Annotated in this window: 33 protein-coding genes; 31 read left to right on the forward strand and 2 right to left on the reverse strand. The window is 31.9% G+C overall.

What is annotated here, in order from left to right; all coding sequences use genetic code 11:
* Positions 1-454: 454 nt before the first annotated feature.
* The 9 genes from I6U48_RS22395 to I6U48_RS22435 all read left to right on the forward strand — a co-directional run bounded on the left by I6U48_RS22395 (position 455) and on the right by I6U48_RS22435 (position 14,292).
* A complete protein-coding gene (locus tag I6U48_RS22395) occupies positions 455-1,660 on the forward strand; it encodes a response regulator transcription factor (RefSeq protein ID WP_218322708.1) in 1,206 nt (401 codons plus the stop codon).
* A complete protein-coding gene (locus I6U48_RS22400; RefSeq protein ID WP_218322709.1) occupies positions 1,657-3,516 on the forward strand; it encodes a substrate-binding domain-containing protein in 1,860 nt (619 codons plus the stop codon). The genes I6U48_RS22395 and I6U48_RS22400 overlap by 4 nt, the downstream gene beginning before the upstream one ends.
* A 156-nt stretch (positions 3,517-3,672) precedes the next feature.
* On the forward strand, positions 3,673-4,677 hold the full coding sequence (locus I6U48_RS22405) for an ABC transporter substrate-binding protein (RefSeq protein ID WP_218322710.1): 1,005 nt from the start codon (positions 3,673-3,675) through the stop codon (positions 4,675-4,677).
* 121 nt (positions 4,678-4,798) lie between these two features.
* The gene (locus I6U48_RS22410; protein ID WP_218322711.1) at positions 4,799-6,328 is read left to right on the forward strand and encodes a sugar ABC transporter ATP-binding protein; all 1,530 of its coding nucleotides are present in this window, start codon (positions 4,799-4,801) and stop codon (positions 6,326-6,328) included.
* Positions 6,321-7,364 (forward strand): ABC transporter permease, encoded by a 1,044-nt coding sequence (locus I6U48_RS22415; protein ID WP_218322712.1) that lies wholly within the window; start codon positions 6,321-6,323, stop codon positions 7,362-7,364. Before I6U48_RS22410 ends, I6U48_RS22415 begins: the two co-directional genes overlap by 8 nt.
* Positions 7,361-8,368 carry a galactofuranose ABC transporter, permease protein YjfF gene (gene yjfF / locus I6U48_RS22420; protein WP_218322713.1) on the forward strand — a complete coding sequence of 336 codons (1,008 nt, stop codon included), beginning with the start codon at positions 7,361-7,363 and terminating at the stop codon, positions 8,366-8,368. The genes I6U48_RS22415 and yjfF overlap by 4 nt, the downstream gene beginning before the upstream one ends.
* A gap of 210 nt (positions 8,369-8,578) precedes the next feature.
* On the forward strand, positions 8,579-10,351 hold the full coding sequence (locus I6U48_RS22425; protein ID WP_312891117.1) for a sensor histidine kinase: 1,773 nt from the start codon (positions 8,579-8,581) through the stop codon (positions 10,349-10,351).
* 434 nt (positions 10,352-10,785) lie between these two features.
* Complete coding sequence (gene ilvD, locus I6U48_RS22430) at positions 10,786-12,444, forward strand: dihydroxy-acid dehydratase (protein WP_218322714.1); 1,659 nt, start codon at positions 10,786-10,788, stop codon at positions 12,442-12,444.
* A 147-nt stretch (positions 12,445-12,591) separates the two neighbouring features.
* Positions 12,592-14,292 carry a PocR ligand-binding domain-containing protein gene (locus I6U48_RS22435; RefSeq protein ID WP_246615502.1) on the forward strand — a complete coding sequence of 567 codons (1,701 nt, stop codon included), beginning with the start codon at positions 12,592-12,594 and terminating at the stop codon, positions 14,290-14,292.
* A gap of 109 nt (positions 14,293-14,401) precedes the next feature.
* Here I6U48_RS22435 and I6U48_RS22445 read toward each other — a convergent pair whose 3' ends face one another.
* A complete protein-coding gene (locus I6U48_RS22445) occupies positions 14,402-14,959 on the reverse strand; it encodes a serine/threonine protein kinase (protein ID WP_218322715.1) in 558 nt (185 codons plus the stop codon).
* A gap of 115 nt (positions 14,960-15,074) precedes the next feature.
* The gene (locus I6U48_RS22450; protein ID WP_218322716.1) at positions 15,075-16,688 is read right to left on the reverse strand and encodes a PAS domain-containing sensor histidine kinase; all 1,614 of its coding nucleotides are present in this window, start codon (positions 16,686-16,688) and stop codon (positions 15,075-15,077) included.
* A 387-nt stretch (positions 16,689-17,075) separates the two neighbouring features.
* Between I6U48_RS22450 and I6U48_RS22455 the strand changes: the two genes are divergently transcribed.
* The 22 genes from I6U48_RS22455 to I6U48_RS22560 all read left to right on the forward strand — a co-directional run bounded on the left by I6U48_RS22455 (position 17,076) and on the right by I6U48_RS22560 (position 45,468).
* Entirely contained in the window at positions 17,076-18,869 is a 1,794-nt protein-coding gene (locus I6U48_RS22455) for an ATP-dependent metallopeptidase FtsH/Yme1/Tma family protein (RefSeq protein ID WP_246615503.1), read from the forward strand.
* A gap of 448 nt (positions 18,870-19,317) precedes the next feature.
* On the forward strand, positions 19,318-21,204 hold the full coding sequence (gene cooS / locus I6U48_RS22460; protein WP_218322717.1) for an anaerobic carbon-monoxide dehydrogenase catalytic subunit: 1,887 nt from the start codon (positions 19,318-19,320) through the stop codon (positions 21,202-21,204).
* Between the two features lie 21 nt (positions 21,205-21,225).
* The gene (locus I6U48_RS22465; RefSeq protein ID WP_218322718.1) at positions 21,226-21,675 is read left to right on the forward strand and encodes a 4Fe-4S dicluster domain-containing protein; all 450 of its coding nucleotides are present in this window, start codon (positions 21,226-21,228) and stop codon (positions 21,673-21,675) included.
* On the forward strand, positions 21,675-22,904 hold the full coding sequence (locus tag I6U48_RS22470; RefSeq protein ID WP_218322719.1) for an NAD(P)/FAD-dependent oxidoreductase: 1,230 nt from the start codon (positions 21,675-21,677) through the stop codon (positions 22,902-22,904). Before I6U48_RS22465 ends, I6U48_RS22470 begins: the two co-directional genes overlap by 1 nt.
* A 210-nt stretch (positions 22,905-23,114) precedes the next feature.
* Complete coding sequence (locus tag I6U48_RS22475) at positions 23,115-23,543, forward strand: CBS domain-containing protein (RefSeq protein WP_218322720.1); 429 nt, start codon at positions 23,115-23,117, stop codon at positions 23,541-23,543.
* Between the two features lie 333 nt (positions 23,544-23,876).
* On the forward strand, positions 23,877-26,981 hold the full coding sequence (locus I6U48_RS22480) for an efflux RND transporter permease subunit (RefSeq protein WP_218322721.1): 3,105 nt from the start codon (positions 23,877-23,879) through the stop codon (positions 26,979-26,981).
* Between the two features lies 1 nt (position 26,982).
* Complete coding sequence (locus I6U48_RS22485; RefSeq protein ID WP_218322722.1) at positions 26,983-28,209, forward strand: efflux RND transporter periplasmic adaptor subunit; 1,227 nt, start codon at positions 26,983-26,985, stop codon at positions 28,207-28,209.
* 318 nt (positions 28,210-28,527) lie between these two features.
* The gene (locus tag I6U48_RS22490) at positions 28,528-29,307 is read left to right on the forward strand and encodes a short-chain-enoyl-CoA hydratase (protein WP_218322723.1); all 780 of its coding nucleotides are present in this window, start codon (positions 28,528-28,530) and stop codon (positions 29,305-29,307) included.
* A gap of 145 nt (positions 29,308-29,452) precedes the next feature.
* Positions 29,453-30,298, forward strand: coding sequence for a 3-hydroxybutyryl-CoA dehydrogenase (locus tag I6U48_RS22495; protein ID WP_218322724.1), 846 nt, complete (start codon positions 29,453-29,455; stop codon positions 30,296-30,298).
* 39 nt (positions 30,299-30,337) lie between these two features.
* Positions 30,338-31,516 (forward strand): acetyl-CoA C-acetyltransferase, encoded by a 1,179-nt coding sequence (locus I6U48_RS22500; protein ID WP_218322725.1) that lies wholly within the window; start codon positions 30,338-30,340, stop codon positions 31,514-31,516.
* Between the two features lie 173 nt (positions 31,517-31,689).
* Positions 31,690-32,118 (forward strand): MaoC family dehydratase, encoded by a 429-nt coding sequence (locus I6U48_RS22505; protein WP_218322726.1) that lies wholly within the window; start codon positions 31,690-31,692, stop codon positions 32,116-32,118.
* 146 nt (positions 32,119-32,264) lie between these two features.
* On the forward strand, positions 32,265-33,404 hold the full coding sequence (locus I6U48_RS22510) for an acyl-CoA dehydrogenase (protein ID WP_218322727.1): 1,140 nt from the start codon (positions 32,265-32,267) through the stop codon (positions 33,402-33,404).
* A gap of 23 nt (positions 33,405-33,427) precedes the next feature.
* A complete protein-coding gene (locus tag I6U48_RS22515) occupies positions 33,428-34,207 on the forward strand; it encodes an electron transfer flavoprotein subunit beta/FixA family protein (RefSeq protein ID WP_218322728.1) in 780 nt (259 codons plus the stop codon).
* A 142-nt stretch (positions 34,208-34,349) separates the two neighbouring features.
* The gene (locus I6U48_RS22520) at positions 34,350-35,351 is read left to right on the forward strand and encodes an electron transfer flavoprotein subunit alpha/FixB family protein (RefSeq protein ID WP_218322729.1); all 1,002 of its coding nucleotides are present in this window, start codon (positions 34,350-34,352) and stop codon (positions 35,349-35,351) included.
* A gap of 113 nt (positions 35,352-35,464) precedes the next feature.
* Positions 35,465-36,853: a sigma-54 interaction domain-containing protein gene (locus tag I6U48_RS22525; RefSeq protein ID WP_218322730.1), complete on the forward strand. Its 1,389-nt coding sequence runs from the start codon at positions 35,465-35,467 to the stop codon at positions 36,851-36,853.
* Positions 36,854-37,078: 225 nt separating this feature from the next.
* The gene (locus I6U48_RS22530) at positions 37,079-37,828 is read left to right on the forward strand and encodes a CoA transferase subunit A (RefSeq protein ID WP_218322731.1); all 750 of its coding nucleotides are present in this window, start codon (positions 37,079-37,081) and stop codon (positions 37,826-37,828) included.
* A 16-nt stretch (positions 37,829-37,844) separates the two neighbouring features.
* Complete coding sequence (locus I6U48_RS22535; RefSeq protein WP_218322732.1) at positions 37,845-38,507, forward strand: 3-oxoacid CoA-transferase subunit B; 663 nt, start codon at positions 37,845-37,847, stop codon at positions 38,505-38,507.
* An 18-nt stretch (positions 38,508-38,525) separates the two neighbouring features.
* Entirely contained in the window at positions 38,526-39,665 is a 1,140-nt protein-coding gene (locus tag I6U48_RS22540) for an acyl-CoA dehydrogenase family protein (RefSeq protein ID WP_218322733.1), read from the forward strand.
* A gap of 203 nt (positions 39,666-39,868) precedes the next feature.
* Positions 39,869-41,575 carry a sigma 54-interacting transcriptional regulator gene (locus I6U48_RS22545; protein WP_218322734.1) on the forward strand — a complete coding sequence of 569 codons (1,707 nt, stop codon included), beginning with the start codon at positions 39,869-39,871 and terminating at the stop codon, positions 41,573-41,575.
* 367 nt (positions 41,576-41,942) lie between these two features.
* Positions 41,943-43,496, forward strand: coding sequence for an acyl CoA:acetate/3-ketoacid CoA transferase (locus I6U48_RS22550; protein WP_218322735.1), 1,554 nt, complete (start codon positions 41,943-41,945; stop codon positions 43,494-43,496).
* Between the two features lie 185 nt (positions 43,497-43,681).
* Complete coding sequence (locus I6U48_RS22555; RefSeq protein ID WP_218322736.1) at positions 43,682-45,076, forward strand: GntP family permease; 1,395 nt, start codon at positions 43,682-43,684, stop codon at positions 45,074-45,076.
* 119 nt (positions 45,077-45,195) lie between these two features.
* The gene (locus I6U48_RS22560) at positions 45,196-45,468 is read left to right on the forward strand and encodes a hypothetical protein (protein ID WP_218322737.1); all 273 of its coding nucleotides are present in this window, start codon (positions 45,196-45,198) and stop codon (positions 45,466-45,468) included.
* Positions 45,469-45,703: the final 235 nt, after the last annotated feature.

Consider the following 45,703-nt stretch of genomic DNA (forward strand, 5'->3'; position numbering starts at 1 on the left):
AAGACCAGAAAATTAACTTATACGCAGGGATATGTTTCCAAAGCTGAAAGCACATATAAAAACTTTTTAGTCAACCTTAGCTCAGTATTTTAGAAAATCTTAGAGTCTTTGATATGTTTGAGGTACGAGTTTATCAAAGATTCTTAGATTTTCAAAATACTGAGCTTTAGATTGACAAAAAGTTTTTATCGTGCTGAAGCTTGGAAACATATGACGGAATGTAAGTTAATTTTCGGCCGTGCAACCCTATATTACATATATTATACATTGGTCAAAGTATAATATATGTAATATAGGGTTGCAATCTGAAATAAGAAGTAATTATTCATCAATAATAACTTTGTTAATGGAATTCTAAATTAAAATAGTGTATTATTTTAAATAGAAATTATGTATGGTATAATTTAACTTAATTACTATATATCGATAGGCCTTAAAGGGGGATTAAAGGTGGATGTTTAAGTTACTTATTGCAGATGATGAGGCAAGGATTAGAAAAGGTTTGAAAAATTCACTTAATTGGAGTGATATGAATATAGAAATTGTAGGAGAGGCAGAAGATGGAGAAATAGCGCTTAAAATTATAGAGGATAAAAAGCCAGATATAATTTTAATCGATATTTGTATGCCTTTTTTAAATGGGCTAGATCTTATAGAAAAGATAAAATCCAGTGTAAGTAACTCAATTATCATAATAATCAGTGGTTATGATGAGTTTAGTTATGCACAAAGAGCACTAAAGCTTAGAGTTTTTGATTATATTTTGAAACCTGTAGATAGCAAAATGCTAGAGGGAGTAATTTTGAGAGCCACAAAAGAATTAAATAAATTTCAAGAAAAGAGAAATTATTTAGAGTGGACAAATAAGCATTTGGAGGAAAATTCTAGTGCACTTAAACAATCATTCTTAAACAATTGGTTAAGCGGCAAATTGACACATGAACAATTAATTGATGAATTAGATTTTTTTAACATTAATATTGGAAAAGATGTTGGATTAATAGTAATTAAGGTAGTTGAGCGGTTAGCACTAGGTGTAGCTATTAAGAGTTGGGACAAAAAAATGCTTAATTTTGCTATTATAAATATAGCTTGCGAAGTATTAAATAAACCAGAGCCTATACTTACTTTTACTGATGATGATGGGAATATTGTAGTTATTATGAACATAGATCAAAATAAAAGCTGGCACAATGTAGGAGCTTTAATAGAAGAAAAGATATATGATTACTTACATTATACTGCAATAGTGGATCAAAAAAAAGTATCTAATATCTTAACTGTAAGAGATTGTTATATATCATTAATTAATGATATAAATAAGAAAACACAATATAAACCAGTAGTTCTTTTAGTGATGAAATATATATGTAAAAATTACTGTGTAAACGATTTGAATTTGGAAAAAGTGTCCAAAGAATTTAATGTAAGTTCGTCTTATCTGAGCAAGCTTCTCAAGCAACAAATAGGAATGTCATTTATTGATTATGTTACTAGTGTAAGAATTAATAAAGCAATGTGTATTATGGAAGATCCTACAGTAAAAATTTATGAGGTAGCAGAATTAGTTGGATATAGTAATCAACATTATTTTTGTAAAGCTTTTAAAAAAATAATGGGTTTTCCTCCAACGGAATTTAGAGGAGGTATATCTAATTGATTATAAACATTAAACAAAAGAAAATTATTTTTGCAACACTATTCATCATTTTAATATTAACTATTGTCATTATAAAATTTAATGCAAAAAATAAGTCAGAAGAAGTTCAATATGTCATTGGGATGTCTCAGGCAAATTTAACAGAACCCTGGAGAATTTCTATGAATGAAGAGATTATAAAGGAAGCACAAAAATACAAAAATGTAAAAATAGTTTACAGAGATGCTGGTGGAGATACTGAAAAACAAAAGAGAGATATTGATGAATTGGTACAAAGTGGTGTAGACTTATTAATTGTATCTATGAATGATTCTAAAGAACTAACACCAGTGGTAAGTAAGGCGTATAAATCAATACCTGTAATTGTACTTGATAGAGCAGTAGAAGGGTATGACTATACTTTATATATTGGTCCAGACAATGAATCAATAGGTAGACAAGCGGGAAATCTAGTAATAGATTTTGCTAAAAACAATAATGTTAAAGTTATAGAAATTCAAGGACTCCTGGATTCGAATCCGGTTGTAGAAAGAAGTAAAGGGTTTAGAGCAGCTATCAAGAACTACAACAATATTGAAGTATCCAGAACAATTATAGGTGAATGGCAAAGGGATGAATCGGAGGACAAGGTTAAAGAAATTCTCAAAGAAGATAATAATATAGATATTATTTTTGCTCATAATGATTATATGGCTTTTGGAGCATATAAAGCTGTACATGAATTAGGAATAAAAAATATAAAAATAATTGGAGTGGATGGACTTGAAGGAGAAAACGGTGGTTTAAGTTTGGTTTCACAAGGAGTTCTCGAAGGTACATTCACTTGCCCAACAGGAGGAAAAGAAGCGGTTGATTATGCTTTAGATATTTTAAATAAAAAAGAAGATATACCAAAAAAAATAATTCTTAGAAGTGATAAAATTACTAAGTCAAATGTAGATACATATTTACAAAATAAACAGACCAAACCAGCAAGTCATAAAAAGATTATGTTAGGATATGCTCAACTAAAATCCGAAAGTAAGTGGAGAGATGCAAGTGCAAAGTCTATTAAAACAGCAGCAAAAAAGGCTGGAATGGATTTAGTATTTTTGGAATCTGGCACCACACAGGAAGATCAAAAAAATTTAATAAGAGAGTTAATAAAAAAAAGAGTGGATATTATATCTTTTTCTCCTCAGGTTGAATCTGGGTGGGATGATGTTTTAAAAGAAGCTAAGAATGCAGGGATACCTGTAATTATAAATGATAGAACAGTAGATTCAGATGATTCTCTATGGGTGTGTAGTATTGGCTCTGATTTCTATGAGGAAGGAAGGAGAGCAGGTAGATTGCTGGCGGATTGTTTTAAAGATAATAAACAGGCCAATATATTAGAAATCAAAGGAACTACAGGAGCAACTCCGACTATTGATAGAGAAGAAGGATTTAAAGAGATAATCAAAAATTATAAAAATTATAAAATAGTACAATCTTGTACAGCGGATTTTGATTATAAAGCTGGAAAAGAGGCAATGAAAAAAGTTTTAGATGATAATAAGAATAAAATAAATGTAGTGTTTGCACAAAATGATGACATGGCTATCGGTGCAGTAGATGCTATAAAGGAGAAAGGATTAGTTCCAGGAAAAGACATAGTAGTTTTAGGGATAGATGCTACTAAAGAAGCATTGTTTTCTGTTAAAAGAGGAGATATCTATGGGACGGTTGAATGTAATCCGCTTATTGGACCGCAATTAGTCAAAACGGCGGAACAGGTAATTAATGGCTTTGAGGTACCGCTAAGAATTATAAATTCAGAAAATATATTTACTGAAGAATTTCCATATAAAGAGATTATCGGTAGAAAATATTAATATTAAGGAGGTCGTCGCACTTAAGTGCAACAGCCTCTTTAATTTTTTAATCGAAAAGTATACAAAAGTACTGATTAATGCAAATACAGTTTTAAAAAGTCAATGTATAATTATAATTGTAAACGTTACAAGATGTTATTAAGGGGGAATTAAAAAATGAAACTTAAAAAATTAGCGGCTTTAGCAGCTGCAGCGGTTTTATCCGTTAGTATGTTTGCTGGATGTGGTGGAGGTCAAAGTACTTCTACATCAGGTTCACAATCTTCAAGTACATCAGGAAAGAAAAAAGTAATAGGTTTTGCTCAGGTTGGAGCTGAAAGTGGTTGGAGAACTGCAGAAACTGCTTCAATAAAAGAAATTCCTAAATTAGATCCAAATTTTGAATTGAAATTTTCTGATGGTCAACAAAAGCAAGAAAATCAGATAAAGGCTATAAGATCCTTTATAGCACAAAAAGTGGATATTATCGCATTAGACCCAGTTGTAGAAAATGGTTGGGATACAGTATTAAAAGAAGCTAAAGACAATAAAATACCAGTTATTATAGTAGATAGAAACGTAAAAGTAGCAGATGAGTCTCTTATTACAGCATTCTTAGGCTCGGATATGGAAGAAGAAGGAAAAAGAGCTGCTAAAATTATAATAGATAAATTTGGCAAGGATGCAAAACTTAACATAGCAGAACTTCAAGGTACTGTTGGATCAACAGCAATGGTAGGACGTAAAAAAGGATTTGATGAAACTATAAAAGATTGTCCAAACTATAAAATTATAAAATCACAAACTGGTGACTTTACACGTGCAAAAGGTAAAGAGGTTATGGAAGCCTTCTTGAAATCAGATGGAGACAAAATAAATGTTTTATGGTCACATAACGATGACATGGCTGTTGGTGCTATACAGGCTATAGAGGAATATGGTAAAAAACCAGGAAAAGATATATTCATAGTTTCAGTTGATGGTATCAAAGATATGTTCCAATTAATGGCTGATGGAAAATCTAATGGTATAGTTGAATGTAACCCACTTTTAGGACCACAATTACTAGACATTTCAAAACAAGTGTTATCAGGAAATCTTAAAGACAAAAACGTAAAATCTAAAGAAGGCGTATTCACTCAAGATCAAGCTAAAGCAGAATTACCAAATAGAAAATACTAAAATTGCAGGTTTATAGTATAAGAGCGGGATTGTTTCCAGCTCTTATACTATAAATATTTATATTTGATTTGATGAATAGTTACTTAGTACTGTCATTTTATGTGACAAGGAGGGAAAATTAATGTCTGATAGTAATGTAGTTTTAAAGATGCAAGGCATTTGTAAGTCGTTCCCTGGAGTTAAAGCCCTTTCAAATGTTGATTTTGAACTTAGGAAAGGTGAAATACACACTCTTATGGGACAAAATGGAGCAGGAAAATCAACTCTAATAAAAGTTCTTACAGGAGTATATGAAATAGATGAAGGTACTATAGTTTTAAATGAAAGAGAAGTTAGAATTACTTCTACTCGTGACGCTCAAGAGAATGGAATAAGTACTGTTTATCAAGAAGTAAATTTGTGTCCCAATCTAACTGTAGCCGAAAATATTTATATAGGTCGTGAACCAATGAAAAATGGAGGCATTGATTGGAACACAATGAACAAAAATGCTGAAAGGCTTTTGGAAGAAAGACTTAATCTAAAAATAGATGTTAAAAGGGTATTATCTGGTTACTCTGTTGCTATACAACAGATGGTTGCAATAGCAAGAGCTGTTGATATATCAAAGGGAATATTAATACTTGATGAACCTACATCTAGTTTAGATAATAATGAAGTCAAACAATTGTTTAAGGTTATGAGAAAATTAAAATCAGAAGGAATGTCAATGGTATTTGTAACCCATTTTATGGATCAAGTATATGAAATATCTGATAGAATAACTGTACTTAGAAATGGAGGTTATATCGGAACCTATGATGCAGATAAGTTGCCGGAGATGGAACTTATTTCTAAAATGATAGGAAAAAATTATGAAGAGCTGAAAAAATCTAGTGATGTAGCTCGTGAATACAATATAAAAGATAAGAGTGAAGTTTTATTAGAAGCTAAAAAGTTTGGAAGAAAAGGTACTATAGAATCCATTGATATGGATATTCGAAAAGGAGAAGTTCTAGGACTAGCAGGATTACTCGGATCAGGTAGAAGCGAATCCGCAAGATTACTATTCGGTATAGATAAGTCGGATCATGGAATGCTCAATATTAACGGAAAAGAATATTCGTATATTTATCCTCAAAAAGCTATACAAGAAGGCTTAGCTTTTTGTCCAGAAGATAGAAAAATTGAAGGTATAGTTGGACAATTAACAATAAGAGAGAATATAGTGTTATCTCTTCAATCAAATAAGGGTATATTCAAGTATATCCCAATGAAGAAACAGCAGGAGATAGCAAATAAATATATAGAATTATTAAATATTAAAACCCCTGGTACAGAACAGAGAATTGATAATTTAAGTGGTGGAAATCAACAAAAAGCTATACTTGCAAGATGGTTAGCGACAGATCCACAGTTATTAATTCTTGATGAACCTACAAGAGGTATTGACGTAGGAGCCAAGGATGAAATAAAGAAATTAATTATAAAATTGGCTAAGGAAGGTATGACAATTATATTTATATCTTCTGAACTTCAGGAGATGGTTAGTTGTTGTGACAGAGTACTTGTGCTCCGGGATAGAAAGATTATAGGAGAATTAGTAGGAGAAGATATACAGGAAGCTAGTATATTACAGATAATTGCGGAAGGAGGAGCAGTCAATGAGTAATATCAAATCAGATAGCATTTTTCAAAAGTTTTATAGAATGCAGATATTTTGGCCTTTGATATCTTTAATTGTGTTACTTTTGGTAAATTTCTTTGTAAGGCCAGGATTTATGAGCATAACTATTAAAGATGGACATTTATTTGGAAATTTAATAGATATACTTAATCGTGCAGCTCCACTTATATTAATTTCCTTAGGTATGACGATAGTAATTGCTACTCAAGGTATTGATATTTCAGTTGGTTCCATAATTGCTATAAGTGCAGCTGTTTCAGCAACAGTTATAGTAGATGGAGGTTCAGTTCCGGTAGCTGTTTTAGCAGGAGTAGTAGTAGGAGCTGTTTGTGGTATATGGAATGGCTTCCTAGTTTCATACATTGGAGTACAACCTATGGTTGGTACCTTGATACTATATATTGTAGGGAGAGGTATTGCGCAGCTAATTACAGGAGGCCAAATACTAACTTTTACAAATGAAAACTTTATTTTTATAGGTACAGGATACTGGTTTTTGCCGGTTGCTATATATATAGCTGCTATAATTACTTTTGCTATATACTGGTTGATTAGAAAGACAGCTTTGGGTTTGTTTGTTGAATCTATAGGAGTTAACAGCACTTCAAGTAGGTATTCAGGTATAAATGCTAAGAAAGTCATTTTTTCACTTTATGTTATTTGTGGTATTCTTGCAGGTATTGCAGGTATAATAATATGTTCTAACATAAAAAGTGCAGATGCTAATAATGCTGGCTTATGGCTGGAACTAGATGCAATTTTAGCTACAGTTATTGGTGGAACTTCTATGGCAGGTGGTAGATTTTACTTAGGTGGAACTGTAGTAGGAGCATTATTTATACAAACTTTAACTACAACTATATATAGTATGGGAGTGCCTCCAGAAATTACTCTTGTTGTTAAAGCTATAGTAGTTATTGTTGTATGTATTATACAATCTGATGAATTTAGAAAAATGTTAAAAGGGAAAAAATCTGTTAGCACTAAAAAATATAAGGAAAAAGAGGTGGCTGGAGTATGAGTGAAGCAGCAATCCATAAGAAGAAAGGATTTAAATTGAACTCAGCTTATATTTCAATTTATGCTACAATTGCATTATTTGTATTATTATTCTTAATTGGGTCCATCATGTATAATGGTTTCTTCTCGGGACAAGTTTTATCCAATCTCTTTATTGATAATGCATATTTGATTGTTATAGCTATTGGTGAAACACTCACTATACTTACAGGTGGTATAGATCTTTCAGTAGGGGCTATGGTAGCCTTTATAAGTATGATAACTGCAAGTTTATTGAAAAATGGATTAAATCCTTTTGTCGTTATAGCTTTTGCACTAGTTGTTGGAGTTATTTTTGGAGCAGTTCAAGGTGTACTAATACAAAAATTTAAACTTCATCCATGGATTGTAACCTTGGCAGGTATGTTCTTTGCAAGAGGTGCAAGCTATATTATTAGTATAGATACTATTACTATTGATAATCCGGTATTTACGAAGATATCTTCCTTTAGAATACCAGTTGCACCAAGTACATTCGTATCAATTAATGTAGTTGTGAGCCTAATAGTAGTAGCTGCTGCGGTATATGTATTAAAGTATACTAAATTTGGAAGGGCTGTATATGCAATCGGTGGTAATGAAAATTCAGCAATGCTTATGGGACTTAATGTAGGAAAGACAAAGATACTTGTTTATACTTTATCAGGCTTTTGCTCAGCTTTAGGAGGATTATTATTTACAATATATACTCTTTCGGGCTATGGTTTACATTGCAATGGTATGGAAATGGATGCTATTGCAGCCTGCGTTATTGGAGGTATACTCTTAACAGGTGGTTCAGGTTATCCTATAGGGCCAATGTTTGGCGTTTTAACTACAGGTATAATCCAAAGTATTATAATGTTTGATGGAACACTTAATTCATGGTGGACCAAAATTGCTGTAGGTATGTTGTTATTCTTGTTTATAGTATTACAAAGAATTATTGTTATTAGAGATGAAAAGAAAAAAGTTGTTATAAGTTAGATAATGATATATATAATTTTCCCTGATAATATATATAAAAGGTGATTAGGCTTAGTACTGATCACCTTTTTAATTAGAGGACAGAGGACAATTGTCCTCTGACATAATGTTGTTGGTGTAAAAGCTTGAAAAATGTGAATAGACAATCTAAAATTATAGTAGATGAATTTAAAATTTATAGCATAATGTATAAAGTTGGAGGGAATAAAATTGAAAGACATTATAAATTCTTTTTTAAACAAAAGTATGAGAGTTAAGTTAGTTTTCTATTTTTTATTGGTAATTTTATTTCCTACCATAACAATAACCCTTTTAGGTAATTTAATGTACAGAAATTCCATGGGTGATGAGCAAAATATAAACACTCAGCAAATGATAAAACAGATAAGTGGTAATATTGATTTTTACATTAGAGATACAGAGAATATAATAAATTACTTATCTAATGATCCTAAAGTATTAAGATTTTTAAATAGTGACGAGGTAAATAATAATTCTAACGATAGCACCATAAATAATGACGCTTATAGTAGCATAAATAGTTTTGTGAAGCTGCATCCAGAAATGGCAGGTATAATGATAGTAAATGAGAATGATGTTTATGTCAGCGACATCATGTATAGGATATCAAGGGATCCTCTTACAAATGAAAGATGGTATTTAAAAGCTATTCAAAATCCTAAGAGTATAAACCTTTTCAGTAAACCTGTAGGAAGAAATATCAATAATGTTTTTAATTATTGTGCCGATGAAGTAGTATCTATGTCGAAAGCAGTTATAGACAATAGAACGGGAAAATGTGTTGGAGTAATACTTATAGATATGAAACTGGATGTTATTAAACAGGTCATTGAAAATGTTAAGCCTGGCAAAACAGGCTTTGTTTATATTACAGATTCGGAAGGAGAAATAGTATATTCGCCTGTTAATTCTATAGTATATAGGATAGATAAGCAATGGTTTAGTGATAAAAATAGTGAAATTGCAATTAAAAAAATAAAAGGTAAAGACTATGAAATTATGAATACAGCCTCAGAATATACTAAGTGGAAAACCATAGGAGTATTTCCCCTTGATGAAATTCAAAAGGTTATAACTTATGTAAAATATTATTCGCTAATTATTGCTGTGATAACTTTAATACTGGCAGGAATACTGGCTATATTTTTCACTCGGTCAATTATTAGGCCGATTACAAAGTTGAGAATGCTTATGAAAATGGCAGAGGAAGGAAACTTAAATGTTCATTTTAATAATAAGTACAATGATGAAATTGGAGAACTTGGTAATTCTTTCAATACTATGATTAAAGAGATTAAAACTTTAATAAATTTAGTACAAGTTGAAGAAAAAAAGAAAAGGAAGGCAGAAATAAGCACTTTGCAGGCTCAAATAAAGCCGCATTTTCTTTACAACACTCTTGATACAATTCAATGGATGGCAAAAGAAAAAGAGGCTGAAGAGATTGCTCAAATGGTTAGTAATTTAAGCAGTCTCCTGAGAACTGGATTAAATAATGGAGATGAGATCATAAGATTAAGAGGGGAAATTAAACATGTAGAAAGCTATTTGATGATACAAAAAGTTAGATATGAAAATAAGCTTAATTATGAAATTAGTATAGATAGAAACATTCTTGACTATAATGTTATTAAATTAATGTTGCAGCCATTAGTTGAAAATGCAATTTATCATGGAATAAAGGAGAAAAGAGGACAAGGCAAAATTGTAATTCTAGGAAATTTAGAAAATAATAAAATACATATCAAGGTTATAGATAATGGCATAGGAATAAGTGAAAGTAAACTCGAGATGATTAATTTATTGCTAAAAGGAAACGGGTCTGCTACAAATAAACTTGGATATGGAATTTTTAATGTAAATGAGAGAATAAGATTAAATTATGGAAACGAATATGGACTTACTTATAGCAGTGTGTATGGACAAGGTACTACCGTAGATCTGTGGCATCCGGTAGTATAAGGAAACACGGCCGACACTTAACTTATACTCCGGGAGATGTTACCAGGCTTCAGCACTATAAAAACTTTTTATATGTGCTTTCAGCTTTGGTAACATCTCCCTGCGTATAAGTTAAGTGTCTGTTTTGTTTTTTTACACATAGATTGTTAACTTTAAACGTTAATTTATAATTCTACAGAATTGCTAGTTGTAAATTCATATTATACTTACAGTAGTAAATTTCAAATAGAAATAGTAATTTAGATAAGTTAAGTTATAGAGTTGTTTGTGTATAAATTAATCTGTATGTTAATAAATTAATAGTATATCGTAATATATTAACAGTATAATAGTTTAATAAAAAGGCATAAACTTTGTAAGTTATTAATATTATAAGAAAATATAATTAAGACATGAGGTATTTATCATAAATAAACTATTAGGGGGAGACAAGCATGAGAAGTGACGTAGTTAAAGGAGGAGCAAAAGGAGCTCCAGCGAGATCATTAATGTACGGTATGGGGTACACAAAAGAAGAGATAGAAAGACCTCTAATAGGTATTGTTAATGCTCAAAATGAAATAATAGCGGGGCATATTCATTTAGACGAGATTGCTGAAGCAGCAAAAGTAGGGGTAACTATGGCAGGGGGCACGCCAATAGAGTTTCCTTCAATAGGAGTATGTGATGGTATAGCTATGGGGCATATAGGAATGAAATATTCCTTAGCAAGTAGAGAGCTTATAGCAGACTCTATAGAAGCTATGGCTATAGCGCATGGATTTGATGGTTTAGTTTTAATTCCTAATTGTGATAAAATTGTACCAGGAATGATTATGGCAGCGGCTAGATTAAACATACCTGCTGTAGTTGTAAGTGGTGGACCAATGAGAGCAGGAAAACATGAAGGAAATGATGTTGATTTTAGTACTATCATAGAAAAAGTTGGATCTTACAATGATGGTAAAATTACAGAAGCTGAGCTTGAAGATGTAGCTCAAAAAGCTTGTCCAGGATGTGGTTCTTGTTCAGGATTATTTACTGCAAATAGTATGAATTGTTTAACAGAAGTCTTAGGAATGGGGCTTCCATACAATGGAACTTCAGCAGCTCATTCAGGTGAAAGAAAGCAATTAGGTAAGTATGCTGGAATGAGAGTTATGGAACTTCTAAGGAATAATATAAAACCATTAGATATATTGACTTTAGATGCATTTAAGAACGCGATAACAGTAGATATGGCGATGGCAGGATCAACTAATACAGTATTGCACTTACCTGCTATAGCTCATGAAGCTGGTATAGAGCTTAATTTAGATTTATTTGATGAGATAAGTGGTAAGACTCCTTGTCTTACTAAACTAAGTCCTAGTGGAAAGCATCATATAGAAGATTTACATCTTGCTGGTGGAATTCCAGCTATGATGAATGAGTTATCTAAAAAAGGACTTATATGTGAAAGTTCATTAACTGTTACAGGAAAAACTGTAGGAGAGAATATAAAAGATAAAGTTATAAAAGATAACAAGGTAATTCACTCAATAGAGGAACCTTATAGTAATAAAGGCGGACTTGCTATATTAAGAGGAAATTTAGCAATAGATGGTGCAGTAGTAAAGGAATCAGCAGTAGCATCAGAAATGCTAAAGCATAGAGGTCCAGCAAGAGTTTTTAATTCAGAAGAAGAAGCTGTTCAGGCAATCTTCGGAGGAAAGATAAGCAAAGGTGACGTAATAGTTATAAGGTATGAAGGACCAAAAGGTGGTCCAGGTATGAGAGAAATGTTGTCACCAACTGCTGCTATAGCAGGTATGGGATTAGATAAAGAGGTAGCTCTTCTAACTGATGGAAGATTTTCTGGAGCAACAAGAGGAGCAGCTATAGGTCATATATCGCCAGAAGCTATGGATGGTGGAATTATAGGGTTAGTAGAAGAAGGAGATATTATATCTATAGACATACCAAACAAAAGTTTAAATGTAGAAATTAGCAGAGAAGAAATAGAAAAGCGTAAAGAAAAATTTGTTAAGTTAGAGCCGAAAATTACAAAAGGATATTTAGGTAGATATGCTAGATTAGTTACTTCGGCTAATACAGGTGCAGTATTAAAATAGCTCTTCCATAAAATTATATATATTAAAACCCTCACTTATATTAGCCTGCAACTAATATAAGTGAGGGTTTTTTGGTTGGACAATTAGATTTATTATTTGTATAATATAGTTGAAATTGTTGTGTTAATTCATAGGATTGGTGATAATATGATAAATGAACTATATTGCAGTAATAAACATGATATTCAAAAATTTGATTGGGGTGAAGTAATCTGGCTTCATGAACCTTCTAACCTAGTAACTCAAAGATTAAGTGCTTCTTTAGTTAAATTTTTTCCCGGGAAAAAGCAACTTAGACATGTTCACTTTGGAGAAGAGCAAATATTATATGTACTTCAAGGAACTGGTTTAAACGTAGTGAATGGAAAAGAGGAAAAAGTAAGTAAAGGAATGCTTATACATTGTCCACCTTATTCTGAACATGAAGTGGAAAATACCGGAAATGAAGATTTGGTTTTTTTGATAACGTATGCTCCATCTAAGCTAGTAGAAGTTCATCAAAGCTTGGCAGTATCAAATAATAAACATATATTGGATATTGTAGATAGGGAAGTGTTGGAAAATATTCAAAAAGAAATATCTGAACTTTTAAAGCTTTCAGTGGGCATAACTGACAGTAACAATAATTATGTTACAGAACCTATAAATTTACATAGATTCTGTGATTTGTGTAAAAAAATGAATGTTTGCAAGGAAAGACAGAATAAATATGAAAGTGCGCTTAAAGGTTTAGATAAAGTATTTATATGTTGCAATAATATAATAATTATAATAATTCCTATATTAGTAGGAGAAGAGATTATAGGTTATGTAAAGTGTGGGCATTTTCTTTTAAATAAATCAGTAGATATTAAAAGGAATATTGAAAATAATTATAAGCGTAAAATTAAAAATATTGATCCATTGCTAGCTGCTTATAATGAAATACCTATTATAATGAAAAGTAGATTTTATGCCCTTGAGGAATCTCTAAGTATAGTATCTAGGATTATTTCTAACATTATAGAAAATAATTTAGTAGATAGACAATTGAAAGAGAAAAATAATGAAATACTTAAAAATGCCAAAGAGAAGCTGTATTTAGAAGATGCACTAAAACAGGCCAACATCAAACTTCTTAGGTCACAAGTTTCTTCAGGATTTGATAATCATAAATTTAAGCCTAGAAATTTTTACAGCAGGCAGAATATTGAATATCCTCTTGAAATGGAGAACAAACTAAGAGACACAATTAAAAAACTTGATGAAACCTTATGCGAGAAAATCATTTCTGAGAAAATTAATATTTACAGAGAAAAAGAATTTTCTATTGAAGATGTAAAAGAAACTTTTGAAGAACTTGCAGTAACCTTAGCTAGAATTATTTATGAAGAAACTAATGATGATAAATTGTTTCTAAATATAAGAAATAAATATAAAGAAGAAATAAAAGGCTGTAATAATTACAGCACATTACAAGAAGTCTTTATAGAGTTTTCAAAAGAAAATATTAAGATATTAAAAAGCATATTGCTAAATGGTAAATATGATATTATACAGAAAGTTAACTTATATATAGAGAACAATTTTAATCAAGACATAAATTTAAGTTTTCTTGCTGATATGTTTTTTATAACACCAAATTATTTAAGTACAATTTTTAATGATAAGAATGGTATGTCCTTAAAAGACTATATAAATAAACTTAGAATAGATAATGCCAAAAAGTATTTGATTGAAACTAACATGAAAATATCAGATATAAGTAAAATGGTGGGATATAATCAATTAAGTTATTTTGGAAGCATATTTAAGAAGCTTGAAGGATGTACACCTAACGAATATAGATCAAAATCAGGAAATAAATAAACAGACTTGTTGCACTATATAGACAATCACGGCCGAAAGTCAACTTTCAGCCGTGAGCACCTATAAGTGCAGCAATCCTGTTGAGTTTTGGATTTATCTATATCAAAATTTATAAAAAATTTTTCCACTTTTTGTATTGATCTGCATATTTATATTGTATTATATTGAAAAATTTATTTAAAACACCGTGTCTTTTCAATCCTTTGAGCATTGAAATTGGATACTTTTGAACTATTTCAAAGTTTTTTCTGGGATCTATTATTTTTACAGACTCATTAGCTTGTACAAATATATGCCCCAAACGTATATCTATTCTTGTAAATCCTAAAGACTCAAAATCATTAAAGATTTCTACTAGCTGGAAGGATAAATTTTTGTTTATATCATGATCTTTTAAATATTCACTTAGAGTAACTCCATTTATGAAAGACATAATAATAGAGAAATCATCATATCTATATACCTTAGGAAAAAACTTGCTTTTTCTTCCACACTGTAAAATATGGAGTTGACTTTTACAGGAATGACTGCTGTTAAAAACTTTAATTACTTTATTTGGTGGCAATAAATAAACCTTCCCTTGATGACCTTGTCCAATAAATCTCAAGTTGCGTATATCTATACCGCAATAATAATTACGATCGGTATAGTTATATAGGTTTGTCATAATTATTCCTCCATTTTGTAATCTACGATTTTATCCTTTGAGTTTCATTGTAGTACTATATAATATTAAGAAAACTATTAGGAGGTTACAAATAGCTTATATAATTATAAAATTTCTATGAGTATATATCAGAAAATTCAATGCTAATTTTGTGTACTTTTCTGTTAAAATTTTCTTCGGTTGCTGATGCATTTGAAGAAGTAGAAGGCATTTCTATGTTTTCTGATGTCTTGTTTGGAAGGGAGATTGTGAATGTACTTCCTACACCATAGGTGCTGCAAACTTTTATAATTCCGCCGTGAGCTTCCACTAAGGCTTTGACTAATGATAAACCTATTCCACTTCCCTCAGATTTACTTGTAAGTTCTTCATCTACCTGTCTAAAACGCTCAAATATTGATTCTAATTTATTGGAAGGAATTCCGCAGCCAGTATCACTGATAATTATTAGTACAGCATTTTCTTCATTTTTTACATCTACTTTTATAGTTCCATCAGATTTAGTATATTTTACAGCGTTAGATAAAAGGTTAAGAATAATTCTTTCAATTTTATCAGCATCACAAGCTATTATTTTTTCCTCTGTATCTGTATCAAATATTAAGTTAATACCATTATTTTCAATATAATCTGCAACAGAAAGAGTGATATTTTCAACTATTTCCACGATATTATGATTGGAAAAATTCATGTGAAGAAATCCGGAGTCTAGTTTTGAGATATCAATAATATTATTAATAAGTTTCAAAAGTCTATAAGAATTCTGCTTCATTATATTAATATATTTTTCAAAGGCAGTAGTAAAATCATTGTAGTTATTATCAGAATTGTTATAAATATAGTTTAACAACTGAATACTGCTTAAAATGATATTTAAGGGAGTTCTAAGATCGTGAGATATGTTACTAAAAAATTCAGTTTTAACTCTATCACATTCTATTGTATATTCTAAAAGTTTTTTGTTTTCTTCAGTCATTCTCTTTTGTTCTGTAATATCTTTAATGTAGCTTAAAATTTCAGTTTCATTTTCATGGGATACTGAAGTAGAATAAGCATCGCATATAATCTTATCGCCATTAAGTTTAAGCATATTTATTTCCTTGGAGTTAACTTTATAACCATTTTCTAAAAGTTTTATTCTTTTAGAAGACGTTTTTCTACAACATGGATCTACAAAGTCCAATATACATTTTCCTATTATATCGTCTTCGCATTTTGCTCCAAATAACTTTAAACCTGATTCATTCACATAAGTAATAACTCCTTTTTCATAGGCATACACACCAAGTGGGGATAACTCTATAATTTTTTTGTTTCTTTCTGTGGTTTCACTTAACTCTCTTTGGATTTTTACTTGCTCAGAGATGTCTATACTGTATCCTGCCATATAGATATTGTTACCATATTCATTTTTAAAAGCTTTTCCTGTACTTCTAATATATTTATATCCGGCATGTTTTGATTTAATACGATATGTGACAGCAAAATAATTGGTTTTATTCGAAACTATGTCGTTAAGAGCATTTAATAAAGCTTTAATGTCATCAGTATGAATGAGAGTGAGCCAAAAGTTAACGCCTTTTTCGACTTCATTTTTGTCATAACCTAAAAAATTAATCAAAGCTTCTGCTTTATCAAGTTCTTTTGTTAATAGGTCGTATTCCCAAATCCATTCAGACATACTAGCTACAATTAAACTATTTCTTATAGATTCATCTATTTTAAGCAAGATTAATACCCCCTTAAATAAAAAAATTACCATTGTAAATTATCTATATTGTATCATATTTTGTAGAATTTACACAAATATGCTGTGAAAATTGACAAAATAATTAGAACTTGAAGCGTGAAATTTTGAAATATTGCATAATAATTAAATTAATAATTAAACTCATAATTCTGTTTATTCTAAATAGAAAAGAAAGTTTGTATTTTAAAAATGTTGACCAGAAATTAAATTATAAATTTTTTATTAAATAAGGAAAAAACTTAATGAAATCTATACCTTTTTTTATGAAAATAGCTATAATAATCAGTGGGATGAAAATCATAAAAAATATGGTTGTTTTGCGATTACATACGCTAAAAATGAGTTTTATAAAGGAGAGTATTGAGTATGAGATGGGAAAAAATTGTAACTTTTATATTGTCGGGATTAATATTACTTCCAATTATAATTTGCCCTTTTGCAGTTTTGAAAAATCCTGATATTGAATTGGGGAGTAATTTGAAAACATTAAGAAATACAGTGGCTTATAACTATAAGGATGCAGATAGAGATTTAAATGATTTTAAGTCTATGGTTGAAAGCAGTAATGTGAAATCTGTAAATTATAATGAAACAGATTCTGTGCTTGAGGCTGAGGATAAAACAGGTAAGATATTTACTTTTCAGAATCCGAAAAATCCTCAATTTAGACAATATTTAATGGAACATAAAGTTACAATTAAAGAATCATCTAGTCTTTACTCTAAAATATTGAATACGATTCTATTTAGTATGCTAATATTTTTTGTAATTATGTTGATAGCTAGATATAGGAAAAGAGAAGCTTTGCCGGCTGGATTCAGAGGGGAAACTTCAGAAGATTTTAATGAGTCTAAGGATATTGATGTAAGATTTAGCGATGTAGCAGGAAATGCAGAAGCAAAAGATAATATGCAGGATATAATTGAATTTTTAAAGGATCCAGATAAATTTAAGAAATTTGGAGTGAAAATTCCTAAAGGAATAATATTATATGGCCCTCCAGGAACAGGAAAAACTCTTTTGGCAAAAGCTTTAGCAGGAGAGGCAGGAGCAGCGTTTATTGCAACTAGTGGATCTAATTTTGTTGAAAAGTATGTCGGAGTTGGAGCATCTAGAATAAGAAAGTTATTTGGAGAAGCTAGAAAAAAAGCACCAGCCATAATATTTATCGATGAAATAGATGCAGTTGGAGGAAAAAGAGGAGCAGAAGGTTCAGGAAATAGTGAAGATGCAAAGACACTAAATCAATTGCTAGTGGAGATGGACGGATTTAAAGATGATGAAAACATTATAGTAGTAGCTGCTACAAATAGACTTGATATGTTAGATGATGCACTAATTCGTGCAGGCAGATTTGACAGACATGTAATGGTTGGTCTCCCAGATTTAAATTCAAGATATGAAATATTGAAGGTTCATGCTAAAAACAAACCATTATCAGAAGAAGTTGATTTATTCCAAGTTGCTAAGCAAACAGTTTATATGAGTGGAGCAGATCTATCAGGGGTAATGAATGAAGCTGCCATATATGCTATTAAAGAGGATAACTTGAAAATAACCCTAAAACACATAGATAAGGCTATAAATAAAATTGTAGCTGGAGACGAAAAGAAAGATAGATCTAATATATCTGATTTAGAGAAAAAAATAACAGCTTATCATGAAGCCGGACACACTGTTATAGCGAAGTTATTAAATAAGGAAAGTGTGCCAAAGGTTTCTATAATTCCTACAACAAAAGGAGCTGCAGGATATACACTAATAAACCCAAATGAAAAAATGTTTCAGACTAAAACGGAAATTTTAAACAAAATTAGTGGTTTATTAGGTGGGAGAGCCGCAGAAGAAATTATATTTGGAAAGCAAAATATTACTGGAGGAGCATCAAATGATCTTCAAAGGGCAACTAAAATGGCTTTAACGCTTATAACAAAATATGGAATGAGTGAAAAACTTGGACTTGTAAGTTTTGATGACAGAGAAATTTCTCTCCAAAACGAATTGATTTTAAATGAGACTAAACAAATTTTAGATAAAATTTATAAAAAAACTTTAGATTATATATTGTTAAACAAAGACAAATTGGAGGCTGTTGCTCAAAGCTTGTTGAATAGTGAAATAATAAATGAAAATGAGCTTGATATACTTCTAGCAATTTAAAAACCGAAATATGTATAAAAGGTTGCTTATTGTGAAAAATAAGTGACCTTTTATGTTATTCTTTAACAAAGCTATTCTGAGTCCCAGCATCAGAAGTAGTAAATATTAAATTCTTATGCAAATCCAATAAATTCGTATGATTTATATCTTTTTAATAACTCCATGCAGTTCATTATATAGCGCTTTAATCTACGTAAATTTCATGCCTGGATAAAGATTATTGTTAAATATTATTTTTTTGTTGATAATGTATTGACAAATTGGAAAAAAAGGTTTATTCTTAAACTATACCAAGCAGGTATAGTTTAAGAATTATATTAAATAAGATTATTAAAATACCCTAATTTTAAATAAAAAAATTAAAATAAGTAATTATTAACGATTAATTTGTGAGCGGGAGCAAACAGGGTTAATTACCCGTGTTTCCGACTAAAAGGAGGAATTTATTGTGTCAATGTGTGGAAACTGTACAACTTGTCAATCAGCAGATAAGGTTTTGGAAGGATTTATAGACTCTATGGATATGGAAACTTCTCATCATAGAGTAGAAAGCCAAAAGGTAAAATGTGGATTTGGACAACAGGGTGTATGTTGTAGATTATGTGCAAATGGACCCTGTAGAATAACGCCAAAATCACCAAGAGGAATATGTGGAGCTAATGCAGACACAATAGTAGCTAGAAATTTCTTAAGAGCTGTAGCTTCAGGGTCAGCATGTTATTTGCACATAGTTGAAAATACAGCAAGAAATTTGAAAGCAATAGGAGAAACAAAAGGAACAATTAAAGGATTTAATGCTTTAAACAAAGTAGCTCAAATTTTCGGAATAGAAGAAGCAGATAATCATAAGAAAGCAATAATGATAGCAGACAAAGTACTTAGCGACTTATATAAGCCTAGATTTGAAAAAATGGAAATAGTAGAAAAACTTGCATATAAACCTAGAGTAGAAAACTGGAAGAAGCTTAATATAATGCCAGGAGGAGCTAAATCAGAGGTTTTTGATGCTATAGTCAAAACTTCAACAAATCTAAATAGTGATCCAGTAGATATGTTATTAAATTGCTTAAATCTTGGAATATCTACAGGACTTTACGGACTAACTCTTACAAATTTATTAAATGATATTATGCTTGGAGAACCTGCTATAAGAGCAGCAAAAGTAGGTTTTAAAGTTGTAGATACTGATTATATAAATATTATGATTACTGGACACCAACATTCAACAATATCACATCTTCAAGATATTTTAACAGATGAAAAAGTAGTAGAAAAAGCTAAAAAAGCTGGAGCTAAAGGCTTTAGACTTGTTGGATGTACTTGTGTAGGACAGGACTTACAATTAAGAGGAGAGCATTATCAAGAAGTATTCTCAGGACATGCAGGCAATAACTTTACAAGTGAGGCGTTAATAGCTACTGGTGGAGTAGATTTAATAGTTTCAGAATTTAATTGTACACTTCCAGGTATCGAACCTATCGCAGATGAATTTAAGGTTAAAATGATATGTTTAGATGATGTAGCTAAAAAAGCAAATGCTGAATATGTTGCATATTCTTTTGAAAAGAGAGAAGAAATAAGTAATTATGTAATAGATGAGGCTATTAAGAGTTATGGTGAAAGAAGAGGAAATGTAAAGATAAATGTGCCACAAGACCATGGATACAATGATGTAATAACTGGAGTAAGTGAAGAGTCACTTAAAGCTTTCCTAGGGGGAACATGGAAACCATTAGTAGACTTAATTGCAGCTGGAAAGATTAAAGGTGTAGCTGGAGTTGTAGGATGCTCTAATCTTACTGCTATGGGACATGATGTGTTCACAGTAGAGCTTACTAAAGAGCTTATAAAGAGAGATATAATTGTGCTTTCAGCTGGATGTTCAAGTGGCGGACTTGAAAATGTAGGGTTGATGTCACCAGCAGCAGCAGATCTTGCTGGAGAAAACTTAAAAGAAGTATGTAAGAGCTTAGGAATTCCTCCAGTATTGAATTTTGGACCATGTCTAGCTATAGGAAGATTAGAATTAGTTGCTACAGAACTCGCAGAATACTTAGGAATAGATATACCACAGCTTCCACTTGTACTTTCTGCACCACAATGGCTAGAAGAGCAAGCTTTAGCTGATGGAGCTTTTGGATTAGCATTAGGACTCCCACTTCATCTTGCAATACCTCCATTTGTGACAGGAAGCAAAGTAGTTACAAAGGTGTTAACTGAAGATCTTGAAACTTTAACTGGTGGAAAACTTGTTCTTGAAGATGATGTAGTAAAAGCAGCAGATAAGCTTGAAGAAATTGTACTTAATAAAAGACAAAAACTAGGCCTTAAATAATTTGATTGGTGGTGTGCTCCTATGAAAAGAATCATGATAAATAAAGATTTGTGCAGCGCATGTTTAAATTGTTATATAGCATGCATGGCAGAGCACAACGAAAGAGGAAAATCTATATATGATGTAGATCTTGAAGATATAGAAAATGAAGGAAGAAATTATATAACTTTAGATAAGGACGGAAAGCCAGTTCCAATATTCTGTCGTCACTGTGATGAGCCTGAATGTGTTAATACCTGTATGAGTGGTGCTATGACTAAAGATAAAGATACAGGAATAGTTTCTTATGATAAAGAAAAATGTGCTTCATGTTTTATGTGTGTAATGTCTTGCCCATATGGAGTTTTGAAACCAGATACAAAAACTAAAAAGGTTGTAATTAAATGCGATTTATGTAATGGAAGAGAAATTCCTAGATGCGTAGAAAATTGTCCAACTGGTGCAATATACCTTGAGGAGGTGGATTGCTAATGAGATATGTTATAATAGGGGCTAGTGCAGCAGGAATTAATGCCGCAAAAACCCTAAGAGAATTAGATGAAATGAGCGAAATTGTTATTATATCGAAAGATACTGATGTATATTCAAGATGTATGCTTCACCATGTCATTAGTGGAAATAGGAATTTAGAGACGATTGCTTTTGTTGATAAGGAATTTTTCTCTAAAAATAATATAAAATGGATAAAGGGTATTGAGGTTACGAATATAAATGCTAATGAGAAGCAAGTTATCTTGGAGGATAATAAAGTAGAAAAATATGATAAACTATTAATCGCAACTGGTGCCTCCTCATTTATTCCACCAGTTAAAAACTTAAGAGAAGCTAAAGGTGTATACTCCTTAAGAAATTATAATGATGTATTAAATATAGAAGAAGGAATAAAAAAATCAGAGAGAGCTGTGATATTAGGTGCAGGACTTGTAGGTATAGATGCAGCTGTAGCTCTTATGGAGAGAGGAATAAAAACTTCTATTGTAGAAATGGGAGATAGAATACTTCCGCTTCAGTTAGATAAAAATGCAGCAAGCAGGTATCAAAAACTTTTTAGAAATAAAAAAGTAGATATATTTACAAAATTAAAACTTGAGGAAGTAGTTCTAAAAGAAGACGGTTCTATAGATAATGTAAGATTAAGCGATGGAATCGTAATAAAATGTGATATGCTAATAGTTGCCGCAGGAGTTAGACCTAATGTAAGTTTTATAGAAAATGGAAGCATAAAAGTAGATAAAGGCATTGTAGTAGATAAATTCTGCAGAACCTCTGCAAAAGATATATATGCTGCTGGAGATGTTACCTTTACGGCTCCAATCTGGCCTATCGCTGTAAAACAGGGGATAGCAGCTGCATATAATATGATTGGAAAAGAAAAAGCTTTTGAAGATACCTTTGCACTAAGAAATTCAATGAATTTCTTAGGATTAGAAACTGTGTCTTTAGGTGTAGTTGAAGCTCCTGATAATAGCTATGAAGTAGATGTTATTGAAACAGAGGATATTTATAAGAAAATAATTCATAAGGACGGAATATTATATGGAGCAATCCTCGTAGGAGATATATCTTACTGTGGAGTACTACATCAACTTATAAAGAATAAAATAAATATATCTAATATAAACAAGAGTATATTTAAAATTGATTATTCAGATTTCTTCAGTATTAAGGAAGATGGACAATATAAATACGAAGTTGTGTAGCCTTTTTAGGCCACTTATGTAATTAGGACATAAGTGGCCTTTTTATGCAGAATTGTGAATCTATGAAAATAAAATTTTAAACTTTATTAATAATAGTTAATCGATATAAGTGGTATAATTTATTTATGGAGAACTATTTATATTGATTTAAGAGGAAGGCAGGTGAAAAATGTTACTGGTGTATAAGTTAAGCAGTAACATTACAGTCATATGAATATAGCATTTTTTTTAACACCAAAAAAGGATATAGTATTCGAGAATTTAAATTCAACTATGAGGCAAGCTCTCGAAAGAATGGAACATCACAGATATACAGCTATTCCTATTCTAGATGATAAAGGAAGGTACATAGGTACACTTACAGAAGGTGACTTATTATGGAAGCTTAAAAACACATCTGGACTGGATTTGAAAAGTGCAAGCAAAATAAAATTAGATGAAATACCTAGAAGAATGGTGAATAAGCCTATTCATATAAATTCAAATATAGAGGACTTAATTTATACCTCTGTAAGTCAAAATTTTGTTCCAGTAGTAGATGATAATGATGTATTTATTGGAATAATAAAGAGAAGTGATATAATAAATCATTTCTATAAAAAGTTTTTTGAAAGGCAATCAACAGCAGTAGTTTTGTAGATGTAAATTTTTTAAGTATTAAGTATATATATATAGAAAAGGAGTTGTTTATAGGAATATATTATAAACAACTTCTTTTCTGCAGTGAACAAACTGAGCTGGGGTATGAGTTGTTTTAATGTTATTAACAAAAAATTAATAGTTTAGAAACGATTTAGTAACTAATTTGTAATTAGATTGACACAAAAAAAAGATAAAATTATATGATATGCATGGAATAATTTTCAAAATAAGTAAGAGGATTGAGTTGTTCAACGTAGAAATTTGTTGATTTTTTAATGTTTTTAATTTACCATAAGAAATATTAGAACAAAATATCAAGGAGGCTAAAAAATGAGCATAACCGAAATATCAGTAAAAAGGCCTGCAGCTATAACTATGGTAATAGCTCTATTGGTTGGCTTAGGAATATTAGGCTATACAAATTTAGGAGCAGCATTACTGCCCTCTATGACTATACCTGTTATTACAGTGTCAACATCATATAATGGTGCTAGTGCAGATGATATCAAGAAAGATGTTGTAAAACCCATGGAAGATGCCGTTGCAGGAATAAGTGGTATTGATACTATCACTTCTACATCTAGAGAGGGTGCTGGAACTGTTATAATTCAGTTTAAAGATGGTACGGATATGAATACCGCATTTCTAGATGTTCAAAAGGCAGTAGATAAGGCCAAAAGAAGTCTGCCGAGTGATGCAAGTGACCCTGTAATTAGTAAAATAGATACTGACGCTATGTCTGTTATGACCCTTGCTGTTTCAGGAACTGCTTCTTTTGACGAAATATATAATCAGGCAGATAAATTGAAAACAGAAATAGAAAAGGTTCCTGGTGTAGGACAGGTAACTCTTGGAGGAGCAGACAAAAAAGAATTAATAATAAAACTTGACAAAACTGCAGTTGAATACTATGGCATAACTATAAATTCCATATCAAATACACTAAAAAATTCTAATACTAATATGCCAGCAGGACAAATTAAACAGGATAAAATAGACAAGTCAATTAGGGTTATGGGTGAGTTCCAAAATATTGACGAAATAAAAAACGTACTCATACCAACCGCTAATGGAGGAAAGGTACGTTTAGGGGAAATTTCTGATATTGCTTTAGAGCGTCCAGAAGCTACTTCAGAAACCAAACTAAATGGAAAAAAGACTATATCTATTGATATTCAAAAACAGAGTGATGCTAATGTGGTTGAAGTTGTAAACAACATAAAAGATAGAATGAACACATTGCAAAAAAGCATTCCTAAAAATATGAACATAATAGTAGCTAGTGATACTACTACATTTATAAAGGATTCCTTAAGTGGAATAAAACATAGCCTTGTAGAAGGTGTTATAACAACAGCAATAGTATTGTTATTCTTTCTTAAGAGTTGGCGTTCTTCCTTGGTAGTTCTAATTGCTATACCTACATCACTTATCTCTACATTCTTTATGATGTATGAATTAAAGTTCACGTTAAATATGATGAGTTTGATGGCGCTATCTTTATGTATAGGTATACTGGTAGATGACTCGATAGTTGTACTAGAGAATATACAAAGACATTTAGCTCAAGGAAAGAACCCTATAAGAGCTGCTATTGAAGGAAGAAAAGAAATTGGAATGGCAGCAGTTGCAATTACCTTATGTGACGTAGTTGTATTTTTACCAATTGCTTTTATGTCAGGTGTTATAGGACAATACTTTAAACAGTTTGGTTTAACTATAGTTTTTGCAACATTGTTTTCATTATTTGTATCCTTTACTATTACGCCTATGCTTGCTTCTCGATTGGTTAGACACAATGCTGGAGAGAAGGTAGCTAGTGTAAAAAGAAGCCTGTTTGGGAAAATTGGCATTAAAATTAATAAATTTATGGAAAATACTACTGGACTTTATAAAAGGTTTCTTATTTGGTCACTAGATAATAGATGGAAGGTAATAACCGGTTTGATTGCTTGTATTGTAGCAAGTGTTGCTTTAGTTCCATTAGGATTTATAGGTACAGAATTTATGTCAAATTCGGACCAAAGCACTTTTTCTATTTCTATGACACTTACTCCAGGGACAAACTTAAAACAAACAGATGAAAAAGCTGTACAAGTTGATAGCTATTTAAAAACTTTTAAAGAGGTTAAGTATTACTATACACAAGTAAGTGATGCTTCAGTAAGGATTAACGTTACGTTAGTTCCTAAAAATGAACGTAAGAAGAGCCAAACTCAACTAGCTTCGCAGGTGCGTAGTTGGGGAAAGAAGCAGCTTACTGGTGTAAACTTTTCAGTATCTGAATCCCAAATGGGCGGCGGCGGTGGCGGTGGCGGCTCAAGCTCTGCTATAAATATAAAAATATCTGGTGATAATGCTGATACATTAAAAGATTTAGCTAAAAAGGTTGAAGATGAAGTTAAGTCTGTTAAAGGAACAGTGGACGTAACTAATTCATTAGATGCAAATGATAGTGAACTTAGAGTGAAAATTGACAGACTTGCAGCAGCACAGTATGGAGTTGCTGTTTCAGATATAGCTTCAGCGCTTAGAACAGGCATACAGGGTTCATCAGCAGGTACATATAGAGGCGATGATGATGAATATGATATGACTTTAAAATTTATGGATGGACAAATTAAAAGTGCATCCGATGTTGGTGCTATAAAGTTACAAAACTCTTCGGCACAACAAATTTCCTTAAATCAAGTTGCATCAATAACAGAGGCTGATAGTCCTAAGTCCATAAGAAGAGAAAATAGACAAGATGTAGTTACAGTATCTGCCAGCCTTGAGGGAAGAGACCTGGGAAGCGTTAATACAGATATTAAAAATAAAATTTCATCAATGTCTATTCCTATGGGATATACAGTATCTTATGGCGGAAGCCAAAAGCAAATGGGAGATGCCTTTGGCAGTTTAGCAAAAGCCATAATTGCATCTATAGTTCTCGTATATATGATACTCGTAGTGCTATATGAATCATTCCTCACTCCACTAGTAAGAATGCTCGCATTACCTTGTGCCGTAATAGGAGCTTTAGGAATTTTAGCGCTAACTCATAACAGTTTAAATATGATGTCCTTAATAGGATTTATAATGCTGGATGGATTGGCGTCCAAAAATGGTACACTGTTAATTGATTATACTAATACTCTTATGAAACAAGGCATGAATTTAAGAGAAGCTCTTATAGCTGCTGGAACGACTAGATTAAGACCAATTATTATGACTTCTTTAACAATGATTGTTGGAATGCTGCCATCAGCATTGGCTTTAGGTGAAGGAAGTGAAACCAGATCAGGTATGGCATGGGTTATAATAGGCGGAATGATAGCATCAACAATATTATCACCTATTATTCTTCCTGTAGTCTATACATTGATGGATGACTTGAAACATAAAATTTTCAAAAATCGTAATAACAAATCATATGTTACGGAGGCAGATTAATATGAAGTTTAAAAAATTAAACAAAAAGTGGATTGTATTAATTGTTGTTATTCTTCTTGTAGGTGCAGGAGTTTATAAGGTTAAACATGGTAAGAAGCAGGCTCCTCAAGTGAGGAAGGAAGTTCAAAACGTTAAGTTGTATAAAATAACTACGCAAAATATATCCACAGATGTTACATATGCAGGAAAATTAGAGGCTGTAAAATCTGTTACGGTAAGTCCTAAAAACTCAGGAAAAGTTGCGACAGTCAATATTAACGTGGGAGATAAAGTAGCTGCTGGACAAACCCTTTTTACCCTTGATGCAGCATCGATTTCTGCAACCCTTCAGTCACAACAGGCAGCTCTTAATGTATCAAGAGCTAGTGTAAATGATAATATATTGAAGTATCAGCAAAGTGTTGCTAAAGATCAACTTACTTATAATGATGCTAGCAATAACTATGAAAAGCAAAAAAAATTATTTGATACAGGAGCAATATCTCAGAAGGATTTAGATGCTGCAAAGCTAGCTCTTGATAATGCTTCTGTAGCTTTACAAAACGATCAAGAGAACTTAAGACTTTTACAACAAGGTTCAACTTCTACATCGAGTGTTGCACAGGTAGCGCAAGCACAAGCTAATATTAATTCGACACAAGTGCAATTAAATGATTCAAATATAACATCACCTATAGCTGGTGTTGTATCTGTTAAAAATGTTGAAGTTGGTGAAATTACTTCAGGATCAGCAGGAAGTGTCACAGTAATAGATACATCTTCATTAATAGCACAAATAACTGTTCCAGACAAGGTCGTAGGTAAACTTCAAGTTGGTCAGAGTGTACCAGTGACAATTGATGCAGCAGGTAATAAGAGTATTACAGGAGTTGTAGACAACATAAGCCCAGATGTAGATTCTAAAAGCAACTCATATATAATTAAGATAAAAATAGACAACTCTAACGGAGAACTAAAGTCAGGTATGTTTGCTAAAATATCAATACCGGATCAACAGAAGGATACTGCTGTAGTTGTTCCAAACGAAGCTTTAAAGGAAGAAAATGGGATTAAATACTTATATACTGTAGAAAATAGCAAAATTAAGAAAATAGCTGTAGAAACAGGAATAGCTAATGATAAAATTACTGAAATAAAAACAGATACTATTAAGGTTGGAACTAATATTATTACCGAAGGACAGAGTCTTTTAAATGATGGTGATAAGGTTAATGTAGTTAATAAATAATTATATACAAGTTGCTTAATAAAAAAGCATTGATCTTTTAGAGATAAGATCAATGCTTTTTTATTGTATAAAATTTAAGATTTAAAATATTAGCAATGTGTAAAAATTGTAGACATGTAAATTATATATACAAAACTATTCTATTTAGCTTATTAGAACAAACAACTGGTAATTAAAAAAAAGTGTATAAATAATAGACGGTAAAATCTTATTGGTGGGATTTTACTTTTTTAATAATATTGTTGAATTTACAGGGCTTTTATAAAAATAGATGATTGGCATGCTTATTGCTGATATAAATGAGTGAGGAGGGATCATATGGAACATGAAAACGTTGTTTTAGATAAACAAAGTCATATTGCTATTCTAAGCTTTAATAGACCCAAAGCGTTAAATGCTTTAAATAGCGATGTTTTAAATGAGCTTAATCAAATATTAGATGAAATAAATAATGATGAAGAAATATATGTTGTAATAGTAACTGGTTATGGTAAAGCTTTTGTAGCAGGTGCAGATATATCAGAAATGAAAAATAAAACACCAGAAGAAGCCAGGAGATTTGCAGATTTAGGTTTAAGTGTTTTTAGAAAAATAGAACTCATGGAGAAGCCTGTTATTGCTGCTGTAAATGGATTTGCATTAGGTGGCGGTTGTGAATTAGCTATGAGTTGTGATATTCGCATAGCTTCAGAAAAGGCAAAGTTTGGACAACCTGAAGTAGGATTAGGAATTACTCCAGGATTTGCTGGAACTCAAAGACTTTCTCGCTTAGTTGGAATTGCTAAGGCAAAAGAGCTAATATTTACAGGTGATTTGATTGATGCTGTTGAAGCAGAAAAATTAAGTTTAGTAAACAAAGTTGTAGTACATGACCAATTAATGACTGAAGCATTAGTTTTAGCAGAAAAAATTGTTTCAAAAGCGCAAATAGCAATAAGATATTCAAAAACATCTATAAATAGAGGATTTGAAAGTGACATCGAAACAGGAATGCAAATTGAAAAGAACTTATTTGGGTTATGTTTTTCAACAGATGATCAAACAGAGGGTATGGAAGCATTTTTAGAAAAAAGAAAAGCAAATTTTAAAAATAAATAGAGTATAGAATAAGCATGGCTGAAAGCAGACTTATCCTCCAGGGTATATTACCAAGCCTCAGTAGGATAAAAACTTTTAATCAGTCTGAAGCTTAGTATTTTGAAAATCTATGAGTATGAATGTTTAAGATTAAAAGGAGGAAAAAATGAAAGTATTTGTTTTAGGAGCAGGAACAATGGGTTCAGGGATTGTTCAGACTTTTGCTCAAGCAGGTTATGAAGTAGTAATGAGAGATATCGAAGAAAGCTTTGTTCAAAGGGGATATGGAGTAATAACTAAAAGTCTTGAAAAAAGCGTTCAAAAAGGAAAATTATTAGAAGAAGAAAAAAATAAAATTCTCAGCAGAATAACGCCTACAACAGATATAAATTTAGCTAAGGAAGCAGATTTAATTATAGAGGCTGCTATTGAGAATATGGCTATTAAGAAAAAAATTTTTGCTGAATTAGATGCATTATGCAAACCAGAAGCTGTACTTGCGACTAATACATCTTCTTTATCAATCACTGATGTAGCAAGTGCTACAAAACAACCAGACAAAGTTATAGGTATGCATTTCTTTAATCCTGTTCCAGTAATGAAGCTAGTAGAGGTTATAAAAGGAATTGCTACTTCTGAAGAAACTAAAAATACAATTATTGAAATATCAAAAAACATTGGAAAAGATCCAGTAGAGGTTGAAGAAGCTCCAGGTTTTGTAGTTAATAGAATACTTATACCTATGATAAACGAGGCAGTAGGAATATTAGCAGATGGTGTTGCAAGTGTTGAAGATATTGATTTAGCAATGAAACTAGGTGCAAACCATCCAATAGGACCTTTGGCATTGGCAGACTTAATAGGTAATGATGTATGCTTAGCAATCATGGAGGTATTATACTCAGAATTTGGTGATTCAAAATATAGACCTCATCCTCTACTAAGAAAGATGGTTAGAGCAGGATATTTAGGAAGAAAAACAAAAAAAGGTTTTTATGATTATACAAAATAATAAATATATGTATTTTAAAAATTGATTAGAGGTGTGGTAATGAGAGAAGTAGTTATAGCAAGTGCAGTAAGAACGGCTGTAGGATCTTTTGGAGGAAGTTTAAAAGATATATCAGCAGTTGATTTAGGAGCTTTAGTAATTAAAGAAGCACTAAATACATCAGGAATAAAACCTGAATTAGTAGACGAAGTAATAATGGGAAATGTACTTCAGGCTGGTCTTGGACAAAATACAGCTAGGCAGTCTTCAGTAAAGGCTGGTATTCCAGTAGAAACTTCCTCCTTTACTATTAATAAGGTTTGTGGTTCTGGACTTAGAGCGGTCAGCTTAGCATTTCAAATGATTCTATCTGGGTACAATGATATTATAGTCGCAGGTGGAATGGAAAATATGTCAAGATCTCCATATTTGTTGAATAATGCAAGATGGGGACAAAGAATGGGAGACGGAAAGTTAATAGATGAATTAATTACAGACGGACTTTGGGATGCTTTTAATGGATATCACATGGGGATTACAGCAGAAAATATAGCAGAGCAATGGAATATAACTAGAGAAATGCAAGATGAATTTGCTTTAAGCTCTCAATTAAAAGCTGAAATAGCCATAAGAGAAGGAAGATTCAAGGAAGAAATAGTTCCAGTAATTATACCTCAGAGAAAAGGAGAACCAAAAATATTTGACACAGATGAGTATCCAAGAGCAGGAGCAACTATTGAAAGTATGTCAAAATTAAAACCTGCATTTAAGAAAGATGGAACAGTCACTGCAGGTAATGCATCAGGAATAAATGATGGGGCAGCAGCTTTAGTTATAATGAGTGCTGAAAAAGCAGTAGAGCTTGGAATAAAGCCATTAGCTAAGATTGTATCTTTTGGTTCTAAAGGATTAGATCCTGCTATTATGGGATATGGCCCTGTAGCATCAACTAAAGAAGCCATGCAAAGAGCTAACTTAACAATAGATGATATTGATTTAATAGAAGCAAATGAAGCTTTTGCAGCACAAAGCTTAGCTGTAGCTAAAGATTTAAAATTTGATATGAGTAAGGTAAATGTAAATGGAGGAGCTATAGCCTTAGGACATCCTATAGGAGCTTCAGGAGCTAGAATATTAGTTACACTTATTCATGAAATGATGAAGAGAGATTCTAAAAGAGGTCTTGCAACCTTATGTATAGGTGGAGGACAAGGAACAGCAGTTGTTATTGAAAGATAAGCTGCTGAACATTTAAGGTTTGAATGACAACATGAAATTGCTATAAGCTAAGGGGAAAGGCTGTGGACTTTTTCAAGCTGTGGACCCTAAGCCCCTTAGTTAAAATAAATTAATTGGTTTTGATAGATTAATATTAACTTATAATTTTAATATAAATGAAAGGGAGAATAGATATGCAAGGATTAACTATTGATCAAATAAAAATAGGTGATAAGGTTTCAGTTGAAAAAACTATATCGGAAACAGATGTATACCTTTTTGCTGGAATTACTGGAGACTTAAATCCGGCACATATAAACCAAGTTGTTTCAGAAAAGACAATGTTTAAAGGTAGAATTGCGCATGGAATACTGGTTTCAGGATTTATTTCTGCATGTCTTGGCATGTATTTACCAGGACCAGGAACAATTTATATGGGTCAGCAACTTAAATTTACTGCACCAGTTCATATTGGAGACACAATAAAAGCAGAAGTAGAAGTTATAGAAATGAATATAGAAAAAAATAGAGTTAAACTAAGAACTGTTTGCACAAATCAAGATGGAAAAGTTGTCATTGATGGAGAAGCATTAGTCATGCCTCCAAAGAAAGTTTCAGCATAACTAATTTCAGATAGATAAATAAAGCTATATAAAGTTAAATGTATTTTGTAAAGTTTTAATTTAAAAAGTTTTTAATAAAAAAGGTTTGTTTATTAACAAACAAAGTATATTAAAATATATATCTTAAATCAAGAGGAGGACCAATTATGGATTTTACATTGTCAAAAGAACAAGAACTAGTAAGACAAATGGTAAGAGAATTTGCCGAGAATGAAGTTAAACCATTAGCTGCAGAAATTGATCAAACAGAAAGATTCCCAATGGAAACAGTAGAAAAAATGGCTAAATACGGAATGATGGGTATACCATTTGCTAAAGAATATGGTGGAGCAGGTGGAGATACTCTCTCATATATATTAGCAGTTGAAGAGTTATCAAAGGTTTGTGGTACTACTGGAGTTATACTTTCAGCACACACATCTTTATGTGCATCGGTAATTGACAAATATGGTACTGAAGAGCATAAGAAAAAATACCTGGTACCTCTTGCAAAGGGAGAAAAGTTAGGAGCCTTTGGTTTAACAGAGCCAAATGCGGGAACAGATGCGGCAGGACAGCAAACAACAGCAGTACTTGATGGAGATAATTATATAATTAATGGACAAAAGATATTTATAACAAATGGTGGAAAAGCTGATATCTTTATAGTATTTGCTATGACAGATAGAAGTAAAGGAACAAAGGGAATCTCCGCATTTATAGTAGAAAAAGGATTTAAGGGTTTCTCAATAGGAAAATTAGAAGATAAGATGGGAATAAGAGCATCATCAACAACAGAGTTAGTATTTGAAGAATGTGTAGTACCAAAGGAAAATTTATTGAGCAAAGAAGGGAAAGGCTTTGGTATTGCTATGGGTACCCTAGATGGAGGAAGAATTGGTATAGCAGCTCAGGCACTTGGAATAGCAGAAGGTGCTTTCAATGAAGCTGTAGCTTATATGAAAGAAAGAAAACAGTTCGGAAGATCATTAGATAAGTTCCAGGGACTTTCATGGGCAGTAGCTGAAATGGATACAAAAATAGAAGCTGCAAGACACCTAGTATATAAGGCAGCATGTAAGAAGGATGCTGGACTTTCATATACAGTAGATGCCGCTAGAGCTAAATTATTTGCAGCAGATATAGCTATGGAAGTAACAACAAAAGCAGTTCAATTATTCGGCGGATATGGATATACAAAGGATTATCCTGTTGAAAGAATGATGAGAGATGCTAAGATAACAGAAATCTATGAAGGAACATCACAGGTTCAAAAGATGGTTATCTCAGGAAGCGTATTTAGATAATAAAGATTAAGGAGGCCAACAAAATGAACATAGTAGTTTGTTTAAAACAAGTTCCAGATACAACAGAAGTTAAAATAGATCCAAAAACAGGAACTCTTATAAGAGAAGGTGTTCCATCAATAATAAACCCAGATGACAAAAATGCATTAGAAGAAGCATTAGTATTAAAAGAAAAGACAGGAGCAAAAGTCACAATAATAAGCATGGGACCACCACAAGCAGAAAAGGCATTAAGAGAAGCAATAGCAATGGGAGCAGATGAAGCAATACTGATATCTGATAGAGCATTTGCAGGAGCAGATACATTAGCTACATCAAATGCATTAGCAGGAGCATTAAGAAAGTTAGATTATGATATAGTATTTGCTGGAAGACAGGCTATAGATGGAGATACAGCACAAGTTGGACCAGAAATAGCTGAGCATTTAAATATTCCACAGATAACTTATGTAGAAAAGGTAGATATTGAAGGAGACTTCTTAAAAGTACAAAGAGCATGGGAAGATGGATATGAAGTAATAAGTGTAAAAACACCAGTACTTCTAACTGCGATAAAAGAATTAAATGAGCCAAGATATATGCATATGGCAAACATCTTCGAAACATATAAAAAAGAAGTAAAGATATGGAGTGCAGCTGATATAGATGTTGACAAATCTCTTCTTGGATTAGCTGGATCACCGACAAAAGTTAAGAGATCAATGACTAAAGAAGCAAAAGGACAGGGTGAATTAGTGAATTTACCAGCAAAAGAGACAGCAGCATATGCAGTTTCAAAATTAAAAGAGAAGCACTTTATCTAAGCAGACATCCAAAATCTTAAGCAGGCATCTAAAATCTATGATTTTGAGATGATCGCTTACACAGAGTGTTGATTTTGAGATGGTCGCTTACTCATTCGACGGCAGGAGAAGGAGTTTCATATAAAAATAGGAGGGGTTTAGAATGAACATAGCAGATTATAAAGGCGTATGGGTATTTGCTGAACAAAGAGATGGAAAACTTCAAAAAGTAGCATTGGAATTATTAGGAAAAGGTAGAGAATTAGCAGATAAGTTAGGAGTAGAGGTAACAGCATTATTACTTGGAAGCGAAATAGATGATATAGCAAAAGAACTAGTAGCATATGGTGCAGATAAAGTAGTATATGCAGATAGTCCACTTCTAAAACATTTTACAACAGATGGATATACAAAGGTTATATGTGATTTAGTAGATGTAATGAAACCAGAAGCTATATTAGTAGGAGCTACATTTATAGGAAGAGATTTAGGACCAAGAGTAGCAGCAAGACTTGCAACAGGACTAACAGCTGACTGTACATCTCTTGATATAGATTTAGAAAATAAGAATTTGCTTATGACAAGACCAGCCTTTGGTGGAAATCTAATGGCTACAATAGTTTGTGGAGATCACAGACCACAGATGTCAACAGTAAGACCAGGAGTATTTGAAAAATTAGTTAAAGATACTTTAAGGAATGGAGAAATTCAAAAGATAGCTGCTAATTTAACAGAAACAGATATAAGAACTAAGACAATAGATGTAGTTAAAGCTTGTAAAGACTGCGCTGACATTGGAGAAGCTAAGATAATAGTTTCAGGTGGAAGAGGGATAGGAAGCAAAGAAGGCTTCGAAGTTCTAAAAGACCTTGCAGATGCATTAGGTGGAATAGTAGCAGGCTCAAGAGCGGCTATAGACAATGGTTGGTTAGATAAAGCATACCAAGTTGGACAAACTGGAAAAACAGTTAGACCAAATTTATATATAGCTTGCGGAATATCAGGAGCAATACAACATTTAGCAGGAATGCAGGATAGTGACTATATTATAGCTATAAATAAAGATGCAGATGCTTCAATAATGAAAGTAGCTGACCTTGCATTAGTTGGTGATTACAAAAAGCTTGTGCCTGAGCTTATAGCTCAAATAAAAGAATTGAATTAATCAAAAAAGTTATAGAATCTCTTTGTAGAATAAATGCAAAGAGATTTTGCTATTTTAGATTTCTTTAGATATTACAAAAAATATAGTATAATCATGTAAAAGAGGTGGTGCTAATGGAATGCGAAGATACACATGTTAAAAGTATATCTATAGTAGAAAGCCTATTAAATAATGAATGCTTTGATAACCATTTTCAAGGATTATTAGCAATAGATTTAAAAGGAGAGGTATTCTTTTGCAATTCATTTTTTTTAAGTATATTTGGACTTTCAGAAAACCAAATTATTGGAAAGAAAATTAATGATGTAATTCCAAACTGCAGGCTCTATGACACTATAATTCAAGATTCTTCTCAATGGGGGGAGATATTGAGATTAAATAATAGAGAGTTTGTTATAGGTAGATATCCCTTAAAGGAGCAAGGACAAACTGTTGGAGCAGTTTTAAAAACGTTGTTTCCAAATATGATTATAGCAAAAGAGGTCAGTAAAAAAATAGCTAACACAAATTGTTGGAATGATAGTAGCATTAAGTTGCATACTTGCATGGATATAATTGGAGAATCAAGTGAAATGTTATTTACTAAAAAGCTTGCAAGGAGAGCTGCAAGATCTACCTCTAATCTTTTGGTTACAGGGGAAAGTGGTACAGGTAAAAGTCTAATTGCAGAGGCTATACACAGCAGGTCTGTAAGAAGAGATGCACCTTTTATAAAAATAAACTGTGCAGCTATTCCAGAAACTTTATTGGAATCAGAACTTTTTGGATATGAGGAAGGCGCTTTTACTGGGGCAAGAAGGTCAGGCAAGGCTGGTAAATTTGAATTAGCTAAAGGTGGAACTATATTCTTAGATGAAATTGGTGATATGCCACTGCATATGCAGGCTAAGTTATTACAGGCGATTCAAGATAAACAGGTAGAAAGAGTAGGAGGAACAAAGACCATTTCTGTAGATATTAGAATTATTTCTGCCACAAATAAAAACTTAGAGAGTTTAGTTAAGGAAAATAAATTTAGAGAAGATTTATATTATAGACTTAAAGTATTAGAAATAAGAATGCCAGCATTAAGAGAAATAAAAGAAGATATTCCACTATATATAGAGTCTCTATTAGCGAAGATAAATAAAAAATTGAGTTCAGATGCAATAGGAATAACAAATGAATCCTTAAAACTATTAAAAAGTTATAATTGGCCAGGAAATGTAAGGGAATTAGAAAATTTTTTAGAATTAGCAGTTAACTATAGTGATGAAGAGATTATAGATATAACAAAGCTGCCTGAAAAACCTTGGGATAAACAAAAGAGTATTATAGATACCAAAGGCATAAGTGAAATTTCTTCAAAAGATTACAACGAAATTATTGATAAAACAGAAATTCAGCTTATAATTGAAGCCATAAAAAAATGTAATGGAAATAAATCAAAAGCTGCTAAAATGCTGAATATGCATAGATCTGTGTTATATAAAAAACTAAAAAGATTAAATATAAATTTGTAGTTGTTGTCTTCGATGTCCCTAAAGTGTACACTGATTTGTGCACTTTAGGGACATTTTTTATTGAAGGATAAGAATAAACAGTTGTTATTAAGACGTTTTAGGCAATTGGAAATTGATCAAATAGTCATTTATATTGCTTGCGAAGCATGTTGTGTGAATTACCAAGATAATGGCATATTAATTGCTAAAGTTATAAGAGAAAATGTTTTTAAAGGAGGTTTTAAAGTGAAATCAAAAATAATGTCAATTGATGAAGCACTAAGTATTGTTAAAGATGGTACAAAGCTAATGATGGGAGGGTTCCTAGATGTGGGATCACCATTAAAATGTATTGAAAAACTAATAGAATTAGGTGTAAAGGATTTAACTTTAATTGCTGTAGCACCTGGATTAGATGGTTTTGGAAAAGCTATGTTATATAAAAATAAAATGGTGAAAGAACTTATTTCAAGTCATGTAGGAACAACTTCAGAATCTACAAAAGAGTATCTAGAAGGCAATTTGATAGTAAAAGAATTTTATCCTATGGGTACTTGGATGGAAAAAGTTCGTGCCGGAGCAGTGGGTCTTCCTGGAGTGTTAGTTCCAGTTGGTGTTGGTATATTAGAGGATCCAGAGTTGTTTCCACTTAGGAAAGAAACTAAGAAGGTTATCAATGTAGATGGAGTAGATTGTTTTGTTGAACCTGCCCTTACAGCTGAAGTATCAATAGTAAAAGCATGGAGAGCAGATGAGCTTGGAAATCTCCAGTATAGATATACTGGATTAAATAACAATCCTGAAATTGCAATGGCAGGAAAATACACCATTGCAGAAGTTAATGAAATAGTTCCAGTTGGAACAATATTACCAGAATGTGTTGGAACTCCTGGAGTTTTTGTAAATGCAGTGGTTCAAGGCCATACGTTAGAAGAACAGCAAGATATCTATAGGAAGATGTGGCTTTCAAAAGGTAAATTAAGTAAGAATGAATAATAAAGGAGGAACAAACATGGATGTTAGGGAAATAATTGCAAGAAGAGCAGCACAAGAATTTAAAAATGGAGAGGTTGTAAATTTAGGGTTTGGAATACCAACACAAGCTGTGAACTACCTTCCAGAAGGAGTAGAGATAATACTTCATTCAGAAAACGGTATTTTTGGATTTGGACCTAAACCAAGCTATGACAAAGCAGATTCTGATATGGCCAATGCAGGCTCAGAGCCAATAACCTTGCCTAAAGGTGCAGCAATAATGCCTTTAAATATATCCCTAGGTGCTATGAGAAAAGGATATATAGATACAACAGTTTTAGGGGCGCTAGAAGTAGATCAGTATGGAAACGTAGCTAATTGGGCAACCAAAAGAAATGATTTGTGGTGGCCAGGTATTGGTGGAGCTATGGAACTGACCTATGGAACTAAAAAAATTGTAGCAGCTCTTGTCCATACAGATAAGAATGGAAATTCAAAGATAGTAAAACAATGTACGCTACCCTTAACAGGAAAAAAATGTGTAAAAACAATTATTACAGATAAGGCTGTATTTGATGTAGGAGATAAGGTTCTAGTTTTGAGGGAGGTATTTCCAGGGTTAACAGTGGAAAATATAAAAGCAATAACTGAAGCAGATTTTGTTGTTTCTGAAAATTTAAAGGAAATGAATTTGAAATAAGAATTGGGATGTGATTTGATGAATATAAGCAAGAAAAAGTTGTTTTTAGATACTAAGGATTTTTGTGAAAATTATATTAAACCTATAGCAAAGCAACTAGATGAAATTAGTGAATTTCCTAAGGAACTCTTAAAACCTATGAGGGAACTTAAACTATTTTCTCTACATTATCCTAAAGAATATGGAGGTCTAGAATTAGATTATGAAACTTCCTTTGGAATTATAAGAGAAATTTCAAAATATAGTGCTGGTATCGGGCTGTTATATGCAGTTCATTGGATGGCAGCAGATGTATTGATGAAATATGGAACAGAAAAGCAAAAAGATAAATACTTAAAAGATATTGTAGAAGGAAATAAAATTGCGGCTTATGCGATAAGTGAACCAGCTGCTGGGTCAGATGCTGCAGGTATAAAAGCAACTGCATCAAAGGATAAGGATCACTATATATTAAATGGAAATAAATATTTCTGTACAAATGGTAGTTTAGCTGACATTTATATTGTAGCCTGCAAAACCGATGAAGAAAAAGGAGCTAAGGGTATTAGTTTATTTATTGTTGAAAAAGATACAAAAGGTTTGGAAATAACAACTGTAATTGACAAGATGGGTTGTAGAAGTTCAGTAACTACGGATCTTGTATTAAAGGAATGCAGAATATCTTCTGAAGATATGATAGGAGAACAAGATAAGGGATTTAAAATTGCTATGGATGGGTTAGTAGGTGGAAGATTAGGCATGTGTGCAATTGGAATAGGAATAAGTGAAGCCGCACTTAATAAGGCAATTCATCATTCTAATAATCGCATAGCTTTTGGTAAGCCAATAAGTAGTTTATATGCTATTCAGAGTAAGATTTCAGACATGTATATAAGGCTAGAAGCATGTAGATTACTTTTCAAAAAGGCCTGTAAAGTAAGAGAAAGCAATAAGGACTATTCTATAGAAGCTTCGGTTGCAAAAGTATTCATTGGCGAAGCTGTAAATTTAATTTGTTATGAAGCCATTCAGATAATGGGTGGGCATGGGTATGTAAGAAATAATGAAGTAGAAAGACTTTATAGAGATGGTAGACTTATAGATATAGGTGTAGGAGCTAGTGAAGTTTTAAATATGGTTATAGGTAGCTCTATATTAAAAATGAATTCTGTAGACTAATTTAAGATTTAGATAGTAATAAACTGGCACTATGTAAAAGCATAGTACCAGTTTTTATTTAATGTTATAATATTATTATAAATTTTACTTGTTTAAAAAGCTTTTGAGACATCTGTTATGACTCCACTAAATATATTGAAAAAATAAATAGCAAGAGTTTTGATTAATCGTATAAAATTATATTTTAAGAGGTGATATGTTTTATGTTTTTTAAAGAATGTTTTCATTTGATGGCAGAAAATATAGATGAAGCTTTAATAGGAGTAGATAAAAATGGAATGTTATTTATTATAAATAAGAAAGCAGAGGATTTGCTCGGTATTAGTGCTGAAAAAGACATAGGTAAACATGTAGAAAAGGTTATACCTGAAACAAACTTACCTAGAGTGTTGAAAACTGGTGAGAATGAAATAAGTCAGAGATTCATTGCAAATAGTAGAGAGTTTATTACAAATAGAATTACTGTGATTATGGAAGAAAAAGTTGAAGGCGCAATAGCCATTTTTAGAGATATAACTGAGCATAAAAAATTACAAAAAGAACTGTATGATGATAAGCTATATATAGATATATTAAATACTATCATGGATACGCTTAATGAGTGTGTAGTTGTAATAGATGAAAAAGGACTAATTACAATGATGAGTAAGGCTTATAAAGAGTTTTTGGGCTGCAGTAATCCAGAAGGTAAGCATGTAGAAGATATAATAGAGAATACTAGAATGTATAAGGTTATACAAAGTGGTAACTTGGAACTAGGAGATGTTCAAGATATAAAGGGGAACAAAATGATTGCTATGCGTGTGCCTCTTAAAGAAGATGGCAAGGTTGTCGGTGCTGTAGGTAAAGTAATATTCAAAGACATTGGGGATTTCTATACCCTAAGTAAGAAGTTAAGCAACCTAGAGAAAGAGGTTGAGTTTTATAAGAATGAGCTTGGAAAAGAAAGAAAAGCAAAGTATTCTATTGAAAATATAATAGGAGATTCCCCAAGTGTACAAAAAGTGAAATCTTTAGTAAAGAGAGTTGCAAGAACTAATTCTAATGTTTTAATAATTGGTGAAAGTGGCACGGGTAAGGAGTTATTTGCACATGCGATTCATAATGCAAGCAAACGAAATTTAGGTCCTTTTATAAAGATAAATTGCGCGGCTATTCCATCTGAATTATTGGAAGCAGAATTGTTTGGTTATGAAGAAGGTGCTTTTACTGGAGCAAAAAAAACTGGTAAAAAGGGAAAATTTGAACTTGCTAATGGAGGAACTATATTTTTAGACGAAATAGGTGATATGCCTATGGAAATGCAGGTTAAGCTTTTAAGGGTAATTCAAGAAAGGGAAATTGAAAGAATAGGTGGAAATATATTAAAGGAAGTTGATGTTAGAATTATTGCAGCTACAAATAAAAATCTCGAAGATAGTGTTAAAGAGGGAAAGTTTAGAGAAGATTTATATTATAGACTTAACGTTATGAAAATCCCTTTACCTTCCTTAAGGGAAAGAAAAGAGGATATTCCGATGATAGCAAATTCATTAAGAATTAAAGTAGCTAATCGTTTAGGAGTATACGTAGAAGGAATATCTAAGGATGCACTAGATTGCTTAGTTAATTATGATTGGCCAGGAAACATTAGAGAACTTGAAAATGTTATTGAGAGAGCGGTAAATTTGTTAGATTCAGATTTAGTTATAAAATTAGAAAATCTTCCTGAAAGATTAGTAAAAAATAAATTTAAACGTTATACTAATGAGGGAAAATATTTAAAGGATATAATCGAAGAAGTTGAAAAGGACGTAATTGAAGAATGCTTAAGAAAAAATAATTGGAATAAAAATAGAACAGCTCAATTGCTTGGTATAAGCAGGGCTGGTTTATATAAGAAAATAGAAGAATATAAATTGGAAAGTTAAATTATAAATTCTATGCTTATAGAGTTTCCAACCCTATAAGCATAGAATTTTTTTTATAAAGACTGTACATATATAAAATATAATCAATATTCTCAAAATTAATGTAAAAAATATATACATGTAAAAAAAGTAGACATTGTTAAAAGTTAGTCAATGTAAGCGTTTTGATAAATAAGAGGTATAAGGTGTATATTTTGTGTACATCTTATATTTTTATATAAAGTATGTCTAAATTTTAATAATCTACAAGCCTTGATATTCAGGGTATTATAGTGATTTAAAGCAATATTAAAGTTATATTAAGCTTGGCATGACAATTGCTATACATAATTACACAGGATCAATATTACGTAGAGGGGGTCAAAGAATGAAATCAAAAGTTATCTCAAAAGAACAAGCTGTTAATCTGATAAAAGACGGAGCTACTGTCGCAGTCGGCGGTTTTATTGGATGCGGTCATCCTGAAGAAATTACAATAGAAATAGAAAAACAATACTTGGAAAAACAGATTCCTAAAAATTTAACACTGGTCTACGCAGCTGGTCAGGGTGACAGCCAAAATAAGGGACTAAATCATCTAGGACATGAAGGATTAGTAAAAAAAGTAATAGGAGGTCATTGGGGATTAGCTCCAAAGCTTCAAAAATTAGCTTTAGAAAATAAGATTGAAGCATATAACTTACCTCAGGGTGTTATATCGCATATGTATAGGGATATTGCTGCAGGAAAACCTGGTACGGTAACTCATGTTGGGTTGAAAACCTTTGTAGACCCAAGAATTGAAGGCGGTAAGCTTAATGAAGTAACAAAAGAGGATATAGTAAAGGTTGTTAACATTGAAGATAAAGAATACTTATTGTACAAAGCTTTTCCTATAGATGTTGTAATTTTAAGAGCTACTTATGCAGATGAAGATGGAAACGCAACGTTAGAAAGAGAAGCAGCAACGCTAGATGGAACAGCAATGGCTCAAGCGGCTAAAAATTCTGGTGGAATAGTAATTTTACAAGTTGAGAAGATTGTAGCTAAAGGGTCACTAGATCCAAGAAAAGTTAAAATTCCAGGAGTATATGTTGATGCTATAGTTATGGCATCTCCACAAAATCATATGCAGACTTTTGGAGAAGCTTATAATCCATCCTATTGCGGAGACGTAAAACTACCAGTAGATTCGATAGCTACGATACCGCTAGATGAAAGAAAGGTAATAGCAAGAAGAGCAGCTATGGAACTTGTGTCAAATGCAGTAACCAATTTAGGTATTGGAGTACCAGAAGGAGTAGCCATAGTTGCAAATGAAGAAGGTATTGGACATGAAATGACTTTAACTGTAGAGGCAGGAGGAATAGGTGGAGTGCCAGCAGGTGGATTAAGCTTTGGAGCTTCAATAAATCCAGAAAGCATACTAGATCAGGCAAGTCAATTCGATTTTTATGATGGTGGTGGATTGGATGTAGCTTTTTTAGGACTAGCTCAATGTGATAAACATGGAAATGTAAACGTTAGTAAATTCGGACCTAAAATCGCTGGCTGCGGAGGCTTTATTAATATCACTCAAAATGCTAAGAAAGTTGTATATTGTGGAACTTTTACTGCAGGTGGTTTAAAAGTGAAGGTGGCAGATGGAAGATTGACTATAGAGAAAGACGGAAAATTTAATAAGTTTTTAGATACAGTAGAACAGATTACTTTTAGCGGAGAATATGCTGTGGATATTGGACAACCAGTACTTTATATAACTGAAAGAGCAGTATTTAAGTTAACTCGGGAAGGTTTGATTTTAGAGGAAATTGCACCAGGGGTAGATTTAGAAAAGGATATATTGGCACATATGGATTTTAAACCAATAATATCTTCAGAATTAAAGATTATGAATGAAGATATATTCAGAGATGAATTAGTTGGAATAAAAATAGCTTAATCTATTATTAAGCTTTCAATCAATTATTTAAGTTCATTATATTTTTAAAGGAAAAAGAGAAAATACTAAATTTAACTTATTTTATTAAAATTAATGAAGTAAATATTCTTAGCTGCCAATAAGTAAATTATATATTTATGAGTATATGCTAGGCAGCTAAGAGAAAATAAATGGAGGTATTATAAATGGCAGAATTAGGTATTATTTTAAGCTTAGGACTATTAATATTTATGGCCTATAGAGGCTTCTCGGTTATCTTTTTTGCACCAGTTTTTGCATTATTAGCTGCTTTATTTTCTGGAATGGCTCTTTTGCCGACTTATACAGAAGTATTTTTACCGAATCTAGCAAACTATGCAAAGGTATACTTTCCGTTCTTCTTGCTAGGAGCTGTATTCGGTAAAGCAATGGAAGAATCAGGCGCAGCAAAATCAATTGCTAAAGCCATTGTAGAGAAACTAGGAAAAAGAAATGCTATTTTATCTGTTGTGTTATCAGCGGCTATACTTACTTATGGTGGTGTAAGTCTTTTCGTTGTTGCCTTTGCTGTATATCCATTTGCTGCTTCTATTTTTAAAGAAGCGGATATACCAAAAAGACTTGTTCCAGCGACTATTGCATTAGGAGCATTTACATTTACGATGGATGCACTTCCAGGAACTCCACAAATTCAGAATTCAATACCAATGAAATATTTTAACACAGACCTTTATGCAGCTCCAGTTTTTGGAATATTAGGAACAGTTATTATTTTAGCTAGCGGCATAGCTTATTTAGAGTGGTGTAAACGTAAGGCTCAGGCTGCAGGAGAGGGATATGGTGAAGGACATACTAATGAGCCAGTAATTGTTGAAGATGTTAGTTTACCAAACCCAATTCTAGCAGCAATACCATTAATTTCAGTGCTTGTAGTTACATTAATATTGCAAAAATCAATATTCCCACACTGGAATATTAGCTCATGGGTAACTAAAGCTCCTTATAATATAGCAGAAACAGGAGTTATAGGAACAATGAATAACTGGGCACTTATTATTGGATTAATTTTCGGTATTGCTCTTGCATTCATTATAAATCCAAAGCGTATAAAAGGTAATGTAGCGAAAGCAATTAATGCTGGTGCTATAGGTTCTTTGTTAGCTGTAATGAATACATCTTCAGAAGTTGGTTTTGGTAATGTTATTAAAACTCTTCCAGGATTTAAATCCATAGCACATGCTCTAATTAACATTAATCCTCATGGTAGTCCATTATTATCAGAAGCGGTTAGTGTTAACGTATTAGCTGGAACTACAGGATCAGCATCTGGTGGTATGAGTATAGCTCTAGATATGTTTAGTAAAAAATACATGGAATGGGCAGCAAGCTCTGGCGTTAGTCCTCAATTACTTCATCGTGTAGCTTCTATGGCTTCAGGTGGATTTGATACATTGCCTCATAATGGAGCAGTTATAACGCTTTTAGGAATCGCAGGATTGACACATAAGCAATCCTACAAGAATATGTTTGTTATTACCTTAATAAAGGCTGGAACTTGTTTCTTATTAATATTCTTACAAAGCATCTTACACTTTGTTTAATTAAGCGAAAATCTTATTTTAATCATACAGCCATGGGAACTTAGTTCATGGCTGTATTTATTTTTGCATATAAAGGAATAATAGAGTACATAGAATTATTTGCATTGGAGGTTGAAGATATGAAATATATTGAAGACGTATTGGAAGACATAAAGCAGATTGATGGACCATCAGGGAAACTAAGAGATAGAATTTTAGATGCTTATGATGGATATGAATATAATGGTGTATCAGAAATCAGTATAGATAGGTATATAAAGGAAGACACAATGAAGGCAAAAGCCTATAGAATAGGTGCTAACTATCCTGGCTCACCTAAAATAATAGCTTTAATAGATGATGGAAAGGACCATTATGTTTCAACTGTTATTGATGCTTATATAAAAGAATAAAAATAAAGAGCTGCTTCTATTTAGACAAACACGACTGAAAGTAGAATTATGTTACGTAAGGGAGCATATACAGGTTTGTGTAAATCAAATCTGTATACGCTTTTTTTATCTTTTTTAAGTTAATATACTCCAATATCTTATAAGAACCCTATGCTGTTATTACATTGAGTGTACACATTGTTTGTGTACATCATGTAGTGCTTCCATCATTGCCTCTGCTAGAGTTGGATGAGGA

The organism is Clostridium thailandense (assembly GCF_019207025.1).
Taxonomy (GTDB): domain Bacteria; phylum Bacillota; class Clostridia; order Clostridiales; family Clostridiaceae; genus Clostridium_AM; species Clostridium_AM thailandense.

Coding starts and splice junctions, on each gene's coding strand:
- I6U48_RS22560 (WP_218322737.1), top strand. CDS start 45,196: ATGAAATATATTGAAGACGTATTGGAAGACATAAAGCAGATTGATGGA.
- I6U48_RS22515 (WP_218322728.1), top strand. CDS start 33,428: ATGAACATAGTAGTTTGTTTAAAACAAGTTCCAGATACAACAGAAGTT.
- I6U48_RS22480 (WP_218322721.1), top strand. CDS start 23,877: ATGAGCATAACCGAAATATCAGTAAAAAGGCCTGCAGCTATAACTATG.
- I6U48_RS22405 (WP_218322710.1), top strand. CDS start 3,673: ATGAAACTTAAAAAATTAGCGGCTTTAGCAGCTGCAGCGGTTTTATCC.
- I6U48_RS22525 (WP_218322730.1), top strand. CDS start 35,465: ATGGAATGCGAAGATACACATGTTAAAAGTATATCTATAGTAGAAAGC.
- I6U48_RS22545 (WP_218322734.1), top strand. CDS start 39,869: ATGTTTTTTAAAGAATGTTTTCATTTGATGGCAGAAAATATAGATGAA.
- I6U48_RS22435 (WP_246615502.1), top strand. CDS start 12,592: ATGATAAATGAACTATATTGCAGTAATAAACATGATATTCAAAAATTT.
- I6U48_RS22555 (WP_218322736.1), top strand. CDS start 43,682: ATGGCAGAATTAGGTATTATTTTAAGCTTAGGACTATTAATATTTATG.
- I6U48_RS22415 (WP_218322712.1), top strand. CDS start 6,321: ATGAGTAATATCAAATCAGATAGCATTTTTCAAAAGTTTTATAGAATG.
- I6U48_RS22550 (WP_218322735.1), top strand. CDS start 41,943: ATGAAATCAAAAGTTATCTCAAAAGAACAAGCTGTTAATCTGATAAAA.
- I6U48_RS22490 (WP_218322723.1), top strand. CDS start 28,528: ATGGAACATGAAAACGTTGTTTTAGATAAACAAAGTCATATTGCTATT.
- I6U48_RS22445 (WP_218322715.1), bottom strand. CDS start 14,959: ATGACAAACCTATATAACTATACCGATCGTAATTATTATTGCGGTATA.
- I6U48_RS22475 (WP_218322720.1), top strand. CDS start 23,115: ATGAATATAGCATTTTTTTTAACACCAAAAAAGGATATAGTATTCGAG.
- I6U48_RS22520 (WP_218322729.1), top strand. CDS start 34,350: ATGAACATAGCAGATTATAAAGGCGTATGGGTATTTGCTGAACAAAGA.
- I6U48_RS22500 (WP_218322725.1), top strand. CDS start 30,338: ATGAGAGAAGTAGTTATAGCAAGTGCAGTAAGAACGGCTGTAGGATCT.
- I6U48_RS22540 (WP_218322733.1), top strand. CDS start 38,526: ATGAATATAAGCAAGAAAAAGTTGTTTTTAGATACTAAGGATTTTTGT.
- ilvD (WP_218322714.1), top strand. CDS start 10,786: ATGAGAAGTGACGTAGTTAAAGGAGGAGCAAAAGGAGCTCCAGCGAGA.
- I6U48_RS22410 (WP_218322711.1), top strand. CDS start 4,799: ATGTCTGATAGTAATGTAGTTTTAAAGATGCAAGGCATTTGTAAGTCG.
- I6U48_RS22485 (WP_218322722.1), top strand. CDS start 26,983: ATGAAGTTTAAAAAATTAAACAAAAAGTGGATTGTATTAATTGTTGTT.
- I6U48_RS22535 (WP_218322732.1), top strand. CDS start 37,845: ATGGATGTTAGGGAAATAATTGCAAGAAGAGCAGCACAAGAATTTAAA.
- I6U48_RS22395 (WP_218322708.1), top strand. CDS start 455: ATGTTTAAGTTACTTATTGCAGATGATGAGGCAAGGATTAGAAAAGGT.
- I6U48_RS22455 (WP_246615503.1), top strand. CDS start 17,076: ATGAGATGGGAAAAAATTGTAACTTTTATATTGTCGGGATTAATATTA.
- I6U48_RS22470 (WP_218322719.1), top strand. CDS start 21,675: ATGAGATATGTTATAATAGGGGCTAGTGCAGCAGGAATTAATGCCGCA.
- yjfF (WP_218322713.1), top strand. CDS start 7,361: ATGAGTGAAGCAGCAATCCATAAGAAGAAAGGATTTAAATTGAACTCA.
- I6U48_RS22510 (WP_218322727.1), top strand. CDS start 32,265: ATGGATTTTACATTGTCAAAAGAACAAGAACTAGTAAGACAAATGGTA.
- I6U48_RS22465 (WP_218322718.1), top strand. CDS start 21,226: ATGAAAAGAATCATGATAAATAAAGATTTGTGCAGCGCATGTTTAAAT.
- I6U48_RS22495 (WP_218322724.1), top strand. CDS start 29,453: ATGAAAGTATTTGTTTTAGGAGCAGGAACAATGGGTTCAGGGATTGTT.
- I6U48_RS22505 (WP_218322726.1), top strand. CDS start 31,690: ATGCAAGGATTAACTATTGATCAAATAAAAATAGGTGATAAGGTTTCA.